Here is a 57671-nt window from a genome sequence, read left to right as displayed (position 1 = left end):
CTGGACGTAGAGGATGCCGCCACCAACGGGCAGCGTCAGCAGGTTGCCGTTCAGCACCTCCGAAGCGCCCTGGCGCAGAAGGTTCAGGGCCTGGGACACAGTGGGGTCCGAGTTGAACTTGTTCTGGGCCTGGCCGGGTCCGGGAACCTGGATCTCCGGTGGAATCTGCAGCAGCCTGAGCTTGCCGTAGGTGTCAGCCTTCACGCCCTTCTCGTTGCCGGCATCCGAGTCTGCCGCGAGGAAGCCGTAGAGGACGTTGCGGGCCGTGCCGTTCACGATCTGCGGAATGTAGGAGGACGTCAGCTGGAATGCGGGCTCCTTCTGGTCAGGCATCTGCAGTGACATGTAGAACGGCGGCTGCTTGACATCGGTGGACACGGTGGGATCGTTAGGAACGCTCCAGACGTCCTTCGCCTGGTAGAAGCTGCCCGGGTCAGTCACGTGGTAGCGGCCCAGGAGTTCACGCTGGACCTTGAAGAGGTCCTCGGGGTAACGGACGTGGCTCATGACATCCCCGGACATCTCCGAGTAGGGCTTCAGGGAGGTCGGATAAACCTTCTGCCACGCCTTCAGGATGGGATCCTGGTCATCCCACGCGTACAGGGTCACCGCACCGTCGTAGGCATCGACCGTGGCTTTCACGGAGTTCCTGATGTAGTTCACCGAGCTGTTGGGCAGTGCCACCGACCGCCCCGCGGAGGTCTGCGAGTCTGCCGTGGCCGCCGAGAGCTGTTCCTGCTGCGAGTACGGGTAGTACTGGCTGGTGGTGTAACCGTCCACGATCCATTTGACGCGGCCGTCCACAACAGCAGGGTAGGCATTGCCGTCCACCGTCAGGTAAGGCGCGACCTTTTCGACGCGCTCCCGCGGGCTGCGGTCGTAAAGGATCTGGGACTCTGCATTGACGCCATCGGACAACAGCAGGTCCGAGGACTGGAACTTGATGGAGTAGAGGACCTTGTTGAAGAAGCTGCCCACATTCGGGCCGCCGTTGCCTTCGAAGGTGTACTGGTTATCGGCCTCACCCTCTTTACCCGAGGGCCTGTCCTGCTCACGGGGGGCTGCGCCATCGGGCGCACCAACAATGGAGTACTCCGGAGAATTCTCGCCGAAGTAGATCCTCGGCTGGTACGTTGAATCGTCGCCAAGGACACCGGTGGAGGGAATTCCGGACTGGAGAAACTCCGGCTTGCCGTCAACGGTGAACTTGTTTCCCTTGGCCGCGACCACGCCGTAGCCGTGGGTATAGACAACGTGCTGGTTCAGCCAGCCCTGCTGGTTCGTGGCGACGTTGACCGGGTTCAGCTCACGCACGGCGATGACGGTGTCCTGGATCTTGCCGTCCACCTCGTAGCGGTCAACATTCAGCGCCTCGGGGAACTGGTAGTACGGCCGGTACTGTTCCAGCTGGGCAAACGCGTCAGAGATCAGGTTGGGGTCCAGGAGCCGGATGTTGGCTGTGGTCTGCGCGTCCGGGGCAAGCGCCCCGGTGTTGGCCGTGTTGGTCGCGTTATAGCGGTCCACCTGGATCTGGTCCAGGCCGTAGGCCGCCCGGGTCATCTCGATGTTGCGCTCAATGTAGTCCTTCTCGAGCGTCTGCTCCGAAGGCCGCACCTGGAACTGCTGGATGACCCACGGGTACACGCCACCGGCGAGGATCGAGGTGATGATCAGCATGGCCGTACCGATGACCGGCAGCCGCCAGCGGCCGATGATGGCGGCGACGATGAAGAGAATGGCCACCAGGACGGCCGCGACGGCGAGGATCGCCTTGGTGGGAATCACTGCGTTGACGTCGGTGTACAGAGCGCCCGCCCAGCGCCCGCCGTTGCTCTGGAGCGCGGAATAGCGGTCCAGCCAGAAGTTGGCGCCAAGCAGGATCAGGAAAGTTGCGCCCGTGACGGCGAGGTGGATCTGCGCGGCCCGGCTGGTGAACACGCCGCGTTCCATCAGGCGGATGCTGCCGTAGAGGTAGTGGGTGAGGATGCCGGCGATGCCGGCCACCACTACAACGCTGATGAGGAACCCGGTGATGAAGCCCAGGAACGGCAGGGTCATCACGTAGAAGCTGATGTCCAACCCGAACAGAGGATCCTGCTGGCCGAACGGCTCCTGGTTGAAGAACAGGAGCACCTTTTGCCACTGGCTGGCGGCGGCGCTGCCGGCGAAGAGACCGAACAGGATCGGCAGCCCCACCATAACGACGCGGCGGACGGGTTCAAGCTGGGCCTGGTACCGGTTGAGGTTGTCACGCATTTCGGAGTCCGGCGCGTACACGGGCCTGGCACGGTAGGCGATCCTGATGGCGAAAAAGACGGCCACGAACATCAGCGCGAAGCCGGCGAGGAAGATCAGGATCCGGGAGAGGTTTTCGGTGAGGAACACTTCGAAGTAACCGAGCTGCTGGTACCACAGGACATCAGTCCACACATTGGCGAAGAAGATGAAGCCCACGACTACTAGGGCAACGACTATCAGGGTGGGTGTCAGGGCCCCGCGTCGCGATGGGGGTCTTCCGGGATGAATGGGGCTGGTGGGACGGGACAAACGCGGTACCTCATAGCTGATCGTCAGATTTACATTAAGAGTGTGTGTGCGGTTGACGTCCGGCACCGGTCAAGCGTGTGGCAACGTCCGTCATATCTGCCACGAGTGGCGGCAAAGCTTAGTTCCTGGCCTCAGTCTAGTTGCTGGTGCAGGACGGCAAACCGGCCGTGTCCTGACCTGATCCGGCGAGTTCGACGGCGGATCGTGCCTGGTCAAGGTTCTCCACCTTCACCACCTGCATTCCGTCCGGCACGTTGCCCACCACCTCATCGCAGTTTTCCGCCGGGGCGAGGAACATCGTGGCTCCCCCGGCGCGCGCGCCAAGCATCTTCTGCCGGATGCCGCCGATGGGGCCCACAGTTCCGTCGGGAGTAATGGTTCCGGTGCCGGCAATGTGCTTGCCACCGGTCAGGTCGCCCGGCGTGACAGTGTCTACGATCCCCAGCGAAAACATCAGGCCGGCGCTGGGGCCGCCCACCTTGTCCAGGGAAATCTTCACGTCGAAGGGAAACGTGAACAGATACTTCAGCATGATTCCCAGGATGTAACGGCCGGCCCCGTTGTCCTTGGGGGTGATGGTTTGGGTGACGGACGCCCCCGCACGCTGCACCACGAGGGTGACAGGAGCGCCGTTGCCGGCTGCCAGTTCCGCCTGCACCACGGCGAGGGACGTGATGGGCTTTCCGTTGATGGTCTCGAAGATGTCACCGACCTCGACTTTGCCGGCCGACGGCGATCCGTCGGAGAGCCCGGCGGCCTGCAGTTGCTGGCCAAAGGGAATGTCGAGCTCCCTGAGTGCGGACGCGACAGCATTCTCCTGCGATGTGGTCATGGCCACGGAGCTCTGTTCTTCGGCCTGCTCTTTGGTGGTGCCGGTGGGGTAAATCAGCTCCTGCGGGTACACGGATTTGGATCCGTCCAGCCATGCGCCGAAAACCCCCAAAATGCTGACCGGGCCGGTGGGGCCGCCCTCGACATACACCGTTGTCAGGTCCAGGTTGCCTTTCGCCGGATAGGTCTCGTGTCCCGTAACACTGATGACGGGAGTGTCTCCGGACCTGTCAAGAGTGTTGAACGTGGGCCCGGCCCGTTCCACGACATAAGGCACCGGAATGGTGGCAGCCGCTATGCCCAGCCCCACAGCCAACATTCCCGAGAGCATCATGACGGACACCCGCCTGTCCCCCTGCCGTGGGTTCCGCGGGGCAAAGTGCCCGGCAGGAGCAACGCCAGCCGCAGGCAGTTCGGGCGGTCCGGCAGGCACGGTTGCGCCGACGTCGAGCTTGGGAGCGTGGTCCTCGTGTGGGTGTTCGCCACGGGTTGTAGTCACTGAACCAACACTACGCGGTGACGCTGTCAGCCAGCTCTTTGCCTAGAGCGAACGTCCACCCTGTCCGGCAGACAGCCGCCCCGGCCCGGGGTACCGTGAAGTGAACGCTCAAACTGACGATCGGCGGGACCATGACCTCCAACCCACTCAATCCGTCCGACGGCGATGACACGCCAAAGGATCCGTTGACCGAGATGCTGCAGAACCTGATGGGCGGCAAGGGTATGGAAAACTTCGACCCCGCCGAACTGGCGAAAGCTGCCGGCCTGCCGGATGACCCCAACCTGCTCGCGCAGATGTTTTCCCAGGTCCAGGCCATGATGAGCGCCCCCTCGGAGGGCCCCGTCAACTGGCAGCTCGCCCACGAAAACGCCCGTCGCGTCGCGGCCAGCAGCGCGGACCCGTCCGTCACGTCCCAGCAAAGCCGGGAAGTGGACGAAGCCCTGCGGCTTGCCGAACTCTGGCTCGATCCGGTGACCGACCTCCCAGCCACCGGCCTGATCGGCCGGGCCTGGTCCCGCGCCGAGTGGGTGGAAGCCACCCTCGGAACGTGGAAGCGGCTGACCGAACCCGTCGCCAACAGCATCGCCAATGCTCTCTCCAGCGCCATGACCGAACAGATGCCTGAGGAGATGAAGTCCATGATGGGCGGGGCATCGTCCATGCTCCAGAACATGGGCGGAGCGATCTTCGGCATGCAGCTGGGGCAGGCCATTGGCGCGCTCTCCGCCGACGTCGTCAGCTCAACGGACATCGGCGTGCCGCTGGCCGACCTTGAAATGGCCCTGTTGCCGTCCAACGTCGCGTCCTTCGGCGAAGGGCTGAGCCTGCCGGAGAACGACATCCGCCTGTTCCTCGCCGTCCGGGAAGCGGCCCACGCGCGCCTGTTTGTCCAGGTCCCCTGGCTGCGCGGCCATCTCCTGGGCGCCATCGAGGCCTACGCCCGCGGCATCCACATCGACACCTCCCGCATCGAGGAACTGGCCCGGGACCTTGATCCCGGCAACCCCGAAGGCATTCAGGAAGCGCTGTCCAAGGGCGTCTTTATGCCGCAGCGGACTCCCGCCCAGGAGCAGGCACTCGAAAAACTGGAGACAGCCCTGGCCCTCGTTGAAGGCTGGGTGGACGAGCTCACGGCTTCGGCCACGGAAAAGATGCTGCCCTCCGCGGCCGCCCTCCGGGAGACCGTCCGCCGGCGGCGCGCCACCGGCGGACCCGCTGAGCACGCCTTTGCCTCACTCGTGGGGCTTGAGCTGCGTCCCCGCCGGCTGCGGGAGGCTGCCACCCTGTGGGCCGTCCTCAAGGAGGAACGCGGCATTGCCGGACGCGACGCCATCTGGCAGCACCCGGACCTGCTGCCCACCGCGGAGGACCTCGATGACCCCCAGGGCTTCGGCGGGCGGCGCAAGCTGGCGGAGGCCAGTGACAGCGAAGTGGATGACGCCCTGCAGAAGCTCCTGAGCGGAGGCTTCGATGACGCCCCGCAGGACTCCGGTGATACTGGCGCCGCCGAGTCCGGTGCTGGCGGCCCTGGCACCAACGGGTCCGATGCCGCTGACACCGGCTCTGGTGACACCGGCGGGGAAGGCTCCGGCGGGGATGCCGACGGCGGCGATACGGACCAGCCCAAAGGCTAGCGGGGGTGCCTAGTCGGCGTCGCCGTGGCTATGCCCGGCGCCGTCGGCCGGCGTGATGTTGTCGCCTGCCCTGGGGCCGTCCGCGCCCAGGCCCCGTGAGGTGGCGTATGAGACGCCCTCCAGGAACGCCTTGGCGCGCATGGTGTCCGGGTAGGCCTCCAACAGTTTCCAGAAGGCAGCGTTGTGCCCGGCCACGAGCAGATGGGCGAGCTCGTGCAGCAGCACATAGTCGATGACCCATTGCGGCATCGTCCGGAGCTTATCCGAGAGCCGGATGGTTCCCTCGGAAGGCGTCGCCGAACCCCACCGTGAGTTCTGGTTAGTGACCCAGCGGACCGACGTCGGGACTGCCCTGCCGCCGAAGTACTGGGCTGAAAGGGCGGCGGCATGGGACGCCAGCGCGGCATCCGTAGCGGGTTGCTTGCGTCCTTTGTCCGCGCGCCGCTCCCCCTGACGATGCAGTTTCTCCAACATCCGGTGCACCCACTCGGACTCCTGGGCGGCCGTGAAACGGGCCGGAATGGCCACGACCGCCGTCCCGTTTTCCCAGAAGGCGGCCACGGTCCGGGTCCGCCGGGCCGACCTCCGCACCTCCACCGGAGCCCCGCCGGCAGTTGTCAGACCTTGCGGCCGGTTGCCCTTGCCGGGCCTCACAGGATGGTGCTTTCGACGAGTACACGCAGCACGTCTTCGCCATAGCGTTCCAGTTTGGCCGGACCAACGCCGGCCAGCGCGGCGAGTTCCTTCAGTGAGGACGGCTTGGCCTCGGCAATGGCCGTCAGCGTGGCATCTGTAAAGACCACGAAGGCCGGGACTTCGGCGGCCAGCGCGATCTCCTTCCGCCACTGCCGGAGGGCGTCAAAAGTCTGTTCCTCGTAGCTGGGCGGACAGTCGTTGCAGCGCCCCACCTTGCGTTCGGCCCCGCTGGCCAGCATGCTCCCGCAGACCCTGCACGTCGCGGGGGCTGCAGCCTTGCGGCGCGGGGCTGGCCCTTTGCCGCGCACGCTGGAGCTGGCCACCGAGTTGGGCCGGAGCCCGTCAAGGAACCGCGACGGTTTCCGGTTGGCCCGGCCGCCGGGCGTCCGGGCCGTGGACCAGGACAGGGCGAGGTGCTCGCGGGCCCGGGTGATTCCCACATACAGCAGGCGTCGCTCCTCGTCCACGGCCTCGGGAGTGTCCGCGAAGGAGATGGGCATCAGGCCTTCGCTGAGGCCCACCAGGAAAACGGCGTCCCATTCCAGGCCCTTCGCGGCGTGCAGCGAAGCAAGCGTCACGCCCTGGACCGTGGGCGCATGCTGTGCCAGGGACCGTTCCTGGAGTTCATTGACGAAGTCGGCCAGGCCGAAGTGCTCTCCCCGGACCTGGACCAGTTCGTCGGCGAGGGCCACCAGAGCCGCCAGTGATTCCCAGCGTTCGCGGAGGGCACCGCCGTTGTGGGGCGGGGCCTCGGTGTAGCCGAGGGACGCGACGATATCGCGGACCAGCTGGCCCAGCGGTTCAGGTGTGGCTGTTTCGGCCACAGCCCTGGTTGCGGCCCGGAGCTGAAGGATGGCATCGCGCACTTCCTTGCGGGCGAAGAAACGCTCACCGCCCCTGAGTTGGTAGCCGATTCCGGCCGCTGCGAGGGCCTGTTCGTAGGCTTCGGACTGCCCGTTCGTCCGGAACAGGACGGCTACCTGGCTGGCGGGAGTGCCGGCGTCGAGCAGCTCCCGGATCTTGACGGCCACGGTGGCGGCTTCGGCTTCATCGTCCGAGCATTCAGTGAACTGCGGCATCGGCCCGGCCGGGCGCTGGGCCACCAGCTGAAGGGGTGTAGCCCAGGCTGAATCGGCGGCGGGGCCGCCGCTGCGCCGCGCTGCCAGGAGGTCGTTGGCCAGCTTCACCACCTGCGGCGTGGAACGGTAATCGCGGATCAGCTTCACCACGCTGGCCTGGGGATACTGCGCCTTGAATCCCAGCAGGTGCTTGGGGGAAGCGCCGGTAAACGAGTAGATGGTCTGGCTGGCATCGCCCACCACGCACAGCTCATCCCGGCCGCCGAGCCACAGTTCAAGGAGGCGCTGCTGCAGCGGCGAAACGTCCTGGTATTCATCCACCACGAAGTGCCGGTACTGCTCGCGGACCGTGGCGGCGACCTTCTGGTCCTCCTGCAGGATGCCGACCGTAATCAGCAGGACGTCCTCGAAGTCAATGACGTTGCGGTCCGTCTTGACGTCCTCGTAGGACTGGAAAACCCGGGCGACGGCGGTCAGGTCAAACCCGCCGGGAGTTCCCCGATCCTGCGCGTTCTCCAGGTAGTTGGCCGGGGTCAGCATGGAAACCTTGGCCCACTCAATCTCCGATGCGAGGTCGCGGATGGAGGCGCGGTCCGTGCTGAGCCTGAGGCGGCGGGACGCCTCAGCGATCATCTGCGCTTTGTGGTCCAGCAGATTGGGCAGTGTGCCGCCTACTGCTTGCGGCCAGAAAAACTGCAGCTGCCTTAATGCGGCGGCGTGGAACGTGCGGGCCTGCACGTTGCCCACGCCGAGGTCCCGCAGCCGGCTGCGCATTTCTGCCGCAGCCCGGGCTGTGAACGTGACGGCGAGGAGCCGCTGTGGACTATAGACACCTGAGTGCACCCCATAAGCAATCCGGTGCGTAATGGCACGGGTCTTTCCGGTGCCGGCCCCGGCCAGCACGCACAACGGGCCGTTCAGGGTGCTGGCGACCTCCCGCTGCTCGGCATCAAGCCCCCCGAGGATGCGCTCCTCCAGGGACTGTGCACTGTCAAAATTCTCTGTGGTCACTTCTGCTGCTCTGTTGTTGGAACTGCTGCTGTAGGGACTGCCGCTATTGCGACTGCCCAGTGGGACGACTCACTTGCCGGCGCCCCGCCAGGCATGCTGCGTGGCCAAGTGGTCACGTGTCAGTGCGGTCCATGATCCGGCCGCCATACCAGTGCTCAATCAGGGAGCGTGCGATGGACAAGCGGCTGGATATGGTGATCTCTCCGGCGAGCACGGCCGCCTGCAATTCATCCCGGCTGAACCAGCGCGCCCGGGTGACCTCCACGCCGTCGGGCGTTGCCTCGGTATCTTCCGTGATAGCGGAGAATCCAAGCATCAGGGATGCCGGGAACGGCCACGACTGCGAGCCCAGGTACTGGCAGCGGGCGATCCTGACACCCACTTCCTCGTGGATTTCCCTGATCACGGCCTGCTCCAGGGATTCGCCGGGCTCGACGAATCCCGCCAATGTGGAGTAGTTCTTCGCGTCCAGCGGTCCCCCGCCGCCCAGCAGGAGCCGGCCGTCCGGTCCTACCACCGTCACGATTATGGCAGGGTCTGTCCGGGGGTAGTGCTCAGAATCGTCCTGCGGGCAGCGGCGCACCCAGCCGCCGGACTCCACCACCGTGGGCACACCGCAGCGGGGGCAGTGAGTATGTGTGGCGTGCCAGTTGGCTATGCCACTGGCCTCAACAAACAGCGCCGTGTCTGTGGGGTTCAGGACGGCAGCGATGTCCCGGAACCCGGCCCACTCCGCGTCGGACGGGATTCCTGCTGCTCCCGGCGCGACAGTTTCGGGCACGATGATCAGGACGATTTCCGTCCCCGCAGGCAGGTCCGAGTCCGGCAGCGCGGCGCCGAGGTAGATCGCCTGCACCGGGACGGTACCAAGGTCCTGGAGCTGCGCCAGGAGCTCCCGTGCCGGCGGCAGGAACAGCTGGTTGGCCTGTATCAGGGCCTGCCGGCCAGCCAGGACAAGTGCGAGCGTTCCCTCTCTGGCCAACAGGTCCTCAACCATGCCGGGCCGGGCGCGTTCTACGGATCCGCGGTCCACCGCGGCCGGCCGAACCGGCAGTACGGTATCGAACAGGTGGTTGGCCGGCAGTTGGGCTGCCTGCGCCTGGTAGGCCGGTGTAGCGGACTCCGCATAACTCATGTGTCCACCGTACTGACTCGGACCGACAATTTACATTTGGCAGGGAGAATCGGCAGCACATGTGGCGGGGACCTCAAGCCGCGGCGAAAGGGTCGACATTTGCACGGTATCTGGAGACTCGCCGCTGCACATCGTTGTGTTAGACGCCAGCCAATCTACCGTGGAACGGTGAGAAGAAAACCGATCGAACTGGCAGCCGTTGCAACCGCGGCAGTCCCCGGGCTGACCCCCACCGCCGTCAGCTCCGCCGCGGACGATCCCGCCGATTTCGACTCCGCCCTGCTCCTTGATTCCGAAGGCAAGCGCTGGCGGGTCAGGTCGCCGCGGCATGCGGAAGCCAGCGCCAGGCTCGAAACGGAGTTCCTTGTACTCCGGGCTTTCGCACCGGCTATCCGTGCCGAACTGCCCTTCCTCATGCCTACTATCGCCGGCAGCGTCCGCCTCGGCAGCCTGAGCACGTTTGTGTACTCGCACCTCGGCGGCAGCACCCGCAGCGTGGAGGAACTGACCGCCGGACCCGAAGCACTCGCCAAGGAAATCGGAACGGCATTGGCCGCAATCCACGATCTTCCGCACTCCCTGGTCAGCAACGCTGACCTGCCCAGCTACACCCCCAACGAATTCCGCCAGCGCAGGCTCAACGAACTGGACCAGGCTGCCACCACCGGGAAAATCCCCGCTTCGCTCCTGCGCCGCTGGGAACACGCCCTGGAAGACGTCTCGCTGTGGCGGTTCAATCCCAGCGTTGTCCACGGCGACCTCCATGAGGACAACCTTCTGGTGGAGGGCAGCCGCGTCACGGCGGTGACGGGTTGGACCGACCTCCGGATCGGCGATCCCGCCGATGACTTCGCCTGGCTGGTCGCCTCGAACGAGCAGGACTTTGTCGAGGCAGTGCTGGCCAGCTACACGGGCAGCCGCCGGGACGCCCCGGATCAGCACCTGCTGCGGCGGGCCGCGCTGTCCGCGGAGTTCGCCCTGGCGCAGTACCTCGTCAAGGGCATTGCGGCCGGCGACTCCGGCATGGTTGCCGAAGCTGAGGGAATGCTGGAAACCCTGGCGGCCGACGTCGAGGAACACGGCGGCCAGGCCATCAGCGTCGAGCCGCTGCCCGGCCAGACCCCTGCCGGGGCTGACGTCCCTGCTGGACCCGGTGCCCCGGCAGGGACCGAAGTAACAGACGACGGCGTGCCGTCACCAAGGGTGGACGGGTCTACCGCCCCCGCCGTTACAGTCGCCCCCGTCCCGGCCGTCAGTGTTGTTCCGGTCCCTGCAGTCACGGTGGTCCCCGTCCCGGCCGTGACGGTCATCCCGGTTCCCGAGGTTCCGGTTCCCGAGGCGCCCGTTGGCGGAGTTTCCGTCGCCGCAGCACCCCTTGGCGAAGAACCCGGAGCCGAGGCACCTGAAGCAGAGGCACCGGCGGCCCGGTCTGCCGAAGACACCTCAACTGCGGCGATCAGCATCGTGGACGTCAGGAAGCACTAGCTCCCAGCGCGGCTGCCACAATCTGCTCGAGCTCCTCAGCGGAACCCAGGTCGTGCGGACGTACCACTTGGTTGTCCGCCACATAGAAGAAGGCAGCCCGGACTTCTTCCACAGGGACCCCTTTCAGCCGTGCCCAGGCGAGCCGGTAGGCTGCGAGCTGGACGGACTTTGCCCGGAGCTGGGATGCGGATGGCCTGCGCCCGGTCTTCCAGTCCACCAAATCCCAGCAGCCGTCGGCATCCAGGAAGACGGCGTCGATGCGCCCGCGGACCACCACTTCCCCTACGCGGGTTTCGACCGGGACTTCCACAAACGCGGGCGACCGGTCACTCCACTCGGAGGCCTTGAACGTGGCCACCATGGCATCCAAGTCATAGGCGGCGTCAATATGATCATCGGAACCTGGGGCCTCGCCAAGATCCAGCATGCCGGCGGTGCCGAAGTATTCCTCCACCCAAGCATGGAAGGCCGTGCCTTTCCGCGCCGACATGCCCGGCTCGCGCGGAACAGGGCGCCGGAGCCGGCCAACTACCCCCTCGGGGTCCTCACCCAGGTCCACCAGCGTGGACGCGGAGATATGGCCGGGCAGGTGCACGTCCTGTCCGCCCGCCCTCCTGGACCGGCGTTCCAGCAGCAACGCAGCTTCCCGTGCCCACTCGGCAGCACTGCCCCGGAGCCTCCGGCCCGGCTCTCCGGCAGGCCCGGAACCGTCAACAGCCACTGGCTCACCGGAAGGCGCGCGCTGGGCGCCGGCTGCATTCAGTGCGCTGGACGCATCCCGGACGTTGGACGCACCAAGTGCGGCCCTGACACGTGCCGCGGCGTTGTCCATGGCCAGCCGCCTGCCGGCGACCACGCGCCGTCGTTCGCCTGTACGGGGATCCACCGGACCTTCGAGAGGGTCATACGGCCAGGTGGCCAGCTCGGTTTCGGTGGTTAACGGGCTCTTCTCCGGCAGGGACGCTTCCTCCACCGATGACGGGTGCACCACAGCGCCGGCAGTTGGCGGCTTCTCCCCCGTCCCGGTGGCGAGCTGCTCCAGCTCAGCCAGGAAAGGCGACATCTCAGCGCGGCCTGCCCGGGAGCCGACCCAGGCTGCGCTGGAAACCCAGAGAACGTGCTTGGCCCTGGTGTAGGCCACGTACGCCAGCCGGCGTTCTTCACCTTCACCGTGAACCTGGACTGCAGACTTGAAGTCCTTCTCTGCGTCCAGCCAGCCTTTTTGATCGGGCTGGTCGGTGTCCCATTGCGGGAGATCCGCCCGGTCACCCCGCAACGGCCAAGGCAATGCGGCCGCGCCGCTGCTCCACCGGGAGTCCTTGTTGCTCGGGAAGGCGCCCGCATTCAGGCCCGGGACAAAAACAACGTCCCATTCCAGGCCCTTTGATGCGTGGACGGTCAGCAACTGGACGGCCTCGCGGTTGATATCCGGCGGCGGTGCTTCCAGTCCGTTCTCTTCAGCCGAGGCCGCCTCGAGCCAGGCAAGAAAGGCAAGGATGTCCACCCGGTGGGAAGTCCGGAGGAATCCCGCTGCCGCGTCCTGGAAGGCGTCCAGGTTTCGACGGGCCTGATGGATGCTGATTCCGGGCCGTGCCGCCACTTCGATGTCGAGCAGCATGGCGCGTTCCACCTCCCCGAGCAGGGTTGTGAGGTCATCGCCGAGGTATCCGCGCAGTTGCCTGAGCTCAGCCGAGAGCCTGCTGAGCCGTTCGCGGGCCGGACCGGTCAGCGCCCGGCCATGGGAGGAGACCCAGTCTTCGCGCGGCAGCCAGTCCAGCGCCTCGACGAGGCTGGCGCCGTCTGTCAGATCGCTTTCAATGACGGCGTCGTCCGGCGCTTCCCCGGCGTCGGCATCCGCAGCTGGTGCCCCGGCCCGGTGGGCGCGGCGGCGTGCGAGCTGGCTGGACCAGTCGCGGAAGGCCATCAGGTCCGCCGGGCCGATCCGCCATCGTGCCCCCGCGAGGAGGCGCATCAAGGAGTCGGAGCGTCCCGGATCGGCCAGCACCCGCAGGGTGGCCACGAGGTCGACGATTTCGGGGGTGTCAAGCAGTCCGCCGAGTCCCACGATTTCGTAGGGAATCCCGCGCGACTCGAACTCCCGGCGGATGGTCTCCATTTGGGCCCGGCGCCGGCAGAGTACGGCCAGGGCCGGCGGCACCGGAGTGCCGTCGGGTTCATGCTCGAAGTCAGTGACCCGGTACTTCTGGACGTCGGCGGCCAAGGCCGAGGCCTCCCCGACGTCAGTGCCGAAGCGGCCCAGCACCACCTGCCCTTCCACGGCGAAGGGGCTCGGCTGCAGTGGAGGCACCGCCGCGGCTTCCAGGGTGGTGCCGGCCGGGGCCCTGTGTGCCTCGGCCCGGCCCAGGGCCTCGGACATGATGTTCGCCGCGGAGAGAATGGCCCGGCCGTTGCGCCACGCGGTGGTGAGATAGGACGTTGGCGCCGGCTGGTACGCGTGGTGGCCGCTGCCGTCGTCGTCGCTGTTGCCCCCCTCGAGGCCTGAGCCGCGGTCCAAACGGACGGGGAATTCGCGGACAAAATGGAAAAGCTGGCCGGCGGAGGCCCCGCGGAAGCCATAAATGGACTGGTTGGGATCACCGACCGCCGTGACGGCGTGCCCCTCCCCGAAGAGGCGGGAAAACAGCACCAGCTGGGCGTAGGAGGTGTCCTGGAACTCGTCCAGGAGCACCACCTTGTAGCGTTGGCGTTCCAGCTCCGCAGCCAGCGGAACCTCCCGGGACACCCGGGCGGCGAGCGCCACGAGGTCGCCGAAGTCCAGTGCTCCCCGTGCCCGCTTGGCGGCAGTGTAACGGCCCACCATGTCGGCGACGCTGGCCCGTGTTTGCAGCATGGCGGCGAGGTCTGCCGCGGCCTGCGGTGCGTTCTTTGCGGCACCGGCCAGGTAAGGGAGCACTTCGAATTCGCCAAGGCGGGCCATCAGCCAGGCTTCGACGTCGGCCGGCTCCTGCAGGTGCTCGGCGCACTCCCCTGCCAGCTGGATGACTGCCTTGACCAGTGTGGACTTGGCCGCCCTGAAGTGGCGATAGTCGCCGTCGAACGCTTCCACCACTTCGCTGGCCAGCTGCCAGGCCTGGGCGCCGCCCAGCAGCACAACGTCCCGCTCCACCCCGAGCCGCAGCCCGTAGTCGGACACGATCCCGCTGGCGAAGGAATGGTAAGTGGAGACCTTGGGCTCAAGGGCGTCACTGCTGAGCAGGCCCTCCGGGAACACGGCATGTCCCGTGTCCTGGGCCGCAATCCGTTGCAGGGCTGCCAGCTTGGCCCGGATCCTGGTGGCCAGCTCACCGGCAGCCTTCCTGGTAAACGTGACGCCCAGGACTTCCTCGGGCCTGACCCAGCCGTTGGCGACAAGCCAGACCACCCGGTCGGCCATGGTGGCGGTCTTGCCGGATCCTGCCCCGGCGATCACCAGCCGTGGGGCCAAGGGGGACGAGATAATGGCGGACTGTTCAGGCGTGGGTGTGTTTTTTTCACCCAGGAGCGCGGACAGCTGTTCGGGGCTGAAGAGCGGCTCGGGCGGCCGGTGACGGTTCATTCTGTGACCTGCTTTCCGCGGACGCAGAGGGGACAGACCTCCGGGAGCCGGCAGCCGTGGCCGCCGTGGCTGCCCTTGGCCGGATCGTGCCTTGCTTCGAAGCTGTTGCCTGACATCAGCACTGCCGCGTCAGTGACCATCTCCAGCGCCCAGTTTTCCTGCGGATCCAGCGGTTCCTGTTGCTGGACGCCGGGGCTCTTGGTGGTGGTTCCCAGCTGGGCCAGCACAGCACCGCCAGGCACAGCACCGCCAGGCACGGGGGGCACGGTCATCCCGGGCAGGTCCCGGAAGCCGCCCGCAAGAATGGCTGCCTGGTAGGCCCCCAATTGCGGATGGCGAGACAACTCTGTCTTGCCGGGTTGCCGTTTACCTGTCTTGAGGTCCACAACCACCAGCCTTCCCTCCTTGTCGATCTCCAGCCGGTCAACCTGGCCGCGGAGGACTGCTGCCCTTCGCTCGCTGTCACCGGACCCCGGGTCCAGGCTCCCTGAGTCCAAAGCGCCCGCGTCGAGGCCGCCGACGTCCGTGCCCCCGGCGTCCGTGCCCCCGGCGTCCGTGCCATCCCGGCTGTCCGACTGCTTCGGCGGCAGATCGGGCAGGCGCACCTCGAAGTCCTGCTCGACGCCCAGGAGGCTCCGGCCCTCGCTCCGCATCACCAGGACGTACTGGGCGAGCTTGCGCACCATGGTTTCGGCCCGCTGGAAGTCGAGTTTGCCCTCCCAGTTGTCCTTCATGCCCAGCGTGGGCCACCGGCGCACAAGTTCTTCGACATACTCACCTCCGGACGCCTCCGGCATGTCCTGCGCGATGGCGTGGACCAGGGTTCCCAGGCTGCGGGCAAAATCGGTGGCGGCCTCGCCTCCGGCGGCCTGCACAAACCAGTCGAGCGGGGACTTCTGCACGGACTCCACCTTCGACGGCGAGACATAGACGGTCCCGCCGGGCGGGACCACCGGCCCCGACGTGCTCAGGGGCAACAATCCCCACCAGCTGTCCGGGTGGGCCCCGGGCACGGGCGGTTCCGCTGTGGCCAGTGCGGCAAGAACCCTGGCGGCCTCGGCGGCCTCGGGCTCGTATTTGCCTTCCAGCTGGGCATACTGGCGCAATTCGGCGACCAGTGCACGCAGCGTCATGGGCCGTTCCACCTGCGTGAATCCTCTGCCCTCCCGGCCCGGTTCGAGGGGTGCTACATAGTCAAGGAAGGACGAAGGCTGATCATCCTCCGAGGAGACCGCCGTGCAGATCAGGAGCTGCTCGGCCCGGGAAACCGCAGTGGAGAAGCTCCGGAGTTCGTCGTAGCGGATTTCCCGCAGCCGGCTCAGCGGGTCGAGCTGCAGGGCGTAGCTGACCCCGTGCTCCACCGCGTCGGCGAACAGGCTGCTGCCCAGCAGCTCGCCGCGAAGCCGGGTGTTGGGCCATACGCCCTCCTGCAGCCCTGCCACGATGACCACAGGCCACTGGCGCCCCGCAGCACTTGCCGGGGTCATCAGCTCGACGGCGTCGTCCACCTGCGCCCGCGCGGCGAGCGTGTCCATGGGCAGCTCCTGGTTCAGGAGGTATTCGAGGAACTGCTCGGGCCCTGCGCCGGGCATCTGGTCCACGTAGCGCTCCGCGGTGTGGAAGAGGGCCATCATGGCGTCGAGGTCGCGGTCGGCCCGCGCGCCGTGGGAACCGCCGGACAGGGCGGATTCCGTCCAGGCATTGGCCAGCCCGGTGGAGTGCCAGAGTGCCCAGAGAACTGTCTCGGCGTTGGCTCCGGGCTGGGATGCAGCGTTCTGCCCGGCCTGGATCATGCGGGCCGTCCGGCGCGCGGACCTGCCCTCCACACCCAGGGTCAGCAGCGCGCCCGGTTCCAGGAGCGCCTCGACGAGCAGGGCGTCGCTGGTCCGTCCTCCGCCGCCCTGCAACTCCTCGCGCCGGAGGGATTGCCGGAGCCGCCGCAGTTCAATCGACGTAGCGCCCCCGATCCGGGACGTCAGCAGCGCGACGGCTGCTTCCGGAGTCAGTAGCGAGGGGTCCAGCGCAATGGCATAAGCGTCCAGCAGCGGGCGGACAGCCACTTCGTCGCGGACCGCAGACTCGGCCACCGGAACGCGGACCGGGATTCCCTGCCCGGACAGGTAGCGCTGCAGCTCGCTGAGCTGGCCGCCGTTGCGGACAATCACCGCAATCTTGGCGAGATCCCGGCCGTGGTTGACATGCTGGTCCAGGATTCGCTGGGCGACATACCGCAGCTCGTGCACCGGGGACGGGACCAGGTGCGCCTCCACCGTTCCAGTGAGCGTTGAGAGGGCGTCGACGACGGCGGTCCCGGGGTCCGCAGACCCTGCCGCGTGTGCGGGCTGCTCGAGCCGCCGCGCCAACTGCCCGCCGGCGCGTTGCGAGATCCGGGCGGCCACGCCGAGCCAGGCCTGGGCAATTGCAGGGGTGTGCCGGTGGGTGTGCCAAAGCGGCCGTTCGAGGACGCCGGACTCGGCTGCCAGCAGCCGTGGAAGGTCGGCGACGAGATCCGGCCTGGCCCCGCGGAAACCCTGCACCACGGTGTCCGGGGAGAACGCGACGTAGCAGTCCTTGCCCGCGGCGATGTCCGCAAGCAGTTCGTAAACGGCGGGGTTTGCTTCCTGCACGTCATCCACCAGCACCAGCTGCAGCCGTTCGCGTTCTGCGGCCAGGAAGCCGGGCTCGTCCTGGAAGATCTGGCGGGCAGTGGTGATGATGCCCGCGGGGTCGAAGGCCTCGGGCATCCGCAGGTCCAGGACGTCCCGGTACTCCGAGTACAGAGCTGCTGCGGCGATCCAGTCGGGCCTGCCGCATTGGCGGCCCAGATCTTCAAGGTCGGCTGCGGTCCGGCCGGATTCGATGATGCGGTCAAAAAGGAGGCGCACTTCGTGCCGGAAGCCCCGGGTCTCCAAGGCCGCTTCCAGGTCCTGCGGCCAGGGCAGGTCCAGCCCGGGCAGGCGGTGGCCCGCCAGCAGCTCCCGGATGATCAGGTCCTGTTCCGGGCCGGAGAGGAGGCGCGGCGCCCGTGGAAGCGGAAGTATTCCCTCCGCCTTCGCCCGGCGGATCAGGTCAAAGGCATAGGAGGCCCAGGTCCGGGCGGGCGTGGTGCTCAGGCTCCTGTTCAGCCGTGCAGTAAAACGGTCCCGGAGCGAGTCGGCCGCCAGCCGCCCCGGTGCCAGAATGAGGATCCGTTCCGGATCCACGCCGTCCTGCATCGCACGGCGGACGGCAGCTTCGATGAGGACGGTGGACTTACCGGTGCCGGGTGCGCCGGGCACCAAGACGGGTCCCGAACCATGCGGCACCTCGACAGCTTCCCGCTGGTCCACTGACAGCACCGGAACCTCTGCGTGGACCTGCCGCGGCGGAAGAAGCCTGAGGCCCGTGCCGCCGGGTTGTCCTGTCGCCGAAGCCGCGCTGTCCGCGGCACCGGAGTACTCGGCGGGATCAAGATCCGGAATTGTTAGGGTCACACAGACATTCCATCATCAGCCACTGACAATCTGTGCAGCCGCAGCTCCAGACGCTCTGCAATCGCATCGATCCGGTCGAAATCGTCCTCGCCCGGCGCCCAGCGCGCTGCCATCAGGTCAACCCGCCAGCGGCCTTCACCGGTGCGGAGATAGTCTTCGGGGCGGCCCAGGAGCGGCGTCCCCTCCAGCAGGTAATGGCGGAGGGCTTCGGCTTCATGCCCGTCCGGACCATGACCGCTGGACTTAAGAATCCGCCACCACGGCACGGAGCTCCCGTAGTGGCTCATCACGCGGCCGATCTGGCGGGGACCGCCGGAACCCAGGAGTTCGGCCACATCCCCGTACGCCAGAGCTGTCCCGGCCGGAACCAGCTCAACCACCGCCAGCACCGCCTCGACGTACTCAATCCGCATGGATCCAGACTAGCCGCAGTGGCGCTGCCGGATCCTGTCGGTGCCGGCCGGTAGCGTTGAAGCATGACCACCTGGAACACCCTCCCCCGCGCAGCCTTCGACCTTGAAACCACCGGACGGAATTCGAGAGCCGCGCGCATCGTCACGGCTTCGGTCACGGTGGTGGACCACCAGGGGGACGTGATCAAGGAACACGAGTGGCTTGCTGATCCGGGTATTGAGATCCCCGCCGAGGCCAGCGACGTTCACGGCATCACCACCGAGCAGGCACGCCGCGAGGGGCGTCCCGCCCACGAAGTCACCGGCGAGCTTGCAACCGTTTTGCAGGAACTGTTCGACGCCGGCGTCCCGGTCATCGCCTTCAATGCCAGTTACGACTTCACGGTCCTGGCCGCGGAATCCGCCCGCTACGGTGTCCGGCAACTCACCCGCTTCCCGGTCCTTGACCCGTACATCATGAACAAGCAGGTTGACCGCTACCGCAAGGGCAAACGCACGCTGACAGCGCTCTGCGGGGAGTACGGCATCAATTTGGAGAACGCCCACACCTCGGCAGCCGACGCCCTGGCCACGCTCCGGATGCTTGACGCCATGACCATCAAGTTCCCCAAGCTGAAGATGCCGGCCAGCCAGCTTCACGAACTGCAGAAAGACTGGGCCGTGAGCCAGGCGGCCGACTTCCAGAATTACCTGCGCAAGACCAAGCCCGCCGCCGTCATCGAAGGTGACTGGCCTGTCCTGCCGCCGGAAGACGCCAGCCGCGGCGACTTCTAGCTGAGAGCTAACTCACTCTTGCGCAAGAGCCGCGCGCCCGCGCTGACAGAACGCTGCGATTCGGCGTCACGGGCGACATCCGTTCACCTAAAGTTCATGAGCACATGCAGGCAGCCACAAATTCGGCTAATCTCACAGAAACACCGCATTAATTCGCCCGAATGGACGGAAACCGGGGAATGAGATGATTAAGTTCCGCGGTAATCCCGTCCCGGCCGGCCGGCATTCTGGGAGCAAGGCTCCAGGCGCCACACGCGCAGCCTTCTCGGCCCGGTTGAACGAATGACTCAGATGAAAGTGACTACCTCATGAAGACTAAAGCCATGAAGTGGCTGGCCACGGCTCCTGTAGCCGTGGCACTGGCTGTCTCGCTGGCCGCGTGCGGTTCCGGCACGGCCCAGCCCAGCGGTACGCCCACGGACGCGCTGGCCGGCAGCGACCAGCAGACGCTGGACCGGTACACCACCGCAGACGTCACCCCGCTCGACAAGATCGACAAGACCAAGCTTGGCCTGAACACCGAGGGCAAGCTTGAGGTCGGCACGCTCTCCGATGCGCCGCCGAATATCTTCATCGACCCCTCCGGCAAGTTCACCGGCTACGACAACGAGCTCCTGCGCGCCGTTGCCGGCAAGCTGGGCCTCGAGGTGGAATTCGTCGCCACTGACTTCTCGGCCTTGCTTTCGCAGGTGCAGACCAAGCAGTTCGATGTGGGCTCCTCCTCGATTTCCACCACGGACGCCCGCCGCGCCAACGTCGGCTTCACCAACGGCTACGACTTCGGCTTCATGGCAGTTGTCGCCAAGACCGACAGCGACATCAAGGGCTTTGCCGACCTGAAGGGCGACGTCCGTATCGGCGTCGTCCAGGGCACTGTCCAGGACGACTACGTCACCAACACCCTCAAGCTCGAGCCGGTCCGCTTCCCGGATTACGCCACGGTGTACGCGAACGTGCGCAATGGCCAGATTGATGCCTGGGTAGCCCCGTCACAGCAGGCCACCGGCCAGGTGAAGGAAGGCGACGGCACGGTCATCGCCGAATCCGTCGTCAACACCCAGAACTTCACGGCCTACGCCGTGAACAAGGACAACAAGGCCCTCATTGACGCGCTGAACTCGGGCCTGGACGCTGTTATTGCTGATGGCACCTGGTCCAAGCTGACCAAGGAGTGGTACCCGAACCGCGAGACCCCCGCCGACTGGAAGCCGGGCAGCAAGGCTGCTTCGGTTCCCAAGAGCTGACCCGGGTCTAATCCTCTATGGATCTCCTGCAGCAGCTTGGTGACACGTTCCTCAACTGGGAAGAAATGGCCAAGGTCATTCCCTCCCTGCTTATGGTGGGCCTCCCCAACACCCTGATCCTGGCGGTGGCGTCAGGCATTCTCGGTTCCCTGCTGGGGCTGTTGCTTGCCCTGATGGGTATTTCGCGCAACCCGGCAGCCCGTTGGGCGGCCAGGATCTACACCGACCTGTTCCGGGGGCTTCCGGCCATTCTCGTGATCCTGGTGATCGGCATCGGCCTTAGCCCCATAGCCCGGGAACTCACCGGTTCGCGCAACCCCTATCCGCTGGGCATCCTGGCGCTGACCCTCATCGCGGGCGCCTACATCGGTGAGATATTCCGCTCCGGAATCCAGAGCGTGGAGAAAGGCCAGCTGGAGGCCTCCCGGGCACTCGGCTTCAGCTACGGCAATTCGATGCGCCTGGTGGTGGTCCCGCAGGGTATCCGCCGCGTGCTCCCGGCACTGGTGAACCAGTTCATCTCGCTGCTGAAGGACTCCTCGCTGGTGTTTATGCTCGGGCTGGCATCCTCGGACCGCGAAATTTTCCGCATCGGTAATGATGCCATGGCCAACACGGGGAACCTTTCGCCGCTCGTGGCCGCCGGCATCCTCTACCTGATTCTGACCGTTCCGCTGACTCACTTCGTGAACTTCATCGACAACCGGCTCCGCACTGGCCGGCCGGAGAAGAAGGAACCGGACGAGCTGGCCGCACCAATCGGCAAGGGGGCACAGGCATGACCGAATTCACCTCCGGCACCCTGACCGGCAAGAACCTGCACCTTTCGTTCGGCCACAACCATGTGCTGCGCGGCATCGACCTCCATGTTGAGAAGGGCACCACGGCTTCGGTCATCGGCCCGTCCGGCTCAGGAAAGTCGACCCTCCTGCGGGTCATGAACCGGCTGATCGAACCGGATCAGGGCGACATCCTGTTGGATGGCCGTTCGGTACTCAAGGACAACCCCGACGAGCTGCGCCAGCGGATCGGCATGGTGTTCCAGCAGTTCAACCTGTTCCCCCACAAGACGGTGGTGGAGAACGTCAGCCTGGCGTTGCGCAAACTCCGCAAGTTGCCCAAGGACCGGGCGCACGCCGAGGCCTTGGAGCAGCTGGACCTTGTGGGCCTGAAGCACAAGGCGGATGTCCGGCCGGCGAACCTTTCCGGCGGCCAGATGCAGCGCGTCGCAATCGCCCGCGCGTTGGCCATGAAGCCTGAGGTGATGTTCTTTGACGAGGCCACGTCCGCACTGGACCCTGAACTGGTCAAGGGCGTCCTGGCGCTCATGACCGACCTCGCCAAGGGCGGCATGACCATGGTGGTGGTGACCCACGAGATGGGATTCTCCCGCAACGTCTCAGACACCGTGACATTCATGGATGCAGGCGTGGTGGTCGAATCGGGTCCGCCCGAGCAGATCTTCACGGCCCCCTCGACGGACCGCCTGAAGGGATTCCTTTCAGACGTGCTCTAGACGCACCGACTTCCAGTCGCACGACAAAAAATCCCCGTCTCCCGGACATTTCCCCCTCGCATGAGGCGGGGTTTTGTCCGGGAGGCGGGGATTTCCGGCTTAACCGCGGAACCAGCGCCCGACGGCGGCGCTAGGCCTTTGCGGCTGCGGCAGCTTTCGCGGCGGCCGGCAGGGCATCGAAGATCCGGTTCATGGCGGCGTCGTCGTGGGCCGCCGAGAGGAACCATGCTTCGAAGACGGACGGCGGCAGGTAGACGCCGGAGTCCAGCATGGAGTGGAAGAACGGCGCGTACCGGAACGTTTCCTGGGCCTGGGCGTCCGCGTAGTTGTGGACACCGTTGGCCGACGTGCCGAATGCCACCGAGAAGAGGTTCCCGGCGAACTGGATGGAGTGGTCCACGCCGGCCATATCCAGGGCCGAGGACAACGCCGAGGACAGCTCCAGTGAACGGACGTCCACGAACGAGTAGACATCGCGGGTGGCGTGCGTCAGGGTGGCCACCCCGGCAGCCATGGCCACGGGGTTACCGGAGAGCGTCCCGGCCTGGTAGACCGGACCGAGGGGCGCCAGGTAGTCCATCACTTCGGCACGCCCGGCCAGGGCCGCCGTCGGCATTCCACCGCCGATGACCTTGCCGAAGGTGAGCAGGTCCGGGGTCCACGGCTCGGCCGCATCCGGCGCACCCCCGGTCAGGCCCCAGTATCCCGAGTAGCCGGTCCGGAACCCCGTCAGGACTTCATCCAGGATCAGCAGGGCGCCGTGCTCGCGCGTGATCCGGTAGAGCCCCAGGTTGAAGCCCTCCCCCGGCGTGACAACGCCCATGTTGGCGGGAGCGGCCTCGGTGATGACGGCAGCGATGTTGGGACCGTGTGCGGCGAACGCGGCCTCCACGGCGGCGAGGTCGTTATAGGGCAACACCAGCGTTTCGGCGGCGGTGGCCTCGGTGACGCCGGCCGAGCCCGGCAGCGCCAGGGTGGCCACACCGGATCCAGCAGCAGCAAGCAGCCCGTCGAGGTGGCCGTGGTAGCAGCCGGCGAACTTGATGATGAGGTTGCGGCCCGTGAAACCGCGGGCCAGGCGGACAGCCGTCATGGTGGCCTCGGTCCCGGTGGACACCATGCGGACCCGCTCGGCAGCCGGCACGCGCTCCTGCACGATGGCTGCCAGGTTGGCCTCGTCAGGGGTCGAGGCGCCGAAGGACAGGCCTCGGTCAACGGCCGCATGGACAGCCTCCAGCACTGCCGGGTGGGCGTGCCCCAGCAGCGCCGGCCCCCAGGAGCACACCAGGTCCACGTACTCGGTGCCGTCCGCGTCCGTCAGGTACGGCCCCTTGGCGGAAACCATGAATCTCGGCGTCCCGCCCACCGAGCCAAAGGCGCGGACGGGCGAGTTGACGCCACCGGGCATCAGGGTCTGGGCACGGGCGAAGAGGGCATCGGAACGAGTCATGCCCCTATTCTCCCATCCCCGCCGCGGTGGCCGGAGCCCGCGCCACGCGCGGGCTCCGGAGCGGAAAGCAAGTCTCAGCTATCGGCAAGCCTGTCTGCGACAAGAGGCGCCACTTTGGCGCCGAACAGTTCGATCGAGCGCATCATCCGGGCGTGGGGCAGCGTGCCGCTGCTGTACTTCATCTCGAAGCGGTCCGCGCCCAGGGTGCCCTTGAGCCTGACCACCTTGGCGGCCACCGTTTCCGGGGAACCGATGAACAGCGCGCCGTCGTCGTCGGCTGCGGCTTCGAACTCGCCGCGCCCGGCCGGGCCCCAGCCGCGCTCCGCGCCGAGCTTGTTCCGCACAGCGAGCCAGTGCGGGTAGTACTCCTCAAGGGCCTGCTCGTCGGTATCGGCCACGTAACCCGGTGAGTGGACGGACAGCGCCTGCGGTTCCTTGCCGGCCTCGGCCAACGTGCGCCGGTACAGGTCGGCATAGGGACGGAACCGTTCCGGCTCGCCGCCGATGATCGCCAGGACCATCGGGTAGCCGTAGGAGGCGGCGCGGACCACGGACTGGGGAGAGCCGCCCACACCGATCCAGGTGGGAAGCAGGCGGCCTTCCACGTGCGGGTAGACCATCTGGCCCCGGAGGCTGGCCCGGGTCCGGCCGTCCCAGTTCACCGGGTTGTGGGAGCGTACGCGGTCGTAAAGATCCAGCTTTTCCTCGAACAGGACGTCGTAGTCGGCTAGGTCCTGGCCGAACAGCGGGAATGATTCCGTGAAGGACCCCCGGCCCAGGATCACTTCGGCACGGCCGTTGGAGAGGGCATCGAGGGTGGCGAAACGCTGGAAGACCCGGATGGGATCATCCGAGCTCAACACCGTTACGGCACTGCCGAGCCGGATGTTTTCCGTGGCCGTGGCGATGGCCGCCAGGACCACGTCCGGAGCGCTGACAGCGAAATCCTTGCGGTGGTGCTCCCCCACACCAAAGGAGTGGAGACCGACGGCGTCCGCCACCTTCGCCTGCTCCACCACCTGGCGCAGCACCTGGGCGTGGTGCTTGGGTGCCCCGTCGGCTGCCAGGTCGACGTCGCCGAATGTACTGACGCCCAGCAGGATGGTGTCCGCCTGGCCGGGGGCGGTGGGGTTGCCCCCGGTTGAAGGAGTGGTTGCGGGAAGCTCACTGTTTTCATGCATACGCATACAAACGACCGGGCGTCCGGAAACATTCCCTGCGGCGCCAGGACGCGGTCAGGATTCCCTGCGGCCTCAGGATTCCTTGAGCCAGCCTGCGAGTTCGGAGGCCCAGTACGTCAGCACGGTGTTGGCACCCGCCCGCTTGATGCCAAGGACGGATTCCGTGATGGCACCGCGCCGGTCGATCCAGCCGTTCGCGGCGGCGGCCTCGATCATCGCGTACTCACCCGAGATCTGGTATGCCGAGACCGGCACGGGGCTCATCGCGGCGACGTCCGCCAGGATGTCCAGGTAGCTCATGGCCGGCTTCACCATGACCATGTCGGCGCCTTCTTCGAGATCCAGTTCCACCTCAAGGATGGCTTCGCGGCGGTTGGCGGCATCCATCTGGTAGGTGCGGCGGTCGCCCTTGAGCTGGGAGTCCACGGCTTCACGGAAGGGGCCGTAGAACGCGGACGCATATTTGGCCGCGTAGGCCATGACGACGGTGTTTTTGTGGCCGGACTCCTCAAGGGCCTGGCGGATCACGGCGATCTGGCCGTCCATCATCCCGGAGGGGCCCAGGACGTGTGCCCCTGCGTCGGCCTGGGCCACGGCCATCTGGCCGTAAATCTCCAGCGTGGCGTCGTTGTCCACGTAGCCTTCGGCGTCCAGGACACCGCAGTGGCCGTGATCGGTGAATTCGTCCAGGCAAACGTCGCCCATGACCACCAGGTCATCGCCCACCTCGGCGCGGACGTCGCGGATAGCCTTGTTGAGGACGCCGTCCGGGTCCAGGGAGGCGGTGCCGCGGGCATCCCGCACGGCGGGAACGCCGAACAGCATGATGCCGCCGACCCCCAGTTCCACGGCCTCAGCCGCGGCGCGCTTGAGGGACTCGGTGGTGTGCTGCACCACGCCCGGCATGGACGTGATGGGACTGGGCTCGCTGAGGCCTTCGCGGATGAACGCCGGCAGGATCAGGTCCGCCGGGGCCAGGCGGTACTCGGCGGTGAGCCGGCGCATCGCGGGAGTGGTGCGGAGGCGGCGCGGGCGGTGGTTCGGAAAGCTCACTGGGTGTTCCCTTCGTTGGCGAATACGGTGCCCAGGGCGGCCACAATGCCGTCAGGGGTGGGTACTTTGGCGGTGCCCGCCACCGGGATGCCCAGTGCGGCAGCCTCGGCCGCCGTCGGGCGCCCAATGGCAATGAAGCGGCACCCGCCCAGCGGGAGCAGGGCGGCGGCGATGCGGCGGGCGGCGCTGGGCGAGGCAGCCACGACGGCGTCGATGGTCCCGTCGTCGAGCTCCCTCCTGATCTGCGGCGGGCTCAGCTCCGGCGGTGCCCCGCGGGTGGAACTGCCGGCGGCGGGCGGCAGTTCCGCTGCCACGCGGCGTTCCGGCCGGGCCGGGAAATCCACGGTGTGGTAGGCCACGACGGAGGTCACGTCGGCGCCGGCGGCCGCCAGTCCCTCGCGCAACCCGGGCGCAGCGATGTCTGCCTGCGGCAGCAGCACGCGCTCCGGGGCAGCGGTCCAAAGACCCACCAGCCCCTCAGCCGACTGGTTGTCCTCCGGGGCACGCGCCACAGGAATGCCCACGGCTTCCAGGACCTGCCGGGAGGACGGCCCGATCGTGGCCACCCGCGTTCCGGCCGGGACCAGCGCGGCCGGCGTGGTTCCGCGCCGGGCCGCCTTTTCCACGAGCACGCGCACCGTGGTGATGCTGCTGATGACAAGCCAGTCGAAGGCTCCGGCCGCCAAGTCATCCAGGGCGGCGTCAAGCGCCGCCTGGTCCGTGGCCCGTTCGAAGTCGATGAGGGGCAGAATCAGGGGCTCGGCGCCCAGGCTTCTGAGCAGCGACGCCAGCGGCCGGGCACGGTCGGCGCTCCGGGTGATCAGGACGCGCCTGCCACCCAGAGCCGCCAGGTCATCAGGACGCGGCAAGGTCCGCGATCTCCGCGGCGCCGGCGGCGAGCAGGAGCTCGGCCACCTCGATGCCGAGCAGCGTGGCGCCCACCTCGGTCAGCCCGTCTGTCGCCTTCTTTTCGCGGACGATCTTCGTCCCGTCCACGGCGCACACCGCCGCCTCGAGGTACAGCATGCTGCCCTTGCGGAAGGCGAAGGCCCCCACCGGGGCGGCGCAGCCCGCTTCGAGGCGTGCCAGCACGGCACGTTCGGCGGTCACGGCGAGACGGGTGTCCTCATCGTTCAGCGCGGCCAGGGCTTGGGCAAGGACACCCTGGGATCCTTCGGTGGAGCCGGCTTTGCGCGGGGCGTCAGCTGTCCTGCACTCAATGGCCAGCGATCCCTGTCCGGGCGCCGGGAGCATAACGTCCATCTCGAAGAATTCGCTGACAGTGTCCAGACGGCCGATGCGTTCCAGGCCGGCCGCTGCCAGTACGACGGCGTCGAGGTCCCCTGGTGCGCCTTCCGCATTGCCGGGCAGGCCGGGCACACGGCCCAGGCGCGTGTCCACGTTGCCGCGGATGTCCCGCACATCAAGGTCCGGACGGGCGGCACGCAGCTGGGCGGCACGGCGCGGTGAGCCGGTGCCCACCTTGGCCCCCTGCGGCAGATCGGCCAGCTTGAGTCCGTCTCGCGCGCACAGCACATCCCGCACGTCCACCCGCTTCGGCGTCGCCGCGATGGTCAGGCCAAGTGCAGCGCCCGTGGGAAGGTCCTTGAGTGAGTGCACGGCAACATCGCAGGTTTCCTGCAGCAGCGCGTCGCGCAGGGCCGCAACAAAGACCCCGGTGCCGCCCATCTGGGACAGTGAACCGGTTTTGACGTCGCCCTCGGTGGTGATGTGGACAAGTTCCACCGGGAAGCCTCCGACGGCGGCAAGTTGGTCAGCCGTCTGCTGGGTCTGGGTCAGGGCGAGTTTGCTGGCCCTGGTTCCAATTCGTACGGTCACAGTGTGCCTTCTCCCCCGGCAGTGCCCGCGCCGCCTGCCGGGTACTCGTCATGCCCGGTGCCCACGGTCGTGTCTGCGCCGGCGATGGTCGGCTTTTCGCCGCGGAAATTAGCACAGCAGCCGGGCCGGCAGACGTCGTACCACGGGCCCAAGGCTGTCAGGGCGGGCCTGACGCTGATGTTATTGGCCCGCGTACGTTCCGAAATGAGGTCAACCAGGCCGTTCACGAATTTCCGGTGCGTGCCGGGCGTCGGAACGCGCGTCGCGGCGAGTCCCAGGTTGCGGCAGGTCTCCATGGCTTCGGTGTCCAGGTCCCAGACCACCTCCATGTGGTCGCTGACGAAGCCCAGCGGGACGATGACGATGCCCTTGATGCCCTGGCCCGCCAGTTCCCCAATGGCGTCGTTGATGTCGGGCTCAAGCCACGGCACGTGCGGGGCACCGGAGCGCGACTGGTAGACCAGGGACCAGGACGCGGTCAGGCCGGACTCGGCCTTGACCCGCTCAATGACCGCCGCGGCCGTTGCCAGGTGCTGGGCCACGTAGGCCGAGCCTTCCTCAAACTCGCGGGGTTCGGCCTCGGAGCGTCCCGCGGCTTCAGCGTCACGGGTGGGGATGGAGTGCGTCGCAAAGACGATGTGCACGGGGGCGTCCGGTGTGCCGGCGGCGGCGAGCCGGGCGCGGACGTCCGCCAGCCCCGCAGCCGTTCCTTCAATGAACGGTTCGACGAAGCCCGGGTGGTCGAAGTACTGGCGTACCTTGTCCACCTCCAGCCGGCCGTCCAGCCCGGTCTCCGTCAGGGCCACGCCGATGTCCTCGCGGTACTGGCGGCAGCTGGAGTAACAGGAGTAGGCACTCGTGGTGACCATGAGCAATTTGCGGTGGCCGGCGTCGTACGCGTCCCGCAGGGTCTGCGGAAGGTAAGGGTCCCAGTTGCGGTTGCCCCACAGCACCGGAAGGCTGATTCCGCGCGCCGCGAGCTCCGCTTCGAGGGAGGCCTTGAGCTCGCGGTTCTGCTGGTTGATGGGGCTGATGCCGCCGTTGGCCCGGTAGTGGTGGGACACCTCTTCAAGCCGCTCGTCCGGGATGCCGCGGCCGCGGGTGACGTTGCGCAGGAAGGGAAGGACGTCGTCCTGGCCTTCGGGTCCGCCAAACGAGGCGAGCAGGACCGCGTCATACTCCTTGGGCGCCATGCGGCCCGCTTCAGTGACCGGATTGACTGTGGTCAGCGAGGAGCCGTTTTGGGGATCAGAACCGGTCACGCCAGGACCTCTGCAACCTCGGCAGGGGTGACGCGGCGGCCGGTGTAGAACGGAATTTCCTCCCGGACGTGGTTGCGGGCCTCGGTGGAACGCAGGTGCCGCATCAGGTCAACCAGATCAACCAGCTCCGGGGCTTCGAGGCCCAGGATCCATTCCCAGTCGCCGAGGGCGAAGGAGGAAACAGTGTTGGAGATGACCTGCGGGAAGTCCCGGCCCAGCATGCCGTGGTCGCGGAGCATCTTGCCGCGCTCCGCCTCGGGGAGGATGTACCACTCGTAGGACCGCACGAAGGGATAAACGCACAGCCACTCGGCCGGCGCCACACCGCGGGAGTAGGCCGGCGTGTGGTTCTTGGCGAATTCGGCCTCGCGGTGCACGCCCATGGCCGACCAGACGATCTCGGTGCCGGCGAACAGTTTGCTGCGGCGGATGTCGCGGATGGCCTTCTGGAGGTCTTCGGGCTTGGGGCCGTGGAGCCAGACCATCACGTCGGCATCGGCGCGCATGGCTGAGACGTCATAGCTGCCGCGGTGGGTCACCCCGGCGTCGGCCAGCCGGGAGAGCAGAGCGTCGAAGTCGGCGGCAGCGTCAGCGCTCCGCACGAGCTCCTCGGAGCGTTTGAAAACCGTCCAGAGTGTGAAGAACTGCTCGGCTGATTCTTCGGTTTTAGTGACAGATTCGACAGAAGTGTGGCTCATGCTTACCAGTTTGCCCGTTCCGTCCGCCCAAGTCGAAACCAGCGACTTCTACAAGGCGTAGAAGTGCGCAATTTCACACTTCGCCCGGCCGGCAGGGACCGGAGATCTGGCGGGACCCCTTTCGGCTGACGCTGCCTTTCGGCCACAGGTCAGAACTTGCGGATCCTGGCAAACAGGAGGCCCGCGGCCCCGGCAGAACCTACCAGGCCGACGCCGAGCCAGACTTTGGTGGTTTCCGCTGCGGGTCCGGCGGCGGTCATGTCGTGGCGGGCGGACGGCACCCCTGCAGCAGTGGGATGTCCGGCGGTTTGCGTGGAGCCGGAACCGTCGGCACCGGCTGCGGTTTGGGTCGCATTGCTCGCCACGCCCTGGGCGGCATGGAACTGACGGGAGCCTTGTTCCGCGGACCCCGGCTGCTCGGTTCCGGGCGCAGCAGGCCGGCCGGCGCCGCCCGGGCCGGTTCCGTCAGCCGCTGAACCGTTTTGCGGATTCCCGGACGAGGAGGACGGCGACGCAGTACTTTGGGCAGCGGGGCTCCGGGAAGCAGTGCCGTGGGAAGGGGCGCCTGGGGTGGGCGCAGCTGCCGGCGATGTCGGCGAGGCCGGTGAGGTGGCCACGGGACTAGGGGTCGGGGACTGGGTGGCCGGGTCCGATGACCGGGCCTGGCCTGGCCGGGCAGGGCCTGACGACGCGGCACCAGTGGGAGTGGTGCCAGCCGGAGTGGTGTCCGTCGGCGTGGTGCCGGCCGGGGCCGGGCTGGAGGAAACCGGGGTTGGTTCGGCTGGTGCGGTGCGGGCTCCGGAACGGCCGGCCGAACCGCCTTGCAGGTCCTTCAGCACACCCCCGATGACGGAATCGTTTTTGGGTCCTTTGGCCTGGGCAGGTTTGCCGGCGTCGTTCTTTCCGTCGGCGGCCTGGGAGGCGGGGACCCCCGCAGAGAACACCAGTATCGCTCCGAGGGCCGCTGCCGCCGCACCACGCCGGAGTCCCCCGCGGGTACTGGTCCTGGAAAGGGAAGCATGGGACCTGTAAATAACCATAGTCATCGACCCTAGCCACACGATCGGACGGATTGGAAACTGGAAATCCATGCCGTGAAGGGGCCGTCCATGGGCCGATATTCCGCTGAACAGGGGCGATGATCAGCGGACGAGGGCGCGGATCTCGTTACGTGTGTCGAACACAACAGCGGCGAGTCCGTTGCCCGCAACCCAGCCGCCCACAACACTGAGGCCGTCTTGCGCCGAGCAGATGCCGCGTATCTCCGCCACCCGCGCTTTGTGGCCAACCGCTGCGAACGGCAGCGCGCCCTGCCATCTGACCGCGTCCCAACCCACCACGTCCTTAGCTTGCACAGGCACCTCCAGCAGAGTGGAGGCGTCCCGCAGGGCTGCGGCCAGGAGATCCGGGTCCGCAACAGGCGTGGAATCCGCGGCCGGAGAGCCATCACCGGGAACGCCCTCCAGCCGCCCATACGAGAGTCGAAGCACGTGGGTGCCGGGCCCGGCTGCGGCAGCCAGCCAGTCCCACTTCGCAGTGGCGTGGGTCAGCGCCTTTGCCTGGATGCCCGGTGTCTGTGGTGCCACCAGGACGCCGGTGCCACGTGGCCTGCGGTCCAGTTCAGGCAGGTCCACCACCAGCGTGACGAGGCGGACGTCGGGTCCGTGCTCCGGGCTCCTGCCCGCGAGGGCGGGCACCGCCTCCTGAAGCAGCCCGACGGCGGCGGGGCCCGGAAGCGCCACTACCAGCAGGCCGCCGTCGTGCGCTGATCCGCCGGCGGTGACGCGCCAGCCGTCCGGGGTACGCTCCACGGCAGTCGCGGTGGAGCCGGTGAGCAGGATAACGCCGCGCCCCTGCAGATCCTTGAGCAGCGCCGCGACCAGGGTGTGCATGCCGTTTTCGAGACCCGCGACGGCGGAACCTGCCTTCGCCGCGGAAGGTGCACCGGTGCTGCGGCGCTGGGCCGCAACTGCGGCGGCCAGCGAACCGTGCGCCTTGATCCCGGCGCGCAGTCCGGGGGCCACCATGTCCACGTCGAGGAGGCCGGGGTCCGCGGAATGCACTCCGCCCACGACGGGTGCAACGAGCCGCTCGAGCACACGGCGGCCCATCCGTGCCCGCACCAGCGCCGAGACGCTGGTGACGTCCGCTCCGGCGCCCACGCGCGCCGGCAGGTACTTATCCAGCGATGCCCGCAGCGAACCAACAAAACCAAGGGAACGGCGGACTTCCGGATCCCACGGGTTGGCGGGGATGCCCAGGACACCGGTCTTGGGCAGTTCGCGGGGCCCGTCCGGAAGCTGCACCCAGGCACCGCCGGGGCGGGGGGCAACAATCTTGCCGGCAAGCCCGAGCTCAGCGGCGAGGTCGGCCACCGCTGTGGAGCGCGTGGCGAAGGACTCCGCGCCGCTGTCCAGGGTGAGGCCGGCCACCACGTGGCTGCCCACGCAGCCGCCCCAGGTGGCTGTCGCTTCCAGGACCGTCACGGCGTGGCCTGCAGCAGCCAACTCCCGTGCTGCCAACAGGCCGGAGATGCCGCCCCCCAGAACGATGGCGGTCCGGGCCGGCGTCAAGGAGCTGCCCACGCGCCTACTCCGGGGAGATGGAGTGGATGAGTTCGACGACCCTGGTGAGCACCGTGGCGTCGGTTTCGGGCGGCACGCCGTGGCCAAGGTTGAGTACGTGTCCCGGGGCCGAGGAGCCCGCAGCAATGACCTCCCGCACGTGGGCCTCGAGAACGTCCCACGGGGCGGACAGCAATGCCGGATCGATGTTTCCCTGCAGCGGCACGGTTCCGCCCAGGCGGCGGTTGGCTTCGTCCAGCGGCAGGCGGTAGTCAACGCCCACCACGTCCACGCCGACGTCCCGCATGGCAACCAGGAGCTCGGAGGTGCCGGTGCCGAAGTGGACCAGCGGCGCGCCGAGGTGGCGGACGTGATCCAAAGCCCGGGTGGAGGCCGGTGCAACGTGCTTGGTGTAGTCGGCCAGACCCAGCGACCCTGCCCAGGAGTCAAAGAGCTGCCCGGCCGAAGCGCCGGCTTCGAGCTGGGCGCGAAGGAACAACCCTGAGGCGTCGGCGGCCCAGTTGGCCAGCGCAGCCCAGGTCTCAGGGTCAGCGTGCATCATGGTGCGCGGGCCCAGGTGGTCACGGGACGGCTTGCCCTCAACCATGTAGGCGGCGAGCGTGAACGGCGCGCCGGCGAACCCGATCAGCGGAGTCTTGCCCAGTTCCGCTACGGTCAGGCGGACCGCTTCCCGGATCGGTTCCAGCGCTTCCCAGGTCAGCTGCGGCAGGGCCGCTACGTCCGCGGCAGTGCGGACCGGCTTGTCCAGCACCGGGCCCACACCGGGCACGATGTCCACCCCGACGCCTGCGAGCTTCAACGGGATCACAATGTCGGAGAAGAAGATGGCCGCGTCCACGTCGTGACGGCGCACGGGCTGAAGCGTGATCTCGGAGGCGAGTTCCGGCCGCAGGCACGAATCGAGCATGGCCACGCCTTCACGAACCTTCAGGTACTCCGGAAGGGAGCGGCCGGCCTGGCGCATGAACCACACCGGCCGCCGCGACGGCTTGCCGCCACGGTAGGCGGTGATCAGCGGGGAATCGGCGGTGCGGCCGTCCATCAGCGGGTGGCTGGCGGCAAGGGCACCCTCGTTAGACAGGGCGTTAGACACGGCGTTGGACGCGGCGGAGCTGGAAGTCATGCCTTTGATTGTGCCCAAAAACGGACCTAAAAGATAACGGACGGCCTGTCAAGTGCGGTGCGCTTCAAGGCAGCGTGGCGCGAATCACAGGCCTCCTGCCCGGGAACTGCGCCCCGGGTTGTTCTACAGCGGCACGAAAAAGCTATGATTGACCTGCTGTGGTTCTTTTCTCATTGGTGGCTACACACGCCGACATCGATCTTGAGACCGTTGCTCAACTGAGCAGCGGTGCTTCAGAGATCGCAACATCCGCACTCTCCGGATCGCCGGCAGTGACGGGTGCGGTGGTGCTTGCCACCTGCAACCGGTACGAAATCTACGGTGAAGCGCCCAACGCCGATGACGTGGAGGCTGCCAGGGCAGCCCTGGTGTCGGAAATCAGCGGCTTGAGCGGGCTCAACGAACAGCTCGTCTCCCGCTCCTTCAGCACCCGCACCGGCCCGGAAGTCAGCCAGCACCTTTTCGCCGTCAGCGCCGGACTTGATTCCGCCGTGGTGGGCGAGCGCGAAATTGCCGGGCAGGTCCGCCGGGCCCTGATCAACGCCCAGCACGAGGGCACTGCCAGCGCCGGCCTGGTCCGGCTGTTCCAGGCGGCGTCCAAGACGGCCAAGGACGTTGGCGCCCAGACCGCTCTCGGATCGCGTGGCCTGTCCATCGTCTCGGTGGCCCTGGACCTCGCCACTGATTTGTCCGAGAACCCCGACTGGTCAGGCAAGAAAGTTGTCCTGTTCGGCACCGGCGCCTACGCCGGCGCCACGATGGCGCTGCTGCGCGAACGCGGCTGCACGGACATCTCCGTCTTCTCCTCATCGGGCCGTGCTGAGGCCTTCGTCGCCAGCCGCGGTGGAACGGCGCTGGACGCTGAGACCCTCTCGCCCGCGGTGGCCGCGGCCGATGTGATGATTGGCTGCAGCGGATCGGACACCCGCGTTGAAGCCGGTGAACTTGCCCAGGTCCGCGCCGGGTCTCCCCAGCCGCTGATTGCCATCGACCTGGCCCTGACCCATGACTTTGACCCGGAAGTGGGCCAGCTCGACGGCGTTGAGCTGCTCACGCTGGAATCCGTTCGGCTGGCGGCACCGCAGGAACAGGCCGAGTCGCTGACCCAGGCCAGCGGTATTGTGTCCGGCGCCGCCAAGGCTTTTGAGCAGGAGCGGGAAGCCCGCTCCGTGGATTCCGCCATCGTTGCGCTGCGCCGGCACACCATGAACGTCCTTGACGCCGAGATGGAGCGGGTCCGTGCCCGCCACGGCTGTACCGCGGCGGCCGAGGAAGTGGAGTTCGCGCTCCGCCGCATGGTCAAGCAGTTGCTGCACGTGCCCACGGTACGCGCCCGCGAGCTGGCCGCGAACGGCCAGCAGGACGACTACGTTTCGGCGCTCGAAACCCTCTACGGCATCACCGTGGAGCAGCCCGCCGCCGCGGCCCAGGCCGAGTGCCCCGTGGACCACGCGGCCACCGACCAGCGCGGCACGGCAACCGCCTGACCCCCGGCGACGCTCTCTCACTTAACGTCGGTTTTTTCACGACGCTCTCTCACTTAATGTAGGTTTTCCAACGACGCTCTCTCACTTTCTTCAAGAAAGTGAGAGATTGTCGTTGGGTTTGTCGCATTAAGTGAGAGAGCGTTGGGTCCGGGACGCCGCCTAGTAGACGGGCTTCTGCGGCTCCACGTCCCGCACCCAGGCCAGGATCCCGCCGTCGAGATGGCTGACCCTCTGGTACCCGGCCTTCCGCGCAGCTTCCAGAACGTTGGCCGACCGCGTCCCGGCCTTGCAGTGGAACACAATGTCCTTGTCCTGCGGCAGTTCCGCCCAGGCTTCCCCGGCCAGAATCCTGCCCTGCGGAATCAGCACCGAGCCGTCAATGCTGACGATGTCGTGTTCGCCGGTCTCCCGGACGTCCACCAGTTCGAAGTCCTTCAGGCCGGCCTTGCGCGAAGCCAGCATCGTGGCCAGCTGGGCTGCGGTGACCGTGTGCTCCGTGTCGGCGGAAACGGCGGGGGTAATGCCGCAGAAAGCCTCGTAGTCGGTCAGTTCCGTGATGGGTTCGGCGGCCGGATCCTTGGACACGCGGATCTCGCGCCAGCTGCCGCCGAGCGCGTCGAAGAGTGCCACCCGTCCCAGGAGGGAACGCCCGACGCCGGTAATCAGCTTCACTGCCTCGGTCACCATGAGCGAGCCCACGGCAGCGCAGAGCATGCCGAACACGCCTCCCTCGCCACACGACGGCACGGAACCGGCAGGCGGGGCCTCAGGATAGAGGTCGCGGTAGGTGGGGCCGTGCTTTTCCCAGAAGACGCTCACCTGGCCGTCGAAGCGGAAGATCGACCCCCAGACATAGGGTTTGCCCAGGATGGCGGCTGCATCATTGACCAGGTAGCGGGTGGCGAAGTTGTCCGCCCCGTCCAGGATCAGGTCGTAGTCCGCGAACAGGTCCAGCGCGTTGGAGGCGTCGAGCCTGACGTTGTGCAGCCGGACGTCCACCAGCGGGTTCAGCGCCGCGACGGCGTCCCTGGCGGATTCGATCTTCGGCCGTCCCACGTCAGCCACGCCGTGGATCACCTGCCGCTGCAGGTTGCTCAGGTCAACGGCGTCGTCGTCGATGATTCCCAAGGTCCCCACCCCGGCCGCTGCCAGGTACAGCAGGGCGGGTGAGCCGAGTCCGCCGGCGCCGATAACCAGCACTTTGGCGTTCTTCAGCCGCCGCTGCCCCACCGCACCGATTTCCGGAATGATGAGGTGCCGCGAGTACCGTTCCACCTCGGCCGGGGTCAGGTCGCCGGCGGGCTCCACCAGCGGCTTAAGCGAGACAGAGGAATCATTTGCGGTCAAAGTCGAAGCCATACCTCAATGTATGCCCCAAGATAGCGCCCGGTCATATTACCGCGCAGTATTGTGTAAGTAACGGCAAGGGAAAGTAGGGGAAACTGTGGCGCATGAAGCACAGGCTGACCGGGCGTCGGGCGGGGAACCGTCCGTACCTCAACGCACTGCGGGCCAGCGGTCCGCCCGGCTTCCCAGGGATGAGCGCCGGGCGCAGCTCCTCGCGGCGGCCCAGGAGGTCTTTGTCGCCAACGGTTACCACGGCGCCGCCATGGATGAGATCGCCGAAACGGCCCATGTGAGCAAGCCCGTGCTGTACCAGCACTTCCCGTCCAAGCGTGAGCTCTACCTTGCCCTGCTGGACACCCATCTGACCTCCCTGACTGACCTGATGCTCGGCGCCCTGAACTCCACTTCGGACAATGACGAACGTGTCCAGGCCGTCATGCGCGCGTATTACCGCTTCATCGCCAGCGACGACCAGGCGCACCGCCTGGTCTTCGAATCGGACCTCATTAACGATCCCGACGTCAGTTCCCGGCTGGAAACGTTCAACAAGACATTCGCGGACGCCGTCGCCCGCGTTATTGCCGAGGACACCAAACTTCCCCACCTGGAAGCGCAGCTGCTGGGACGCGGACTGGCCGGAATGGCGCAGGTCAGCGCGCGCTACTGGCTCGAAACGGACGGGAACCTGGACCTCGATGTGGCCAGCGACCTCATTTACCGTTTAGCTTGGCGCGGAATCTCGCGCTTCCCTAAAGAGTCCTAGACTACAAATAGAGAACCGAAGAAACTTTGATTGGCTGGGAGGCCCCCTTTTGGAAATTAAGATTGGCATTCAGAATATTGGCCGCGAAATCGTGCTGGAATCGGCAGAGGATGCTGACGCCGTAGCAACGGTCGTTGAAGAAGCCATCACCAAGGGCACCGAGCTCCGCCTCAAGGATGACAAGGGTCGCATCATCATTGTTCCGGGCAACGCGCTGGGCTACGTGGAGATCGGCGCCGAAGAAGCCCGCAAGGTTGGTTTCGGCCAGTTCTAAGACACGAACAGGCAGGGATCCGCCGCCGTGGGGCGGTGGGTCCCTGCATTCCGAAGGAGATTCCATGCTTTCGCTGACCATCGTTGTCCTGGTCACCGCCGCCGCGGGCTTTATTGTCTGGGCGAATGACAGGCGCCATACCAGGTACGGTATGGGGCTGCCCGCCGGGGTGGCCGTCGCCGTGGGTGCGCTCAGCTGGATCATCTTCATCACGGCAGGCTTTGGCTACAGGCCGGGCCTGACCTGGATCCCTTGGATCCTGCCAATGGCCCTGGGCGCCGCGGCAGCCATCGGGGCTGTCATCTACCTCGGCCGGGTCCGCGAACGCCACGACATCCTGCGGCTCACCAGGGCCCTGAAGTTGTAGCCAACAGGGCAGCCGCCCGGTCAGCGGCCTGACGACGCCTCAGGCCGGTGCCCTACCTCCGTGCACACGCACAGCCGGTTTCCCTGCGCGTCCGTGACCACCACCCAGTCGGGTGCGTGGTCATGGTTCATTAAGGCCCCGGTTGCCATGGTCTTCGCCAGGACGGGCCCGGATTCGGCAAGGCTCCAGTGGACGTCAACGTGGAGCCTGCTGCTGTTGGGCGTCCCTGTTTCCTGAAACCAGATGCTCGGTCCGCGGCCGTAAGGATCCACCAGATCGCCACCCGGCCCTTCTTTATAGCCCAGTGCCACCCGCCACACCTCGGCGATTTCCGCCGAGTCCGCAGTGTCGATGCCCAGCTCCACTGTCCTGAACAGTCCCGGCTGGGCAGTTGCCCCTGCCTCGGCAGCCGCTTCTGCGGCTGCCGCAGCCGCCGCGGCGTCCCGTTCGGTGACCTCGCCGCCGGCGTCGTGGGAGGTGTAGCGAATGAACACCCGGTTATACCGCCAGTCGAGATCGGGGTGGTGGTTTTGTTCTTCCGCGAGACGCCCGACGGCGGCAATCAGCTCAAGCGCGGCGGCCGCCGTCGGCGTTTTATAGACCGTGACCAGCCCGCCCAGCCGGTACCGCCAATCGGGCAGCCCGGCCAGGACGGCGTCGAGCCGTTCGCGGGTAAGGACGTCTTGGTTGCCGGCCACAGCGGACTCCTCGGTTCGTTCCGTGAGCTGTCCCGGCGGGCGGCGGCGGGTGCCGGTCTAGAGGAACTCAGCCCGGTTTTCCATCGCCGAGGACGCCAAGGCGTGCTCGCGGCGCGGTATCCTGCCGGCCGCTTTCGCCAGCCTACCGGCGATCACGGCGTGCTTGAAGGCCTCGCCCATCAGCGCGGGGTTCCGGGCGCGCGTCACGGCTGTGGCCAGCAGTACGGCATCGCAGCCCAGTTCCATGGCCAGCGCCGCGTCCGACGCCGTGCCGATGCCGGCATCGAGCACCACAGGAACCGAAGCGCGCGAGACAATCAGTTCGATGTTGTGCGGGTTCAGGATTCCCAGGCCGGTGCCGATCGGCGCCCCGAGCGGCATGACCGCCGCGGCACCCAGGTTCTCCAGCCGCAGGGCCAGCACGGGATCATCGTTGGTGTAGGCGAATACTTTGAAGCCCCGGTTCACGAGCTGTTCAGTGGCGTCCACGAGCTCGACGGCGTCAGGCAGCAGCGTCTGTTCGTCGGCGATGACCTCCAGCTTGACCCAGTCCGTTTCCAGGGCTTCGCGGGCCAGTTCGGCAGTCATGACCGCGTCACGGGCGGTAAAGCAGCCGGCGGTGTTGGGCAGGACCCGGATTCCATGGTCCACCAGGAGCTGGAAGAGGGAGCCGGACTCGGCGGGCGAGTACCGCCTCATCGCCACGGTGGTGAGCTCCGTTCCGGACGCCAGCAGGGCGGCCCCCAATCCGTCCAGGCTGGGAGCGCCGCCGGTGCCCATGATGAGGCGGGAGCACAGCTCAACGCCGTCGATGACCAGCGGGTCGGTGTCCGCCGAGGTGGTACCGGTGTTGAGGTTGTTAACGACTGTCATGGTGTCAGCCTCCCTGGACTGCGGTGACGAGTTCCACGTTGTCGCCGTCGGCGAGCGCCGTGACGAACCACTGACTGCGCGGGACTACTTCTGAGTTGCGGGCAACGGCGACGCCAAGTTTCTGCCCGTCTGCGGCCTGGCCGTTGGCGGCGAGGGGACGCCCGGTGATCTGGGTGACCAGGGTGGTGATGGAGGCGTCGCACGGCACGGCATGGGCCGAGCCGTTGAGGGTGATGTTCATGCTGTTTCCTTCGTGAATTGAAACGCGGCTTGGGGCTGGCTGGAAAACCTGTCCGGGTTGAGGGCCTGCCATCGCGGATCTTCCTTGCCGTCCAGCAGGCCGCGGCAGATGAGTGCCGCTGCCGGGGACAGCAATACGCCGTGACGGTAGAAGCCCGTGGCTATGATCAGCCCCGGAATGTGTCCCGGGCCGGGAGCGGGGACGCGGCCCAGCAGCGGCGCGTTGTCCGGAGTCGCGGGACGCGCCCTGGTGGTGCATTCGAGGAGCTCCAGCTCGGCGACGGCGGGCAGCAGGACCTGCGCGTCACGCAGCAATTGGTACACGCCGCCTGCAGAGACGGCCCGTCCCGCTGCGACGGTATCCCCCGCTGCGGGCAGGGCGTCCTCACGCTGGGTTGCCCCGATCACCACCGTGCCGTCCTGCCGGGGGACGATGTAGACCGGCACCCCGTGGACCAGGCCGCGGACCGTGGACGTCACCAACGGGCGCAGGTGCAGGGGAACACCGAGCCGCAGGATGTCCCCGTAGACAGGCCTCAGGGGCAGCTGTATCCAGTCCGGCAGGCCCCCCAGGTCCGCCGCTTGAAGGCCGTTGGCCACAATGGTCTCCCCCGCCCGGACTGTTCCACCACTGGCCAGTTTCACCCCGCTGACGCGGCCGTCCTCCCAGAGAAGCGCGGTGGCGCGGTGATGAACGGCGAACCCTTCACGGGCGCCAGCCACGGCGGTCCCTGAGCCTTGATCGTGGCCTGCCAGGACTTGCCGAAGGGATGCGATCAGCCTTCGCGGGTCCACCTGGTGGTCCGCCGGAATGTCCAGGGCACAGGAAATGGCCGGACTGAGGAGTGGTTCCTTGGCTCTCGCTTCCCGGACCGTCAGCGTCTCCACCAGCAGTCCGTTGGCCTGTTGGACGGCCCTGAGGTCCATCAGCGCGCGACGGTCTGCCGCGTCGGCACCGACGGCGAGCGTCGGCGTCGTCAGGTAGCCAAAATCCGGTGCCCCTGCCCGGGCGAGGCTGGCCGCGAAGGCAGGCCAGAGGTGCGAGGACTCGAGCATCAGCTCCAGGAGGTCTTCCTCCTGGTAGTGCAGTTCGCTGACGGGGGCGAGCATGCCGGCGGCCGCCCAGCTGGCCCCGGAACCCGGTTCGTCATCGATCACCACCACGGAGCGGCCGGAGAGCCGCGCTTCCCACGCGATGCAGTGGCCAATGACTCCGCCACCGATCACCGCCACGTCGGCGTGCAGGACGGGACTGTTCACTCCGCTGCCCGCGGCAGTGTCTGGTGTGCTGGCGGGCGAGCCGCCGGATGGGGGGACCATGTGTTTCCTTCCCTACGCCGGTACTAGCCGGATCAGGTCAAGCGGTCGGCTCTGATGCCCTCTCAGCCCGGCCGCTTTGTGACGGCTGCAACGGGCTCCCGCAGTACTCGCCCAGTTTAGGGGAACTATGGTGGTTTCCATGAACGTGTCTTCCAGCCCCAGCATCCTCCCCAGCACCACTGTCCAGGAGTCCGGCGGCGGCCTGCCCCACAGTGCCAGGTTGTACCTGTGCACTGATGCACGCCGCGACCGCGGGGACTTTGCTGAGTTTGTGGACGCGGCATTTGCCGGCGGTGTGGACATCATCCAACTCCGCGACAAGGGCATCGAGGCCGCCGAGGAGCTGGAACTGCTGACGGTCCTTCAGGCCGCCGCCTCCCGCCACGGACGGCTCTGGGCAGTGAATGACCGCGCTGACATCGCGATGCTGTCCGGCGCGCCGGTCTTCCACATCGGCCAGAAGGACCTGCCCGTGGCCTCCGCCCGCACGCTGCTGGGGGCCGGTGCCGTGGTGGGGCTTTCCACCCACACCACGGAACAGATTGAGGGCGCCATCCGGTTGTCGTCCTCGGTGAGTGCCGACGACGGCCTCGACTACTTCTGCGTGGGACCGGTGTGGGCCACCCCCACCAAACCCGGCCGGTCCGCCGTCGGCCTTGACCTCGTGCGATACGCGGCGGACGCCGTTGCTGCCACCGGAACCCAGGCCGCGCTTCCCTGGTTCGCGATCGGCGGGATCGACCTGGACAACGTCGAACAGGTGGTGGCGGCAGGTGCCAGCAGGATCGTTGTGGTGCGCGCCATTACGGAGGCCTCTGATCCCGCCGCAGCCGCCAGGGCCCTCCTGGCCGCCTTGGACGCCGGCGCGGCCTGAGAAACCGGGGCGCAGCCCCTGAGAATCCAGCACGCACCTCCTGAGAATCCAGGGCGTAGCGGGACGGGGCGTGCGCGATCCCGGGAAATCGGGCTAACCTGACTTTTGTGTCCCATCATCGGCTGGCCCCCAACGTCCATGAGAAGAACAACGCCCTCACGGCAGCCCTGAGTGCCCTGCGGACCGAGCTGGAACTGCCCGGACCTTACCCGGCCGAGGCGGTCCGGGACGCCGAGGCGGCCGTGGCCGCTCATCAGCTGCCGCCCTCCGACCTCACGGACGTTGAGTTTTTGACCATCGACCCGGCGTCGTCCACTGACCTTGATCAGGCGGTGTTCATCGAGCGTTCCGACGCCGGCTACCGGGTGCTGTACGCCATCGCGGACGTGCCCTCGTTTGTCCGCCCCGGCGGTGACCTGGACGCCGAAACCCGCCGCCGCGGCCAGACGTTCTACGCCCCGGACGGCCGGATCCCGCTGCACCCCGAGGTCATCAGCGAGGAGGCGGGCAGCCTTCTGGCCGATCAGCTGTGCGCCGCCTTTGTCTGGGAATTCGGGCTCGACGACGCCGCCCGCGTTGGCAGCGTGTCCGTCCAGCGGGCCACCATCCGCAGCCGGTCCAAGCTGGACTACAAGGGTGTCCAGGCCGAGATCGACGCCGGAACAGCCAACCCGGTGCTGCAGCTCCTGAAGGAAGTGGGGCTCAAGCGCGTTGAACTGGAACGCCAGCGCGGCGGCGCCAGCCTGAACATGCCGGAGCAGGAAATCGTCCAACTGCCCGACGGCGGCTACCGGATTGCGGCGGCGCCGCAGCTTCCGGTGGAGGACTGGAATGCCCAGATTTCGCTGATGACGGGAATGGCGGCCGCGGACATGATGCTGGCGGGGAAGGTCGGCATCCTGCGCACCATGCCCGCCCCGGACGAGCGCTCCCTCCGGCATTTCCGGCTCCAGACGGTGGCCCTGGGCAAGCCGTGGGACGGGAAGGCCAGCTACGGCGAGTACCTCCGCAGCCTCGACCCCACCGAGCCCCGCCAACTGGCCATCCTGCATTCCGCAGGCATGCTCTTCCGCGGAGCCAGCTACACAGCGTTTGACGGCACAGTCCCCGAAGCTGCCATCCAGTCGGCCATCGGGGCAGCCTATGCCCACACCACGGCGCCCCTCCGGCGGCTCATCGACAGGTTTGTCCTGGTGATCTGCGAAGCCCTGAGTAACGGCAAGCCGGTCCCCGACTGGGCGCGGGAAGCCCTGCCCACCCTGCCGGACATCATGGCCGCATCCGACCAGCTGGCAAGCCGGATGGAACGCATGGCGCTGGATACCGTGGAAGCCGCCCTCCTGGTCAACCACATCGGCCAGGAGTTTGATGCGATTGTCATTTCCGGGTCCAAGCCGCAGAAGGACAATGGCAACGGCGTTAAGAACGGAAACGGCGGAAAGAACGGGAACGGGAAGAACGGCAACGGCCCCTCGGGGATCATCCAGATCGCCGAGCCGGCCGTGACAGCCCGGTGCGCCGGCGACCTGGAATCCGGTACAACGGTGCGGGTGCGCCTGATCTCCTCCGATATCGCCGCCCGTGAGGTCCACTTCGAGCTCCTGGCCTGAGTTGCCTGCCCCTGCCTCAAGGGCCAAAAGCCGGGATTCGTGGTCCGTACGGCTAGACTGAAGAAGTAGATATGGATGCCCGGTCGTTGATTTCCTTGATTTTGAATTCAACAAGCCCGCCCCTACGCGATCTTGAGACAGACCCGCTGGTCACCAGTGCCAGCATTTAGATAGCCCGCGATCGGCTTCCACTGGATTTGCTTGCGCGCCCGAGCGTGCTCCGGAGCGGCCACATGGCCGGCCCGTTGAGCAGGCAGCGCCAATGCCCAAATGAATAAGGAAACTCACCTGTGAGTGAATTGCATACCCACCAGCTCCTGACGGACGATTCCGGCATCGAAACGATCGAGCCCGAAGAGACCATCATCTCCGACGAGAAACCGCATGAAATCGCGGAGAAGTCCTTCGCCGATTACAACGTCCGCGCCGACATCGTCGAGTCCCTGGCCGACGCCGGGATCACCCACCCGTTCCCCATCCAGGCCATGACCCTGCCGGTGGCACTCTCGGGCCATGACATCATCGGCCAGGCCAAGACCGGTACGGGCAAGACCCTCGGCTTCGGCATCCCTGCGCTGCAGCGCGTTGTGGGGCCCGACGACGCCGGTTTCGACAAGCTCGCCGTCCCCGGCGCCCCGCAGGCCCTGGTCATCGTGCCCACCCGAGAGCTCGCCGTCCAGGTAGCCAGCGACCTCCAGACCGCCTCGCTCAAGCGCAACGCCCGCATCACCACCATCTACGGCGGCCGCGCCTACGAGCCCCAGGTGGAGGCCCTGCAGAGGGGCGTCGAGATCGTGGTGGGAACCCCCGGCCGCCTGATTGACCTGTACAAGCAGAAGCACCTGAGCCTGAAGAACGTCAAGATCGTCATCCTCGACGAAGCCGACGAAATGCTGGACCTTGGCTTCCTGCCCGACGTCGAGACGCTGATCGCAGGCACCCCTGCCGTCCGCCAGACGCTCCTGTTCTCGGCCACCATGCCCGGCCCGGTCATTGCCATGGCCCGCCGCTACATGACGCAGCCCACGCACATCCGCGCGGCCGATCCCGAAGACGAGGGCCTCACCAAGCGGGACATCCGCCAGCTCATCTACCGTGCCCACAGCATGGACAAGGTCGAAGTTGTTGCCCGCATCCTGCAGGCACGGGGCCGCGGCCGCACCATCATCTTCACCAAGACCAAGCGCACCGCCGCGAAGGTGGCCGAGGAACTGGTGGACCGCGGCTTCGCTGCCGCCGCCATCCACGGCGACCTCGGCCAGGGCGCCCGCGAGCAGGCCCTCCGTGCCTTCCGCAACAACAAGGTGGACGTTCTTGTGGCCACCGACGTCGCCGCCCGCGGCATCGACGTTGACGACGTCACGCACGTGATCAACTACCAGTGCGTTGAGGACGAGAAAATCTATCTGCACCGCGTGGGCCGCACCGGCCGCGCCGGCAACAAGGGCACAGCCGTGACCTTCGTTGACTGGGATGACATGCCGCGCTGGGGCCTGATCAACAAGGCGTTGGGCCTGAGCTACCCCGAGCCGGTGGAGACGTACTCCTCCTCCCCGCACCTGTACGAGGAACTGGACATCCCGGAAGGCACCAAGGGCCGGCTCCCCCGCAACAAGCGCACCCTCGCCGGTGTTGACGCCGAAGTCCTGGAGGACCTGGGCGAGACCGGCAAAAAGAACACCCGCTCCGGCGGGCGCGACGGCGGCCGTGACGGCAACCGCGACGCCGGCCGTTCAGGCGGGCGCGAGGGCAGCCGCCGCAGCGGCTCCGAAGGTGGCCGCTCAGGCGAGCGCCGCCGTCGTACGTCCGATGCGGCGGCCGCCGGCACCGGGCCCGCCGCCGAACCTGCCGCCGCGGCGACGACCGCCGGCGAAGTGGACCCCCGCGCCCGCCGCAGCCGGACCCGCACCCGCCGCCGCAACGGCGAAGTGGTGGCCGGCGCCGACAACGGCACCCAGCCCGGCAACGCAGAGGCCTAACAGCCTCGATGACTGACACCGTCTGGGCGCCGGACGGCAGCAACCTGGTGGTTCACGCGGATAACGCGGAGTTCCTCCCCTCGCTGCCGGACGGCGCCTTCACACTCATTTACGTGGACCCGCCGTTCAACACCGGCAGGGCCCAGACCCGCCAGGAAACCCGGATGGTGCTCAACACCGGCGGCGACGGCGACCGTGTCGGCTTCAAGGGCCGCTCCTACGACACCATCAAGGGGGCCCTGCACCGGTACGACGACGCCTTCAGCGATTACTGGGCCTTTTTGGAGCCCCGGCTCGTGGAGGCCTGGCGGCTACTGGCTGACGACGGCACCCTCTACCTCCACCTGGATTACCGCGAAGTCCACTACGCCAAGGTGATGCTGGATGCCATCTTCGGGCGCGAGTGCTTCCTGAACGAGATCATCTGGGCCTACGACTACGGTGCGCGCGCCAAATACCGCTGGCCCACCAAGCACGACAACATCCTCGTGTACGTCAAGAACCCGGCCAAGTACCACTTCGACAGCCTAGAAGTTGACCGGGAGCCTTACATGGCCCCGGGCCTGGTGACGCCCGCCAAGCGGGAACTCGGGAAGCTGCCCACCGATGTCTGGTGGCATACCATCGTGTCCCCCACCGGCAAGGAAAAAACCGGCTACCCCACGCAGAAGCCCGAGGGCCTCATCCGGCGTGTCGTGGCCGCCTCAAGCCGCCCCGGTGACTGGTGCCTGGACTTCTTCGCCGGTTCCGGAACGCTCGGCGCCGTCGCGGCCAAGCTGGACCGGAAGTTTGTGTGCGTGGACCAGAACCAGCCGGCCATCGAGGTCATGGCCAAGCGGTTGGGTGCCAAGGCCGAGTTCACCTCGTACCCTCCCAACTAGGTAGCACCAGGTGTCGTTTTGAGCCTTCAAAACGACATCTGCTGCTACCTACTTGGGGATGCGGGCAGGGGTCAGGGGCGGACGACGGCGGTCCCCGTGCCCAGTTCCTCGATGCGGGCCAGCACCTCCGGCGACGTCATGTTCTCCCCCAGCAGATTGGGTTTGCCCGTGCCGTGGTAGTCGGAGGACCCCGTGATCAGCAGTCCGTGCCTGGCTGCAAGTCCCCGCAGGAACTCACGGCCTTCCTCTGGGTTGTCGCGGTGGTCGATCTCCAGGCCCGCCAGGCCGGCGTCGATCATGTCGCGGTAGGTGCGCTCCCCCACGATCCGTCCGCGGGAGGACGCCACGGGATGGGCGAAGACGGGGACACCGCCTGCCGCCCGGACAAGTTCGACGGCGGTGGCCGGGTCGGGTGCGTAGTGCTGGACAAAGTAGCGCGACCGCGAGGTGAGGATGGACGTGAAGGCTTCCGACCGGTCCGAAACCACCCCGGCCGCCACCAGGGCATCGGCGATGTGCGGGCGCCCCAGCGTGGCCCCCGGGGCAACGTGATGGATGACGTCGTCCCAGGTCAGCGGATAGTCCTCGGCGAGGAGGGTCACCATGCGTTCGGCCCGGGTGAGGCGTGCGTCCTTGGACTTGGTGATTTCCTCAAGCAGCCCGGGGTGGGCAGGATCGTGCAGGTAGCTCAGCAGGTGCACGCTGATGCCCTGCTCCGTCCGGCAGGAAACTTCCATTCCCGGGACCAGGGCCACACCGTGGGCCAACGCCGCTTGCGACGCTTGGGGCCAGCCGTCCGTGGAGTCGTGGTCGGTCAGGGCCACGACGTCAAGGCCCGCCCGGGCTGCCGAGGCCATCACGTCAGCGGGGGTTTCCGTGCCATCGGAAACGTTGGAGTGGGCATGCAGGTCAATCCTCACCTGCCCAGCCTAGTTGACCGCATGCGCCCGGGTATTGGCCCAAGGCTCGCTGCTGGTGAGACGATGGTGCCGTGAACGATGCCGAAAATACCCTGACCTCTGCTTCCCAGCCCCTCGATGAGCGCGTCAACAACCGCTCGCAGCGGCCCAGTTCCGATGCCTTCAAGACTTTTATGGCCAGCAACTGGGCGCCCACCGGCCAGCAGCTGCCGGCCCGCGACGCCGTAGCGGACTACACCGCGGCCAGGCGCAGGGCCATTTCCGACCAGTTCAAAGGCGAACGCCTGGTCATCCCCGCCGGGCCCCTGAAAGTCCGGTCCAACGACTGCGATTACCGCTTCCGCCCCCACTCCGGCTTCGCCCACCTCACCGGCCTCGGCCTTGACCACGAGCCGGACGCCGTCCTCATCCTGGAGCCGGCAGGGGAAGGAAAGGGCGACGACGGCGGGCACCACCGTGCCACCCTGTACTTCCGCCCGCTCGCAGGACGGGACACGGAACAGTTCTATGCCGACTCACGGTCGGGTGAATTCTGGATCGGTACCCGCCCCACGCTCGCCGAGTTCGAGGCCCGTCTCGGCCTGCCCACCGCCCACATCGATGCACTCGAGACAGCAATCGCGAAGAATGTGGGCGCTCCCGAGATCGGCGGCATCTCCATCCGGCTGGTCCGCAAGGTCGATGAGAACATCGACGCACTCGTGGATACTGCCCGCTACAACACCGCCAAGGATCCGGACAACCTGGACCTCGCAGTCCTGGATGCCTTGGATGAGAAACTATCCGAAGCCCTGGCCGAACTCCGGCTCCTCAAGGATGACTGGGAAATCGAACAGATGAAGACGGCCGTGGCAGCCACCGTGGAGGGCTTTGTGGAAGTGGTCAAGTCCCTTCCGCGGGCACTGACGCATGCCCGCGGCGAACGCGTTGTGGAGGGTGCCTTCTTTGCGCGGGCCCGCGAAGTGGGCAACGAACTGGGGTACGACACCATCGCCGCCGCAGGGAACAACGCCACTGTGCTGCACTGGAACCGCAACACGGGCAGGATCAACGCGGGCGAGCTGCTGCTGCTGGATGCCGGCGTCGAAGCCGACTCGCTGTACACCGCCGATGTCACCCGGACACTGCCTGCCAATGGCACGTTCAGCGACATGCAGCGCAAGGTCTATGAGGCGGTCCTCGATGCCGCCGACGCCGGGTTCGCCGCCGCCCAGCCAGGCACCAGGTTCCGCGACATCCACACTGCCGCCACCACGGTACTGGCTGAGCGGCTCGCCGAGTGGGGGCTCCTGCCTGTCAGTGTTGAGGAAGCCATCAGCCCTGAAGGCCAGCAGCACCGCCGCTGGATGCCGCACGGCACCAGCCACCACCTGGGCCTCGACGTCCATGACTGCGCCCAGGCCAAGCGCGAGCTTTACCTCGATGGCGTCCTCACGGCAGGCATGGTCTTCACCATCGAGCCCGGCCTCTACTTCAAGAACGAAGACCTGGCCATCCCTGCCGAGTACCGCGGTATCGGCGTGCGGATCGAGGACGACATCCTGATGACGGCCGACGGGCCGGTCAACCTCAGCGCCGAGCTTCCCCGGAAGGCTGCCGACGTCGAATCCTGGATGGCAGGCATCTACGCCGACGTGGACCACGCCGTCGCACACGGGGGCACCGTCTGAGGCGTGCGGCAGTCCTGCTTCCGACCGGGTAAGGGGGTCCTATCCGTGGTGAAGCTCTGGTAACAGTTTTTGGCAATCGCTTGCCAAGCTTTGACTCCGATGAATACGCTAGCCGCGGAGAAAGAAACCCTAGACTGTGATCTAAGTCTCGGGTCTCTGCCGCAACGAATGTCTTCAAAGGAGAAGTCTCATGGGTATGTCCAAACCACGTCGCCTGGGTGCTGTTGCCGCCGCGACAATTTCCGTCCTGATGCTTGCCGCTTGCGGCGGCTCAGGCGGGTCAGGCGGCGCCGGCTCCGGTGCCACGGGCGGCAAGGTGGATGGCGCCGGGAAAACGCTCAACGTCCTGATGAACGTGACAGCGCAGTATCCCCAGGAGCAGCAGGCCTGGTTCAAGGAAATGAGCACCAAGTTCAAGGCGGAAACCGGGGCCGACATCCAATGGGAGACGTTCGCCACCGCCAATGACGAGATGACCCGGATCCAGACCTCCGTGGTGTCCGGCCAGGGCCCCGACGTGTACGGTTTGGGCACCACCTTCACCCCTACGGCCTACTCCACCGGCGCGTTCGTGAAGCTGGGCGACAACGAATGGAACCAGCTCGGCGGCAAGGACAAGTTCGTTCCCGCCGCGCTGGGCATTTCCGGCCCGGACGAAGGAAACCAGATCGGCATCCCCTTCGTCAGCCGCCCGTTCGTCATGGCCTACAACACCGAACTGCTGGCTGCCGCCGGCATTGAAAAGCCGGCAACCACCTGGGACGAATTCACCGAACAGGCCAAGAAGCTCACCAAGGGCGACCAGTACGGTGTTGCGGTGGCCTACAAGGACAACTTCGACCCCTGGAAGTACATCTGGGGAATGTCCATCCAGGCCGGCAACCCCATCATTGACGGCAGCAAGGTCCGCCTCGATGACCCCATCACCAAGAAGGCCTACGACACCTACTTCGGCTGGGTGACCAAGGACAAAGTAGTGGACCCCTCATCGGTGGGCTGGGCCAACCCGCAGGCACTGGCGGCCTTCGCAGCCGGAAAGGCCGCCTACTTCCCGATGACGTCTCCGCTGTCCATTCCCGCGCTGGATGCCTCGGCCGTCAAAGGCAAGTACAAGTACGCCCTGATGCCCACCGTCCCGCCGGGCGAGTCCTCCAACCCTTCCGGTGGCAAGCCCGCCGCCAGCATCCTGTCCGGCGACAACCTCGTGGTGGCCGACTACTCGAAGCAGAAAGACCTTGCCTTCGCGTTCATCAAGATGATCACCGAGAAGGACGTTCAGCTCAACTACTTCAAGGTGTTTGGCCAGCTTCCCGCGAACCAGGCAGCGGCCAAGGAGCTTGCCAGCAATGAGATCATTGCGCCGGCGCTTGATTCCGGTGCGAAGTCTGTGGCCACCCCGTTCAGCGGTGCCTGGGGTGATGTCCAGCTCTCCCTCACCAACGTGGTGGTCCAGTCGATTCCGGACCTTTCGGCAGGCTCAGTCAGCGATGCCAACCTCACCCAGCGGCTGAAGGACGAGCAGGCCAAGTCGCAGACGGCCTTGGACCGGGCAAAGAAGTAAGACCGGCCGAACAACTGCGGAAGGTTGCAGACAATGGCTAGCAGCGTTACCGAGCCCCGGCCGTCGGACAGCAGTCCGGCGGCCGGGGCGGCCGCCGGACCCGGCGGCCCCACGCCCAGCGTTACGCGCCGGAAGGGGCTGAGCGAAAAGAACCGGCCGCTGTGGCTGCTGATTCCCGGCGGGTTCCTGATGACGATCGTCATCCTCATCCCGTTGGCCATGGGCATCTGGATGTCCGTGATCGATCTGGACCAGTACAGCCTGCGCCGGTGGGTCAGTGCCGAATTCATCGGCATCCAGAACTACATCGAAGCGGCGACCAGCAGTGACCTGCTTCGCTCGATCTGGCTGTCCGTGTCCTTCGCGGTGATCTCCACCCTGGTGACCATCCCGCTGGGCGTGGCTGCCGCCGTCGTCACCCAGAACGCCTACCGCGGCCGTGCGCTGGTACGTTCGATTTTCCTGATCCCGTACGTCCTGCCTTCCTTTGTGGTGGCCAGCGTCTGGCGGACCATGCTGCAGCCGGACGGCATTGTGAATGTCACCCTGACCAACATGGGCATGGACGGCGGGCTCTGGCTCAACGGCCCCAACGCCTACTGGACCCTGGTGTGGGTGGAGATCTGGGCGGCCTGGCCGTTCATCTACCTGCTTGCCTTGTCCGGTTTGCAGGCCGTGGACCACGAGGTCCATGAAGCCTCTGCCCTGGACGGCGCACTGTGGTGGAACAAGCTGCGCTACGTGATCTTCCCGTACCTGAAGGGTCCGGTCTCGCTCGCGTTCCTGCTGGCCACGTTGAACCACATCAACAACTTCACGTTGCCATATGTCCTGTTCGGCGCGCCCGCCCCGTCCGATGTGAACGTGCTCCCGATCCTGGTTTACGTCACCAGCTTCCAGAGCTTCAGGTTCGGCCTCAGCGCGGCCATGGCGGTGGTGTCGCTCATCCTGATCGCCATTCCGCTGTTTATCTACCTGCGCGCGGTCAAGCTTGACGTTCACGACGGAGGAAAGAAATGAGCATCGACGCAGCAAACCCGATCGAAAAGCAGGCCAAGCAGCCCATTCGGCGTGATGCCGCCCTGGAAGTCACCCGCCTGATGCCCCGTCCGCTGCTGATCGTGGTCACGGTGCTACTCTGTGCCCTGGTCCTGACCCCCATCCTGTACATCTTCCTGGCCTCCCTGAACACGGACGTGGGCGTGGCCAGCGGCGAGTTTTGGCCGAGCAGCTTCTCCCTGGACAGCTACAGCAAGATCTGGGATTCGGTTGGCCTGGCCAAAGCCATCGGAAACAGCCTGATCGTTTCCGGTGCCACGGCAGTGGTCTCGGCTTTGATGGCTATCGGTACCGCCTACGTGCTGGTCCGGTTCGAATTCCGGGGCCGGTTGACGGTGCTCCGCGGACTGCTCGGCCTCCAGTCCATCCCCGGAACCCTTATGCTCCTCCCTGTGTTCGTGCTGTTCTCCTCTGCGGGAACCTACCTGGGGGTGACCGTCATTGGAACCCTTTGGGGCCTGTTCATCGCCTACCTGACCTTCGCCCTCCCGTTCTCGACCTGGGTGATGGTCACATACCTTCGGGGCCTGCCGCGGGAGCTGGAGGAAGCGGCACGCATCGATGGTGCCTCCAACCTCGGCATCCTGTTCAGGATCATCATTCCGCTCAGCTGGCCCGGAATCATAGTCTCCGCCATCTTCGCCTTCCTGCTGGGCTGGAATGACGTGCTGTTTGCGTCGGTCTTCACCCGGCCGGACACCCATACCGCCGCAGTGGCGCTGCAGGTGTTTGCCTCCGCCGTTGAAGGCGGCGCGATCCCCGTGTACTCGCAGATGATGGCAGCGTCCCTGGTCTGTGCCGTACCTGTGGTGGTGCTCTACTTCATGTTCCAGAAGTACCTCGTCGGAGGGCTGACGGCCGGCGGCGTCAAATAGCCGGCAGGCACGCACAGCAGGCAAAAAGAACTCCGTCCGGACCGGCGATCGCCGGGTTCGGACGGAGTTCTTTTGTGTGAGCGCCTAGGCCGCACAGACTGGTGGGCTCACCCCGTCGGTGATGCCCGCGTCCGGACGCCCCGGCCTACGGTGTTGGTTCGCCGGAGTCGCTGGAGGACTCGTTCCGAGCCCGGGGTTCGCCTGAAGCAGGCTGCCCCGGGCCTGCAGCTGGCTGATCGCTGACGCGGACCCCATACTGGGGCCGGCCGTCCGGGAGATCGGGGTAGCGGACCGCTGCGACGGGCGCCTTGGCGGGCTCCGGTGCACCCTCAGGCTGCATGCCCTGCCCTGATTCTGCGGCGTGGCCGGCGGCCTGACCCTGGGTGCCGGGAGCCGAAGCACCGGCGCCCTGCTGGCCATAGGGGTCGTTCCAGCCCGCGGGCCGGGCGGGTGCCTGACCCGGCTGCTGCGCCTGACCCGGCTGGCCGTGCTGCTGGTGCTGGCCGTACTGCTGGCCCTGATACCCCTGCGCGCCGTAGGGAGCGGCGGCCGCGTCCGAGCGGGTCATGGGCAGCTGCTGGAGCAGCCGGCGGGCCTCATGGGCGGCTTCCACGGACACCACGACGTCGTAGTTGGTGGCCACGACCTGGCTGGTGGAGGTGAAGTCCCGCTTCCCGCGCTGCATGGCATACGTGACGATGCCGAACAGCATAAAGAAGGCAGCACCCATCAGCACCGACGCCAGGATGGAGAAGTAGCCGGGCGAGGGTGCAAAGAAGGACAGCATCACGCCGACAAACAAGCCGAACCACATACCGCTCAGCGCGCCCGAGAGCGCCACGCGCGGATAGCTGAGGCGGCCGGTTACCCGCTCCACCATCTTGAGTTCGTTGCCCACGATGGAAACCATCTGGACCGGGAACTGCTGGTCGGCAAGGTAGTCCACCGCCTTCTGGGCATCCAAGTAGGAGGTGTACGACCCGACGGTGTCACCGACCGGGACCATGCGGGCGTCGTCCGGCCCGTTAGGGCCGCCGGCCTTGGGAGCACCAAAAATGTTTGACATACACCCATTCTTGCCCATCAGCATGTGTGCCGCCTGAAATTCAGCTAAAAGAGAGCAGACTCGGTAGCCTGTAGACGTGAGCACAAATCTTTCGCGCGTCTTCGTGGCCCGCCTCCTGGGTCTTGATGTCTTCGACCCCTTGGGCGATCGCCTGGGGCGGTTGCGCGATGTTGTGGTGCTCTCCCGCGGCAGCCGGGGCGCCCCGCACGTGGTGGGCATCGTCGTCGAAGTTCCCGGCAAGAAGCGCGTCTTTGTGCCGATGACCCGCATTACCTCGATCGACCAGACGCAGATTATCTGCACCGGGCTGGTGAACCTCCGCCGCTTCGAACAGCGCGGTGCCGAGACCCTGGTGGTCGCGGAAATGTTCGACCGCCGGGTCACCCTGCGGGACGGCAGCGGCGACGCCACCATCGAGGACATCGCCATGGACCAGCACCGCTCCCGCGACTGGTTCGTCAGCAAACTTTTCGTCCGCCGGGGCCACTCACTTTCCCCCCTTAGCCGGCTGCGGCGCAACGAGACCATGATCATCGACTGGGCCGACGCCCTGCAGGGTGCCCGCACAGAACCGCAGGCGGCCACCCAGTTCGTGGCCAACCACGAGGACCTCAAACCTGCAGACTTTGCCGACGCACTGCAGGAGATGAGCGACAAGCGGCGCTTCGAGGTGGCCAGCGAACTCCAGGACGAACGGCTCGCCGACGTCCTGCAGGAGCTCCCGGAGGATGACCAGGTGGAAATCCTTTCCGCCCTCGATCTCCAGCGTGCAGCTGACGTCCTGGAAGAGATGGATCCTGACGACGCCGCGGACCTCCTCGGCGAGCTGCCCTCCGCCCAGGCGGAGCAGCTGCTGCAGCTGATGGAACCTGAGGGCGCGGAGGACGTCCGGCGGCTCCTCGAATACGACGAAGACACCGCCGGTGGCCTCATGACGCCGGTTCCGGTCATCCTTCCCCCTGAGGCGACAGTCGCCGAGGCCCTGGCCCACGTCCGGCGCGAGGAGCTGTCCCCCGCCCTTGCCTCATCGATCTTCATTGCCAGGCCCCCGCTGGAGACGCCCACCGGACGATTCCTGGGTGTGGTGCACATCCAGCAGCTCCTGCGGTTCCCGCCGTTTGAGCCGCTTGGCAACCTGGTGGACAAAAACCTTGAGCCGCTGTCCGACCAGGCCCACATCAGTGAAGTTGCCAGGACACTGGCAACCTACAACCTGAACTCTCTTCCCGTGGTCAATGATGACGGCCGGCTCGTGGGGGCGGTGACTGTTGATGACGTTCTGGATCATATGTTGCCGGATGACTGGCGCGCCTATGATGGCGAAGCCCCGATAAGAAAACTCGGAGGCCGCATTGGCTGATACCGGCGCCCCCAAGAATCCCAACCAGCGCGGCTCCGCCAAAGTACCAGCCAAAGGGGGCCTGGACACGCCTTTGAGCGGCAGGCAGCGCATCCTGCCGAAATTCTCACCCGACCCCGATGCGTTTGGCCACGCAACTGAAGGCTTCGCCCGGTTTATGGGCACGCCCCAGTTCTTGGTGTACATGACAGTCTTTGTGGTGGTCTGGCTGGTCTGGAACACGTGGGCACCGGAGGCGTGGCAGTTCGACTCCCGTTTGCTCGGGTACACCCTGCTGACTCTCATGCTCTCGCTGCAGGCTTCCTACGCCGCCCCGCTGTTGCTGCTTGCCCAGAACCGGCAGGACGACCGCGACCGCGTGTCACTCCAGCAGGACCGGCAGCGGGCAGAGCGCAACCTTTCGGACACCGAATACCTCACCCGGGAGTTGGCTTCGCTGCGCATCGCCCTGCGCGAAGTGGCCACGCGCGACTACGTCCGGGCGGAACTGCGATCGCTCCTGGAGGACATGCTCGAAGCGCAGGAGGAATTGCGCACCCATGACCCCGCAGGATCCGGCAGCCACGAGTCGCCCCGTGACAAGGTGAAGGAAAAATTGAAGGAGAAGCGCGACAAGCAGCGGAGCCCCCGCACGCAGCAGGTGCCGAAGATCAAACCAAGCCACGCCGCCACCGGCCCCGCCTCCGGCGGGGCCACAGACCGCGGGGCCACAGACGGCGGGGCCACAGATCCAGGCACCGCCGCCCCGAAGCACACCCCTACCCCCGAAAGCTGAGCCCTGCCCGAATGAGCACCACCCTGGAGCAGGCAGTCCACGCTGCGCTGGCCACTGTCATAGATCCTGAGCTCCGCCGTCCCATTACGGAACTGGGCATGGTGGATTCAGTGGACATCTCCAGCGATGGAACGGTCAGGCTGGCAGTCCTGCTCACTATCGCGGGTTGTCCCCTGCGGGGCACCATCACGGCCGACTCCGAACGGGCGCTCTCCGCCGTTCCCGGCGTGACCGCCGTCGAAGTTGAACTGAAGGTCATGAACCAGGCCCAGCGGGACGCCTTGAAGGAGCAGCTGCGCGGGGCCGGGAACCAGCGCGGCATTCCGTTCAACGAGCCCGGGTCGCTGACCAAGGTCTTCGCTGTTGCCAGCGGCAAGGGCGGCGTGGGCAAGTCCTCGCTCACGGTCAACCTGGCCTGCGCCCTCGCCGCCCAGGGGCTCCGCGTGGGCATCGTGGACGCCGACGTCTATGGTTTCTCAGTTCCGGCCATGATGGGCATCACGCAGGCGCCCACCCGGGTGGACGACATGATCCTGCCGCCGGTGGCGTACGGCGTCAAGGTGATCTCCATCGGCATGTTCGTCACCGGCAACCAGCCTGTTGCCTGGCGCGGCCCGATGCTCCACCGCGCCCTGGAGCAGTTCCTGACCGACGTCTACTTCGGTGACCTTGACGCCCTGTTCCTCGATCTGCCGCCGGGCACTGGCGACATCGCGATTTCCGTGGCCCAGCTGCTGCCCAAGGCCGAGATCCTGGTGGTCACCACCCCCCAGGCCGCGGCGGCCGACGTCGCCGAGCGCGCGGGCGCCATCGCCACCCAAACGGGCCAGTCCGTGGCCGGCGTCATCGAGAACATGTCCTACCTGGAAATGCCCGACGGCGAGCGGATGGAACTGTTCGGAAGCGGGGGCGGGGCGATCCTCGCCGAAAGGCTCACTGCGACGGTGGGCGCCGATGTTCCGCTGCTGGGGCAGATCCCGCTGGACATCCTGTTGCGCGAGGGCGGCGACTCCGGTGCGCCCATTGTGCTGAGCCGGCCGGAGACTCCGGCGGCCATGGCCCTGAACAGGATTGCCGGCAAACTTGCTGCCAAACCGCGCGGCCTGGCCGGGCTGAAGCTGGGCCTGCAGCCGCGCTGAGGCAACAGTTCAAGGGAAGGGCTAAGTGGCCTCGGAGTCGAATGGAGCGGCAGTGCCTGGCGGCAGGGTCTGCACCACGCGTTCGGGCCGCGCCGGTACTCCCGGCGCACTGCCGGCCGCAGCGACTGCGGCGCCGGAGACGGCAGCCACAGCGGCGGGCGCGCCTGGACTGACAGGCTTGGTGTCATCATCCAGGAGGGCTTCCTTGATGATGCGGCGCGGATCGTACTGCCGGGGATCGTACTTCTTCCAGTCGACATCCTCGATGTCGATGCCAACTTCTTCCTTGATCTGCTCGCGCGCACCGGAGGCCATGCGCCGGACTTCCTTGACCAGGTTCGCCAGTTTCTGGGTGTATTCGGGCAGCCTTTGGGGACCAATCACCAGAATGCCGATGATCAGCAGCAGGAAGAACTCGGGGCCGTTGATTCCAAACACTTTAGGAAGATTACCCTCTCCGAAGCCGCTCTGACGATTCGTGGCCGCCGGGCTGAGAACCTGCCATCATCACCCCGCCAGCATCTCCCCGATTTTGCGGATTCCACGCTCCAGCCGGGCTGCCGGCGACTCGTCACCGGCCGTTGCCGGGTCGGCGCCCGACGCCGTGCCGGTGCCTGCATCGATACCTTCCGCGGCAACGGAACTGAGCTGCCGGAGGACCGGGACAGTGTCGTCAGCCTGGTCAGCGGGGAGGTCGGACTCCACGGAAAACGTGCCTGCGACCGTTGTATACGTGGCCGTCCAGGGAGCGAGGCTGCCGACCACCAGTTTCCCGTCGCCTGCCGACGCCCCGGCCGGATGCTGTTCCACTACCGTTGCGTAGTGCTGCCCGTCGGAGAGGTGCAGCTCCACAGCCGGCGTGCCGTTAAGTGTCACGGCAGTGGCGCTCCGGATCTGAAAGCCCAGGGACTCGAACCCGGGGCACAACCACCCCTCCGTACGCAGCGCGGACAGCTGAGGAGCGGTGAGCGCCCCACCGTCCGCAGGCAGTTGGGCGGCGTGCCGCACGAGGCTCCCGTTCATGGCCGTGCCTGCCACGGGAAGGGTGTCCCCGGCCAGCGCGAAGGCACTGACGGCAAGAATTCCGGCTGCAGCAGCCGTGCCGCCGGCCGTGAGTACAAGTGCCCGCACGGCGGGGTGCTGGCTCGGTACCGGCTCCGGCGTAGCTGCCAGGAACTGGGTCCTGGACAGCAGGCGGGCCGTCAGATCGTCGCTTGCCGGCGGCACGGCGGCTCCGCGGAGCCGCTCTATGTATTGGCGTTCGCGTTTTACGGCCGCCGCGCACTCGGCACAAACCTGTAAGTGTTCGGCGCCGCGGTGATGCCGGCGGCCGAAGGGATTCTGGAGCGTCATGGTGCCGATCAGAGGATGCTGGCGATGCGCGGCAGCGACAGCTTTGGCTTCCGGCCCTGCAGCGGGCGGGGATCACGGTGCGCCAGCTTCTCG

The 57671-nt window shown here is 66.7% G+C and carries 49 protein-coding genes and 1 riboswitch (2 of these 50 cut by a window edge); of the genes, 21 read left to right on the top strand and 28 right to left on the bottom strand.

Annotated elements, in window-relative coordinates; genetic code table 11:
* Both IAQ70_RS11020 and IAQ70_RS11015 read right to left on the bottom strand, forming a co-directional pair.
* A protein-coding gene (locus IAQ70_RS11020; RefSeq protein ID WP_407682579.1) for a UPF0182 family membrane protein crosses the window boundary here: on the bottom strand, window positions 1–2490 show its 5' portion. It extends 444 nt beyond the left edge of the window; only the first 2490 of its 2934 coding nucleotides appear in the window; the start codon lies at window positions 2488–2490; its stop codon lies beyond the left edge, outside the window.
* Between the two features lie 193 nt (window positions 2491–2683).
* Complete coding sequence (locus IAQ70_RS11015; RefSeq protein ID WP_317983631.1) at window positions 2684–3877, bottom strand: YlbL family protein; 1194 nt, start codon at window positions 3875–3877, stop codon at window positions 2684–2686.
* 131 nt (window positions 3878–4008) lie between these two features.
* On the opposite strand from IAQ70_RS11015, the gene IAQ70_RS11010 reads away from it, so the two are divergent.
* Entirely contained in the window at window positions 4009–5514 is a 1506-nt protein-coding gene (locus IAQ70_RS11010) for a zinc-dependent metalloprotease (RefSeq protein ID WP_190989361.1), read from the top strand.
* Window positions 5515–5523: 9 nt separating this feature from the next.
* On the opposite strand, the gene IAQ70_RS11005 is transcribed toward IAQ70_RS11010, so the two are convergent.
* The 3 genes from IAQ70_RS11005 to nudC all read right to left on the bottom strand — a co-directional run bounded on the left by IAQ70_RS11005 (window position 5524) and on the right by nudC (window position 9435).
* A complete protein-coding gene (locus IAQ70_RS11005; RefSeq protein ID WP_190989360.1) occupies window positions 5524–6168 on the bottom strand; it encodes a M48 metallopeptidase family protein in 645 nt (214 codons plus the stop codon).
* Window positions 6165–8300: an ATP-dependent DNA helicase UvrD2 gene (locus tag IAQ70_RS11000; protein ID WP_190989359.1), complete on the bottom strand. Its 2136-nt coding sequence runs from the start codon at window positions 8298–8300 to the stop codon at window positions 6165–6167. Before IAQ70_RS11000 ends, IAQ70_RS11005 begins: the two co-directional genes overlap by 4 nt.
* A 112-nt stretch (window positions 8301–8412) precedes the next feature.
* Window positions 8413–9435 carry an NAD(+) diphosphatase gene (nudC, locus tag IAQ70_RS10995; protein ID WP_190989358.1) on the bottom strand — a complete coding sequence of 341 codons (1023 nt, stop codon included), beginning with the start codon at window positions 9433–9435 and terminating at the stop codon, window positions 8413–8415.
* Window positions 9436–9603: 168 nt separating this feature from the next.
* Here nudC and IAQ70_RS10990 point away from each other — a divergent pair, with 168 nt between their 5' ends.
* Window positions 9604–10920 carry a macrolide 2'-phosphotransferase gene (locus IAQ70_RS10990; RefSeq protein WP_190989357.1) on the top strand — a complete coding sequence of 439 codons (1317 nt, stop codon included), beginning with the start codon at window positions 9604–9606 and terminating at the stop codon, window positions 10918–10920.
* Here IAQ70_RS10990 and IAQ70_RS10985 read toward each other — a convergent pair.
* From IAQ70_RS10985 to IAQ70_RS10975, 3 genes are read right to left on the bottom strand one after another with little or no spacing between them, the layout of a single operon-like run.
* On the bottom strand, window positions 10907–14476 hold the full coding sequence (locus tag IAQ70_RS10985; RefSeq protein WP_190989356.1) for an ATP-dependent helicase: 3570 nt from the start codon (window positions 14474–14476) through the stop codon (window positions 10907–10909). The genes IAQ70_RS10990 and IAQ70_RS10985 overlap by 14 nt on opposite strands.
* Window positions 14473–17949 carry an ATP-dependent helicase gene (locus IAQ70_RS10980; RefSeq protein ID WP_407682574.1) on the bottom strand — a complete coding sequence of 1159 codons (3477 nt, stop codon included), beginning with the start codon at window positions 17947–17949 and terminating at the stop codon, window positions 14473–14475. Before IAQ70_RS10980 ends, IAQ70_RS10985 begins: the two co-directional genes overlap by 4 nt.
* Entirely contained in the window at window positions 17946–18362 is a 417-nt protein-coding gene (locus IAQ70_RS10975) for an MGMT family protein (RefSeq protein ID WP_190989355.1), read from the bottom strand. The genes IAQ70_RS10980 and IAQ70_RS10975 overlap by 4 nt, the downstream gene beginning before the upstream one ends.
* Before the next feature lie 63 nt (window positions 18363–18425).
* Between IAQ70_RS10975 and IAQ70_RS10970 the strand changes: the two genes are divergently transcribed.
* The 4 genes from IAQ70_RS10970 to IAQ70_RS10955 all read left to right on the top strand — a co-directional run bounded on the left by IAQ70_RS10970 (window position 18426) and on the right by IAQ70_RS10955 (window position 21896).
* Window positions 18426–19136, top strand: a complete 711-nt coding sequence (locus tag IAQ70_RS10970) for a 3'-5' exonuclease (protein WP_190989354.1) — start codon at window positions 18426–18428, stop codon at window positions 19134–19136.
* A 308-nt stretch (window positions 19137–19444) separates the two neighbouring features.
* Complete coding sequence (locus IAQ70_RS10965) at window positions 19445–20380, top strand: substrate-binding periplasmic protein (RefSeq protein WP_190989353.1); 936 nt, start codon at window positions 19445–19447, stop codon at window positions 20378–20380.
* A gap of 17 nt (window positions 20381–20397) precedes the next feature.
* The gene (locus IAQ70_RS10960; RefSeq protein ID WP_190989352.1) at window positions 20398–21162 is read left to right on the top strand and encodes an amino acid ABC transporter permease; all 765 of its coding nucleotides are present in this window, start codon (window positions 20398–20400) and stop codon (window positions 21160–21162) included.
* Entirely contained in the window at window positions 21159–21896 is a 738-nt protein-coding gene (locus tag IAQ70_RS10955) for an amino acid ABC transporter ATP-binding protein (RefSeq protein WP_190989351.1), read from the top strand. The genes IAQ70_RS10960 and IAQ70_RS10955 overlap by 4 nt, the downstream gene beginning before the upstream one ends.
* Before the next feature lie 130 nt (window positions 21897–22026).
* On the opposite strand, the gene hemL is transcribed toward IAQ70_RS10955, so the two are convergent.
* From hemL to hemE, 10 genes are all read right to left on the bottom strand, one after another.
* Window positions 22027–23346 (bottom strand): glutamate-1-semialdehyde 2,1-aminomutase, encoded by a 1320-nt coding sequence (gene hemL, locus IAQ70_RS10950; RefSeq protein ID WP_190989350.1) that lies wholly within the window; start codon window positions 23344–23346, stop codon window positions 22027–22029.
* A 74-nt stretch (window positions 23347–23420) separates the two neighbouring features.
* The gene (locus IAQ70_RS10945; protein ID WP_190989349.1) at window positions 23421–24527 is read right to left on the bottom strand and encodes an LLM class flavin-dependent oxidoreductase; all 1107 of its coding nucleotides are present in this window, start codon (window positions 24525–24527) and stop codon (window positions 23421–23423) included.
* A 72-nt stretch (window positions 24528–24599) separates the two neighbouring features.
* Window positions 24600–25580: a porphobilinogen synthase gene (gene hemB, locus IAQ70_RS10940; RefSeq protein WP_190989348.1), complete on the bottom strand. Its 981-nt coding sequence runs from the start codon at window positions 25578–25580 to the stop codon at window positions 24600–24602.
* A complete protein-coding gene (locus IAQ70_RS10935; RefSeq protein WP_190989347.1) occupies window positions 25577–26449 on the bottom strand; it encodes a uroporphyrinogen-III synthase in 873 nt (290 codons plus the stop codon). Before IAQ70_RS10935 ends, hemB begins: the two co-directional genes overlap by 4 nt.
* Entirely contained in the window at window positions 26436–27419 is a 984-nt protein-coding gene (gene hemC, locus IAQ70_RS10930) for a hydroxymethylbilane synthase (RefSeq protein WP_190989346.1), read from the bottom strand. The genes IAQ70_RS10935 and hemC overlap by 14 nt, the downstream gene beginning before the upstream one ends.
* Window positions 27416–28612 carry a ferrochelatase gene (locus IAQ70_RS10925; RefSeq protein ID WP_190989424.1) on the bottom strand — a complete coding sequence of 399 codons (1197 nt, stop codon included), beginning with the start codon at window positions 28610–28612 and terminating at the stop codon, window positions 27416–27418. Before IAQ70_RS10925 ends, hemC begins: the two co-directional genes overlap by 4 nt.
* A gap of 65 nt (window positions 28613–28677) precedes the next feature.
* Window positions 28678–29379, bottom strand: coding sequence for a hydrogen peroxide-dependent heme synthase (gene hemQ / locus IAQ70_RS10920; RefSeq protein WP_190989345.1), 702 nt, complete (start codon window positions 29377–29379; stop codon window positions 28678–28680).
* 149 nt (window positions 29380–29528) lie between these two features.
* On the bottom strand, window positions 29529–30425 hold the full coding sequence (locus tag IAQ70_RS10915) for a hypothetical protein (RefSeq protein ID WP_190989344.1): 897 nt from the start codon (window positions 30423–30425) through the stop codon (window positions 29529–29531).
* 96 nt (window positions 30426–30521) lie between these two features.
* On the bottom strand, window positions 30522–31964 hold the full coding sequence (hemG, locus tag IAQ70_RS10910) for a protoporphyrinogen oxidase (protein WP_317983630.1): 1443 nt from the start codon (window positions 31962–31964) through the stop codon (window positions 30522–30524).
* A gap of 4 nt (window positions 31965–31968) precedes the next feature.
* Window positions 31969–33087: a uroporphyrinogen decarboxylase gene (gene hemE / locus IAQ70_RS10905; RefSeq protein ID WP_190989343.1), complete on the bottom strand. Its 1119-nt coding sequence runs from the start codon at window positions 33085–33087 to the stop codon at window positions 31969–31971.
* 158 nt (window positions 33088–33245) lie between these two features.
* Between hemE and IAQ70_RS10900 the strand changes: the two genes are divergently transcribed.
* Complete coding sequence (locus tag IAQ70_RS10900; protein ID WP_190989342.1) at window positions 33246–34574, top strand: glutamyl-tRNA reductase; 1329 nt, start codon at window positions 33246–33248, stop codon at window positions 34572–34574.
* 159 nt (window positions 34575–34733) lie between these two features.
* On the opposite strand, the gene moeB is transcribed toward IAQ70_RS10900, so the two are convergent.
* Window positions 34734–35933: a molybdopterin-synthase adenylyltransferase MoeB gene (gene moeB / locus IAQ70_RS10895; protein WP_190989341.1), complete on the bottom strand. Its 1200-nt coding sequence runs from the start codon at window positions 35931–35933 to the stop codon at window positions 34734–34736.
* An 85-nt stretch (window positions 35934–36018) separates the two neighbouring features.
* On the opposite strand from moeB, the gene IAQ70_RS10890 reads away from it, so the two are divergent.
* From IAQ70_RS10890 to IAQ70_RS10880, 3 genes are all read left to right on the top strand, one after another.
* Window positions 36019–36684: a TetR/AcrR family transcriptional regulator gene (locus IAQ70_RS10890; protein ID WP_190989340.1), complete on the top strand. Its 666-nt coding sequence runs from the start codon at window positions 36019–36021 to the stop codon at window positions 36682–36684.
* 49 nt (window positions 36685–36733) lie between these two features.
* Entirely contained in the window at window positions 36734–36958 is a 225-nt protein-coding gene (locus IAQ70_RS10885; protein ID WP_190989339.1) for a DUF3107 domain-containing protein, read from the top strand.
* Between the two features lie 64 nt (window positions 36959–37022).
* Window positions 37023–37325, top strand: a complete 303-nt coding sequence (locus tag IAQ70_RS10880; RefSeq protein ID WP_190989338.1) for a hypothetical protein — start codon at window positions 37023–37025, stop codon at window positions 37323–37325.
* Window positions 37326–37345: 20 nt separating this feature from the next.
* On the opposite strand, the gene IAQ70_RS23200 is transcribed toward IAQ70_RS10880, so the two are convergent.
* The 4 genes from IAQ70_RS23200 to thiO form a co-directional block, all read right to left on the bottom strand.
* Window positions 37346–38023: a 4a-hydroxytetrahydrobiopterin dehydratase gene (locus tag IAQ70_RS23200; protein WP_190989337.1), complete on the bottom strand. Its 678-nt coding sequence runs from the start codon at window positions 38021–38023 to the stop codon at window positions 37346–37348.
* Between the two features lie 57 nt (window positions 38024–38080).
* Window positions 38081–38896 (bottom strand): thiazole synthase, encoded by an 816-nt coding sequence (locus IAQ70_RS10870; RefSeq protein ID WP_190989336.1) that lies wholly within the window; start codon window positions 38894–38896, stop codon window positions 38081–38083.
* 4 nt (window positions 38897–38900) lie between these two features.
* Window positions 38901–39137 (bottom strand): sulfur carrier protein ThiS, encoded by a 237-nt coding sequence (thiS, locus tag IAQ70_RS10865; RefSeq protein ID WP_190989335.1) that lies wholly within the window; start codon window positions 39135–39137, stop codon window positions 38901–38903.
* Window positions 39134–40456 carry a glycine oxidase ThiO gene (gene thiO, locus IAQ70_RS10860; protein WP_190989334.1) on the bottom strand — a complete coding sequence of 441 codons (1323 nt, stop codon included), beginning with the start codon at window positions 40454–40456 and terminating at the stop codon, window positions 39134–39136. The genes thiS and thiO overlap by 4 nt, the downstream gene beginning before the upstream one ends.
* Window positions 40449–40568, bottom strand: a riboswitch (TPP riboswitch). It overlaps the preceding gene by 8 nt.
* A 27-nt stretch (window positions 40569–40595) precedes the next feature.
* Between thiO and thiE the strand changes: the two genes are divergently transcribed.
* From thiE to IAQ70_RS10840, 4 genes are all read left to right on the top strand, one after another.
* Complete coding sequence (gene thiE, locus IAQ70_RS10855; RefSeq protein ID WP_190989333.1) at window positions 40596–41330, top strand: thiamine phosphate synthase; 735 nt, start codon at window positions 40596–40598, stop codon at window positions 41328–41330.
* Window positions 41331–41437: 107 nt separating this feature from the next.
* Window positions 41438–42940 (top strand): RNB domain-containing ribonuclease, encoded by a 1503-nt coding sequence (locus IAQ70_RS10850; RefSeq protein ID WP_190989332.1) that lies wholly within the window; start codon window positions 41438–41440, stop codon window positions 42938–42940.
* 290 nt (window positions 42941–43230) lie between these two features.
* Complete coding sequence (locus IAQ70_RS10845) at window positions 43231–44919, top strand: DEAD/DEAH box helicase (RefSeq protein ID WP_190989331.1); 1689 nt, start codon at window positions 43231–43233, stop codon at window positions 44917–44919.
* Between the two features lie 8 nt (window positions 44920–44927).
* On the top strand, window positions 44928–45800 hold the full coding sequence (locus IAQ70_RS10840) for a DNA-methyltransferase (RefSeq protein ID WP_190989330.1): 873 nt from the start codon (window positions 44928–44930) through the stop codon (window positions 45798–45800).
* Window positions 45801–45871: 71 nt separating this feature from the next.
* Here the strand turns inward: IAQ70_RS10840 and IAQ70_RS10835 are convergent, their stop codons facing one another.
* Window positions 45872–46720 (bottom strand): PHP domain-containing protein, encoded by an 849-nt coding sequence (locus IAQ70_RS10835; protein ID WP_190989329.1) that lies wholly within the window; start codon window positions 46718–46720, stop codon window positions 45872–45874.
* A 71-nt stretch (window positions 46721–46791) separates the two neighbouring features.
* On the opposite strand from IAQ70_RS10835, the gene IAQ70_RS10830 reads away from it, so the two are divergent.
* The 4 genes from IAQ70_RS10830 to IAQ70_RS10815 all read left to right on the top strand — a co-directional run bounded on the left by IAQ70_RS10830 (window position 46792) and on the right by IAQ70_RS10815 (window position 51885).
* Window positions 46792–48390: an aminopeptidase P family protein gene (locus tag IAQ70_RS10830; RefSeq protein ID WP_190989328.1), complete on the top strand. Its 1599-nt coding sequence runs from the start codon at window positions 46792–46794 to the stop codon at window positions 48388–48390.
* Window positions 48391–48580: 190 nt separating this feature from the next.
* Window positions 48581–49951, top strand: a complete 1371-nt coding sequence (locus IAQ70_RS10825) for an ABC transporter substrate-binding protein (RefSeq protein WP_223859866.1) — start codon at window positions 48581–48583, stop codon at window positions 49949–49951.
* A 33-nt stretch (window positions 49952–49984) separates the two neighbouring features.
* The gene (locus tag IAQ70_RS10820) at window positions 49985–50971 is read left to right on the top strand and encodes a carbohydrate ABC transporter permease (RefSeq protein WP_190989327.1); all 987 of its coding nucleotides are present in this window, start codon (window positions 49985–49987) and stop codon (window positions 50969–50971) included.
* Window positions 50972–51051: 80 nt separating this feature from the next.
* Window positions 51052–51885, top strand: a complete 834-nt coding sequence (locus IAQ70_RS10815; RefSeq protein WP_223859912.1) for a carbohydrate ABC transporter permease — start codon at window positions 51052–51054, stop codon at window positions 51883–51885.
* 145 nt (window positions 51886–52030) lie between these two features.
* Here the strand turns inward: IAQ70_RS10815 and IAQ70_RS10810 are convergent, their stop codons facing one another.
* Window positions 52031–52951, bottom strand: coding sequence for a general stress protein (locus IAQ70_RS10810; RefSeq protein WP_190989325.1), 921 nt, complete (start codon window positions 52949–52951; stop codon window positions 52031–52033).
* Between the two features lie 76 nt (window positions 52952–53027).
* Between IAQ70_RS10810 and IAQ70_RS10805 the strand changes: the two genes are divergently transcribed.
* The 3 genes from IAQ70_RS10805 to IAQ70_RS10795 are packed head-to-tail and all read left to right on the top strand — an operon-like array spanning window position 53028 to window position 56225.
* Window positions 53028–54311 (top strand): magnesium transporter MgtE N-terminal domain-containing protein, encoded by a 1284-nt coding sequence (locus IAQ70_RS10805; RefSeq protein ID WP_190989324.1) that lies wholly within the window; start codon window positions 53028–53030, stop codon window positions 54309–54311.
* Window positions 54304–55086, top strand: a complete 783-nt coding sequence (locus tag IAQ70_RS10800) for a DUF1003 domain-containing protein (protein ID WP_223859864.1) — start codon at window positions 54304–54306, stop codon at window positions 55084–55086. Before IAQ70_RS10805 ends, IAQ70_RS10800 begins: the two co-directional genes overlap by 8 nt.
* An 11-nt stretch (window positions 55087–55097) precedes the next feature.
* Window positions 55098–56225 carry an Mrp/NBP35 family ATP-binding protein gene (locus IAQ70_RS10795; protein WP_190989323.1) on the top strand — a complete coding sequence of 376 codons (1128 nt, stop codon included), beginning with the start codon at window positions 55098–55100 and terminating at the stop codon, window positions 56223–56225.
* Window positions 56226–56246: 21 nt separating this feature from the next.
* Here the strand turns inward: IAQ70_RS10795 and IAQ70_RS10790 are convergent, their stop codons facing one another.
* From IAQ70_RS10790 to sigE, 3 genes are all read right to left on the bottom strand, one after another.
* Window positions 56247–56663, bottom strand: a complete 417-nt coding sequence (locus IAQ70_RS10790; protein ID WP_190989322.1) for a Sec-independent protein translocase family protein — start codon at window positions 56661–56663, stop codon at window positions 56247–56249.
* A gap of 69 nt (window positions 56664–56732) precedes the next feature.
* Window positions 56733–57578: an anti-sigma factor gene (locus IAQ70_RS10785; protein WP_223859862.1), complete on the bottom strand. Its 846-nt coding sequence runs from the start codon at window positions 57576–57578 to the stop codon at window positions 56733–56735.
* 8 nt (window positions 57579–57586) lie between these two features.
* Window positions 57587–57671, bottom strand: partial view of an RNA polymerase sigma factor SigE gene (gene sigE, locus IAQ70_RS10780; RefSeq protein WP_190989321.1) — the 3' portion only. 533 nt of this gene lie beyond the right edge of the window; 85 of the gene's 618 nt are visible here — the last part of the coding sequence; its start codon lies off the right edge, out of view; the stop codon is at window positions 57587–57589.

This window comes from Pseudarthrobacter sulfonivorans (assembly GCF_014712225.1).
GTDB lineage: Bacteria > Actinomycetota > Actinomycetes > Actinomycetales > Micrococcaceae > Arthrobacter > Arthrobacter sulfonivorans.
This window is presented reverse-complemented; position numbering and strand designations above follow the sequence as displayed.

What these genes read in the sequence shown, in the direction of transcription:
- IAQ70_RS10970 (WP_190989354.1), top strand. Translation starts at nt 18,426, where the DNA reads ATGACCACCTGGAACACCCTCCCCCGCGCAGCCTTCGACCTTGAAACC.
- nudC (WP_190989358.1), bottom strand. Translation starts at nt 9,435, where the DNA reads ATGAGTTATGCGGAGTCCGCTACACCGGCCTACCAGGCGCAGGCAGCC.
- IAQ70_RS10870 (WP_190989336.1), bottom strand. Translation starts at nt 38,896, where the DNA reads ATGACAGTCGTTAACAACCTCAACACCGGTACCACCTCGGCGGACACC.
- thiE (WP_190989333.1), top strand. Translation starts at nt 40,596, where the DNA reads ATGAACGTGTCTTCCAGCCCCAGCATCCTCCCCAGCACCACTGTCCAG.
- IAQ70_RS10965 (WP_190989353.1), top strand. Translation starts at nt 19,445, where the DNA reads ATGAAGACTAAAGCCATGAAGTGGCTGGCCACGGCTCCTGTAGCCGTG.
- hemE (WP_190989343.1), bottom strand. Translation starts at nt 33,087, where the DNA reads ATGACTTCCAGCTCCGCCGCGTCCAACGCCGTGTCTAACGCCCTGTCT.
- moeB (WP_190989341.1), bottom strand. Translation starts at nt 35,933, where the DNA reads ATGGCTTCGACTTTGACCGCAAATGATTCCTCTGTCTCGCTTAAGCCG.
- thiO (WP_190989334.1), bottom strand. Translation starts at nt 40,456, where the DNA reads ATGGTCCCCCCATCCGGCGGCTCGCCCGCCAGCACACCAGACACTGCC.
- IAQ70_RS10975 (WP_190989355.1), bottom strand. Translation starts at nt 18,362, where the DNA reads ATGCGGATTGAGTACGTCGAGGCGGTGCTGGCGGTGGTTGAGCTGGTT.
- IAQ70_RS10985 (WP_190989356.1), bottom strand. Translation starts at nt 14,476, where the DNA reads ATGAACCGTCACCGGCCGCCCGAGCCGCTCTTCAGCCCCGAACAGCTG.
- IAQ70_RS10915 (WP_190989344.1), bottom strand. Translation starts at nt 30,425, where the DNA reads ATGACTATGGTTATTTACAGGTCCCATGCTTCCCTTTCCAGGACCAGT.
- hemL (WP_190989350.1), bottom strand. Translation starts at nt 23,346, where the DNA reads ATGACTCGTTCCGATGCCCTCTTCGCCCGTGCCCAGACCCTGATGCCC.
- IAQ70_RS10820 (WP_190989327.1), top strand. Translation starts at nt 49,985, where the DNA reads ATGGCTAGCAGCGTTACCGAGCCCCGGCCGTCGGACAGCAGTCCGGCG.
- IAQ70_RS10840 (WP_190989330.1), top strand. Translation starts at nt 44,928, where the DNA reads ATGACTGACACCGTCTGGGCGCCGGACGGCAGCAACCTGGTGGTTCAC.
- IAQ70_RS10880 (WP_190989338.1), top strand. Translation starts at nt 37,023, where the DNA reads ATGCTTTCGCTGACCATCGTTGTCCTGGTCACCGCCGCCGCGGGCTTT.
- IAQ70_RS10960 (WP_190989352.1), top strand. Translation starts at nt 20,398, where the DNA reads ATGGATCTCCTGCAGCAGCTTGGTGACACGTTCCTCAACTGGGAAGAA.
- thiS (WP_190989335.1), bottom strand. Translation starts at nt 39,137, where the DNA reads ATGAACATCACCCTCAACGGCTCGGCCCATGCCGTGCCGTGCGACGCC.
- IAQ70_RS10795 (WP_190989323.1), top strand. Translation starts at nt 55,098, where the DNA reads ATGAGCACCACCCTGGAGCAGGCAGTCCACGCTGCGCTGGCCACTGTC.
- IAQ70_RS10945 (WP_190989349.1), bottom strand. Translation starts at nt 24,527, where the DNA reads ATGCATGAAAACAGTGAGCTTCCCGCAACCACTCCTTCAACCGGGGGC.
- IAQ70_RS10925 (WP_190989424.1), bottom strand. Translation starts at nt 28,612, where the DNA reads ATGGCGCCCAAGGAGTATGACGCGGTCCTGCTCGCCTCGTTTGGCGGA.
- IAQ70_RS10810 (WP_190989325.1), bottom strand. Translation starts at nt 52,951, where the DNA reads ATGTCAAACATTTTTGGTGCTCCCAAGGCCGGCGGCCCTAACGGGCCG.
- IAQ70_RS10815 (WP_223859912.1), top strand. Translation starts at nt 51,052, where the DNA reads ATGCCCCGTCCGCTGCTGATCGTGGTCACGGTGCTACTCTGTGCCCTG.
- IAQ70_RS10955 (WP_190989351.1), top strand. Translation starts at nt 21,159, where the DNA reads ATGACCGAATTCACCTCCGGCACCCTGACCGGCAAGAACCTGCACCTT.
- IAQ70_RS10825 (WP_223859866.1), top strand. Translation starts at nt 48,581, where the DNA reads ATGGGTATGTCCAAACCACGTCGCCTGGGTGCTGTTGCCGCCGCGACA.
- hemQ (WP_190989345.1), bottom strand. Translation starts at nt 29,379, where the DNA reads ATGAGCCACACTTCTGTCGAATCTGTCACTAAAACCGAAGAATCAGCC.
- IAQ70_RS10785 (WP_223859862.1), bottom strand. Translation starts at nt 57,578, where the DNA reads ATGACGCTCCAGAATCCCTTCGGCCGCCGGCATCACCGCGGCGCCGAA.
- IAQ70_RS11010 (WP_190989361.1), top strand. Translation starts at nt 4,009, where the DNA reads ATGACCTCCAACCCACTCAATCCGTCCGACGGCGATGACACGCCAAAG.